The organism is Streptomyces ambofaciens ATCC 23877, assembly GCF_001267885.1.
Taxonomy (GTDB): domain Bacteria; phylum Actinomycetota; class Actinomycetes; order Streptomycetales; family Streptomycetaceae; genus Streptomyces; species Streptomyces ambofaciens.
On sequence record NZ_CP012382.1, the window covers coordinates 7,798,752 to 7,856,422 of the forward strand.

The following is a 57,671-nucleotide window of genomic DNA, read 5'->3' on the forward strand; positions in this document are numbered from 1 at the left end:
CCTCCGCATGGCTGCGCCTCGACCCCGACGGACCGACCCCGGCACACGACACGCCGCCGCCCCCCGTCGCGGTCCTCACCCTCCCCCAGCCCGCGCCCGACGCGGCCCTGTCGGCGGACACCGTCCACCTCACCACCCAGGACGTGCTCCGCACCGTCCAGAACTGGCTCGCCGACGACCGGTACCTCGACACCCGTCTGGTGGTCGTCACCCGCGGAGCCGTCCCCGCCGTGCCCGGCCAGTCGGTGACCGACCTCGCCGGAGCGTCGGTCTGGGGCCTGCTGCGTTCCGCGCAGTCCGAACACCCCGGCCGCATCGTCCTGCTGGACCGCGACCCCGCCGGCACCGACGGCGACGTCTGGCCGAACTGGGCCGTCGCCGACGACGAACCGCAGGTCGCGATACGCGACGGCCGGGCCCGCGCACCCCGTCTCGTCCGCCCGTCCGCCGCCGACGACGGCCTGCCCCTCCCCTCGGGACCCGCCGCCTGGCGACTGGACGTCACCGACGAGGGAACCCTCGACCACCTGGCGATGCTCCCCGCGCCCGACGCCGACGCCCCGCTGACCGCCGGTCAGGTGCGGGTGGCCGTACGCGCCGCCGGTGTCAACTTCCGCGACGTCCTGATCGCCCTCGGCATGTACCCGGACCGCGCGCAGATGGGCGCCGAGGCGGCCGGCGTCGTGACCGAGACCGGCCCCGGGGTGCACGACCTCGCCGTGGGCGACCGGGTGTTCGGCTTCTTCACCGGCGGAATCGCCTCCCGCGCGGTCACCGACCGGCGACTGCTGGCCCCCGTGCCCACCGGCTGGACCTTCGCCCAGGCGGCCGCCGTACCGGTCGTGTTCGCCACCGCGTACTACGGGCTGGTGGACGTGGCCCGCGCCCGGCCGGGCGAATCGGTGCTCGTGCACTCCGCCGCGGGCGGTGTCGGCATGGCAGCGGTACAACTCGGCCGCCACCTCGGCCTGGAGGTGTTCGGCACCGCCAAGCCCAGCAAATGGGGCACCCTGCGCGCCGCCGGCCTCGACGACGCGCACATCGCCTCCTCCCGGGACCTCGCGTTCGAGGAGCGCTTCCGCGCCACGAGCGACGGCCGGGGCGTGGACGTGGTGCTGAACTCACTCGCCGGCGAGTTCGTCGACGCGTCCCTGCGACTCCTCGGCGACGGCGGCCGGTTCGCCGACCTGAGCCGCACCGACCTCCGCGACGCCGCACAGGTCGCGGCCGACCACCCGGGCGTGCGCTACCAGGCGTTCAACCCCGCCGAGGCCGGCGCCGACCGGGTACGGGAGATACTCGGCGAGGTTCTCGACCTGTTCCACACCGGCGTACTGGAGCTGCTGCCGGTCACCGCCTGGGACGTACGGGACGCGGTGTCCGCCTTCCGGCACATCAGCCAGGCGCGGCACGTGGGCAAGAACGTGCTCACGGTCCCGACGCCGCTCGACCCCGACGGCACCGTCCTCATCACCGGCGGTACCGGCACGCTCGGCGGCCTGCTCGCCCGGCACCTGGTCACCGAACACGGAGCACGGAACATCCTGCTGCTCAGCCGTCGGGGCGCGGACGGCCCCGGCGCGACCGAGCTCCTCGCCGACCTGCACGCCATGGGTGCCCGGGCTACGGTCGTGGCCTGCGACGCCGCCGATCGGGCCGCGCTGGCCGACGTACTGACGGCGATTCCGGACCGGCATCCGCTGACCGGAGTGATACACGCGGCCGGCGTCCTCGACGACGGCGTCTTCGAGTCGATGACCCCGGAGCGGGTCGAGGCGGTGCTCCGCCCCAAGGTGGACGCCGCCGTCAATCTGCACGACCTCACCCTGGACACCGACCTCGCCCTGTTCGTGCTCTACTCCTCCGCCTCGGCCACCCTCGGCACCGGCGGCCAGGCCAACTACGCGGCCGCCAACAGCTTCCTCGACGCGCTCGCCTCCTACCGCCGCGCCCGTGGACTGCCCGCCCAGTCCCTCGGTTGGGGCCTCTGGCAGCAGGCCAGCACCATGACCGGCCACCTCCTCGACGACGCCACCCCGACCGGAGGCCGGACGGGCGCCACCCTGAGCACCGAGCAGGGCCTGGCACTGTTCGACGTCGCCTCCGCGACACACACCCCGCATCTGCTGCCCATCCCCCTCGACCTCGCCCGAGGCGGGGAGGTCCCCGCACTGCTGCGCGGCCTGATCCGCCCGGCCGGCCGACGCGCGGCCGGCCGACGCGCGGCCGGCCGGAACGAGGAGACCCACAACGTCCTCGCCACCCGGCTGCTCGGGCTGTCCGCCGCCGACCGGCGCGACCTCGTACTGGACCTCGTCCGAGGCAACGCCGCGACCGTGCTGGGCCACGCCCGGGCCGATGCCGTCGGCGCCCGCCAGGCCTTCCGCGACCTCGGCTTCGACTCGCTCACCGCGGTCGAACTCCGTAACCGGCTCAACACCGCGACCGGGCTCCGCCTCCCCGCCACCCTCGTCTTCGACCATCCGACCCCGACCGTGCTCGCCGAACACCTCAGCACCCGCCTGGGCGGCGAGCCCGCCCCCACCCCGGCCGCGCCCCCGACGACCGCCGCCGCGCCCGGCGAACCCATCGCGATCGTCGGCATGGCCTGCCGGCTCCCCGGCGGAGTCGCCTCGCCGGCCGATCTGTGGCCGCTGGTCAGCGAGGGCATGGACGCGACCTCCGGCTTCCCGGCCGACCGGGGCTGGCCGCTGGACATCGTCGGCGCCGAGGCGGCGCGCGGCGGATTCCTGGACGAGGCCACGGACTTCGACGCCGCCCTGTTCGGGATCTCGCCGCGCGAGGCCCTCGCCATGGATCCCCAGCAGCGGCTGCTGCTCGAAACCGCCTGGGAGGCGTTCGAGTCCGCCGGTATCGCCACCTCGGACGCCCACGGCTCCTCCACCGGCGTGTTCATCGGTGCCGCGCACGCGCAGTACGGCTACGGCATGCGACTGCCGGACAACGCGCTCGGCCATCTGATGACCGGCACCACGACCAGCGTGGCGTCCGGCCGGCTGGCGTACACCTTCGGCCTCGAGGGACCGGCCGTCACCGTCGACACCGCGTGCTCCTCGTCGCTGGTGGCACTGCACCTCGCCGTGCAGGCACTGCGCAACGGCGAGTGCGCGATGGCGCTCGCCGGCGGCGTGACCGTCCTCGCGACCCCGGGCGTGATCACCGAGTTCGACCGCCAGCGCGGCCTGGCCTCGGACGGACGCTGCAAGGCGTTCTCCGCCGCCGCGGACGGCACCGGTATGTCCGAGGGCGTCGGCCTGCTGCTGGTGGAGCGGTTGTCGGACGCGGAGCGGCTCGGCCACGAGGTACTGGCCGTGGTGCGGGGGAGCGCGGTCAACCAGGACGGCGCCTCCAACGGTCTCACGGCGCCGAACGGCCCCTCCCAGGAGCGGGTGATCCGTCAGGCGCTGGCGAACGCGCGGCTCGCGGCGTCGGAGGTCGACGCGGTCGAGGCGCACGGTACCGGCACCCGGCTCGGCGACCCGATCGAGGCGCAGGCGCTGCTGGCGACGTACGGACAGGGCCGGGACGAGGACCGTCCGCTGTGGCTGGGGTCGGTGAAGTCCAACATCGGACACACCCAGGCCGCCGCCGGCGTCGCGGGCGTCATCAAGATGGTGCTGGCGATGCGGAACGGGGTGTTGCCGCCCACGCTCCTGCACGCGGACGAGCCCACCCCGCACGTCGACTGGTCGGCCGGTGCGGTTGAACTGCTCACCGAGGCACGCCCCTGGCCGCTGTCCGACCGGCCCCACCGGGCCGGAGTGTCGTCGTTCGGCATCAGCGGCACCAACGCCCACGTCATCCTCGAAGCGGCGGGGCCCGCCCACTCCCACGCCACGCCCACGATCCCGTCCACGCCCGGCCCGGTCGGCTGGCTGGTCTCCGCGCATACCCCCGAGGGCCTGCGCGCCCAGGCGGAACGACTGGCGACCACCCTCTCCGCGGCGCGGGCCGAAGCGCACGACGTGGCCTGGTCGCTGGCCACCACCAGGACCGCGCTGGACCACCGGGCGGCGGTCGTCGGCGAAGGCCACGGCGAGCTGGTCGCGGGGCTGACCGCGTTGGCCTGCGGCGAACCCGCCGCGAACGTGGTCTCGGGCGCGGTCGCCGAGGGGCGCACGGCGTTCCTCTTCACCGGCCAGGGTGCGCAACGGGCCGGTATGGGGCGAGGGCTGTACGAGGCGTACCCGGTGTTCGCCGAGGCGTTCGACACGGTCTGCGCGGAACTGGACCGGAGGCTGGAACGCCCGGTGCGCGAGGCGGTCTTCGACGGCGTCGACCTCGATCGGACGGTCTGGACGCAGGCCGGGCTGTTCGCGGTCGAGGTCGCGGTGTTCCGGCTGCTGGAGTCCTGGGGTGTGGTCCCCGACGTACTGCTGGGGCACTCGATCGGTGAGATCGCCGCCGCCCACTGCGCGGGGGTGTTCTCGCTCGCCGACGCGTGTGCGCTCGTCGCCGCACGAGGCCGGCTGATGCAGGCGCTGCCCGCCGGCGGGGCGATGCTGGCGGTACGGGCGACCGAGGCGGAGGTGGTCGAGGACGTGCGGGGCCGACTGGACGTCGCCGCGGTGAACGGACCCTCGTCGGTGGTGGTCTCCGGTGACGCCGGGACGATCGACGAGTTCGCCGCGAAGTGGCGGGGAGAGGGGCGCAGAACCAGCCGGTTGACGGTGTCGCACGCCTTCCACTCGGCGTTGATGGAGCCCATGCTGGCGGACTTCGCCTCGGTCGCGGAGTCGGTGAGCTACTGCGCACCCCGCATCCCCCTGGTCGCCGCGACGGCGGGCGCGCAGCCGGCCACCCCCGAGTACTGGGTGCGCCAGGTACGCGAGACCGTCCGGTTCGCCGACGCCGTGACGGAGGTGACCGAACGCGGCGTCACCCGTTTCGTGGAGGTCGGCCCCGACGGCGTGCTCTGCGGAATGGCGCAGCAGACCGCCGCCGACGCCGTGTTCGCGCCGGTACTGCGCCGTGACCGGGACGAGCACGAGACCGCCCTGGCCGCGCTCGGTCGGCTGTGGGCCGCCGGCGCGGAGATCCACTGGCCGGCGGTGTTGCCCGCCGGCCGCCGGGTCGCGTTGCCGACGTACGCCTTCCAGCGGGAGCGGTACTGGCCGGAGCCGTCGACGGTGGCCGACCCGGCCGCCCCCGCCGACGCGGACGAGGCCCGGTTCTGGGCGGCCGTCGACCGCGCGGATCTGACCGAACTCGCCGACACCATCGGCCTGCCCGACGCCTCCGCCCCTCTGGACGCCCTGGTCCCCGCGCTCTCCCGGTGGCGGCGCTCCCGCCGCCAGGAGTCGGTGATCGGCTCCTGGCGCTACCGCGTCACCTGGACCCCGCTCCAGCACCTCACCAGCACGCCCGCCACCCTGTCCGGCACCTGGCTGGTCGCGGCCGCCCCGGCCGACGCCGAACCGGCCGCCCGTCTCGCCGAGGCACTCCGCGCGGCCGGAGCCGAGGTCGCCCCACTGGACCGCGAGGCCGACCGGCAGGGCGCCCACGCGTCCGCCACCGTCGCCGGAGTCGTCGCGCTGGCCCCGTCCAGCGACGCCGTCACCGAGTCGGTGGCGCTCCTTCGCCAGTTGGACGACGCGGAGCTGGACGCACCGGTGTGGATGCTCACCAGCGGGGCGGTGTCGATAGGCCGCTCCGATCCGCTGCGCGAGGTGGCCCAGGCGCAGGCCTGGGGACTCGGGCGGGTGGCGGCGCTGGAACAGCCGCGCCGCTGGGGCGGGCTGATCGACCTCCCGGCCGAGTTCGACGCCCGCGCCGCCCGCCTCCTGATATCCGTACTGGCCGGTGGCACGGGTGAGGACCAGGTCGCCGTACGTTCCTCCGGCGCGTACGGCCGCCGACTGGTCCGCGCCGCCGCCGGCGAACCGACCGGCACCCCGTACACGCCCTCCGGGACCGTCCTCGTCACCGGCGGCACCGGAGCCCTCGGCAAGCGGGTGGCCCGTTGGCTGGCCGAACGAGGAGCACCGCGCCTGGTGCTCCTGGGACGTCGGGGCGCCGACGCGCCGGGCACCACCGAGCTGGCCGCCGAACTGGCCGCTCACGGCTGCGAGGCGACCGTCGTTGCCTGCGACGTCACCGACCGCACGGCGCTGGCGGCCGTCCTGGACGCGATCCCCGAAGAGCACCCCCTGACCGGCGTCGTGCACGCGGCCGGCTTCGGACAGGCCGTACCCCTCGCCGACACCGACGAAGCCGAGATCACCCGCGTCCTGGACGGCAAGGTGACGGGCGCGGCTCATCTCGACGAGCTGACCCGTGAGACCGATCTGGACCTGTTCGTGGTCTTCTCCTCGATCGCGGCGACCTGGGGCAGCGGCGGGCAGGGCGTCTACGCGGCCGCCAACGCCCACCTCGACGCGCTCGTCGAGCAGCGGCGGGCGCACGGACGCAGCGGTACCTCCGTGGCCTGGGGACCCTGGGAGGGCGAAGGGATGGCCGCGCAGGGCGGGGCCGAGGAGTACCTGTACCGCCACGGCCTGGTCGCCATGGCACCGGACCTCGCCCTGCGCGCGCTGGAACGCGCGGTGGAACTCGACGAGAGCTGTGTGACCGTCGCCGACGTGGACTGGGAGCGGTTCGCCCCGGCCTTCACCTCCGGCCGGGACAGCGCTCTGCTCACCGAACTGACGGACGCAGCACAGGCGTTGGCACCGGCGACCGACGCCGCCGAGCGCGGCTCGACCTTCCGCGACGAACTGGTCGCGGCCCCCGAGAGCCGCCGCCACGGCATGCTGCTCGACCTGATCCGGGCCCGCGCGGCCGTCTCGCTCGGGCACGCCTCCGCGGAGGCGATCGACCCGGACCGGTCCTTCCGCGACGCCGGCTTCGACTCGCTCACGGCCATCGAGCTGCGCAACCTGCTCGGCGCGGACACCGGGCTGACCCTGCCCGCCACCCTGGTCTTCGACCACCCAAGCCCCACCGCACTGGCCGAGCACCTGTCCGCCGGACTCCTGGAGCGAACCGGCACGGACGCCGGCCCCACCGCCGTCGGCGCCGTCGACGAACCGATCGCGATCGTCGGGATGAGCGCCCGTTACCCGGGCGGGGTGCGCAACGCCGAGCAGCTGTGGGAGCTGGTCGCGCACGGTGCCGACGGCACCGCCGAGTTCCCGGCCGACCGCGAGTGGCCGAGCGACGTCGTGGCCGGAGCGGCCGCACGGGGCGGATTCGTGGACGGGGCGACGGAGTTCGACGCCGGTCTGTTCGGAATCAGCCCACGTGAGGCGCTCGCGATGGACCCCCAGCAGCGGCTGCTGCTCGAAGCCTCCTGGGAAGCGTTCGAGTCCGCCGGGCTGAATCCGCGCTCGCTGCGCGGCCGACCGGTCGGCGTCTTCGCCGGTGCTTCTTCCTCGGGGTACGGAGGCGCGGGCGACGACCTCGAAGGCGCCGGCGGGTACCTGCTGGCCGGCACCGCCAACAGCGTGATCTCCGGCCGGGTGGCGTACACCTTCGGTCTGGAGGGACCGGCGGTCACCGTCGACACCGCGTGCTCCTCGTCGCTGGTGGCGCTGCACTGGGCGGCGCAGGCGTTGCGCAACGGCGAGTGCGAGCTGGCGTTGGCCGGCGGTGTGACGGTCATGGTGTCGCCGGCGGCGTTCGCCGAGTTCGACCGGCAGGACGGACTGGCCTCCGACGGGCGCTGCAAGTCGTTCGCGGGCGGTGCGGACGGCACCGGCTGGGGCGAGGGCGTGGGTGTCCTGGTGCTGGAGCGACTCTCCGACGCTCGCCGCAACGGCCACGAGATCCTCGCGGTGGTGCGCGGCAGCGCGGTCAACCAGGACGGCGCGTCCAACGGACTGACCGCGCCCAACGGCCCGTCCCAGCAGCGGGTCATCCGCCAGGCGCTGGCCACCGCGGGCCTGGCTCCGGGCGAGGTCGACGTCGTCGAGGCACACGGCACCGGAACCCGCCTGGGCGATCCCATCGAGGCACAGGCCCTGTTGGCGACGTACGGACAGGGCCGGGACGAGGACCGCCCGCTCTGGCTGGGCTCGGTCAAGTCCAACATCGGCCACACCCAGGCGGCCTCGGGGGTGGCGGGCGTGATCAAGATGGTCATGGCCATGCGACACGGCGTACTCCCCGCGACCCTCCACGTGGACGAGCCGACCCCGCACGTCGACTGGTCCACCGGCGCGGTGAAGCTGCTCACCGACGCCCGACCCTGGACCGTCACCGACCGTCCGCGCCGGGCCGGGGTGTCGTCGTTCGGCATCAGCGGCACCAACGCGCACATCCTGCTGGAGAGCGCGCCGTCGTCCGACGACGAAGCGTCCGTACCCGCGCGTGCCCCGCGCCCACTGGGCTGGACGCTGTCCGCCAAGACCGCCGACGGTCTACGGGCCCAGGCCGCGCGACTGCGCGGGCTGGTGGCCGAGCGCCACATCGACCCGTACGACGTGGCCTGGTCGCTGGCCACCACCCGGGCGGCCCTGGATCACCGAGCGGTGGTCGTCGGCACCGACCGGGACGAACTCCTCGCCGGCCTCGCCGCGCTGGCCCGAGGCGGGACCGCCGCCCACACGCTGTCGGCGGAGGCGACGCGGGGGCGTACCGCGTTCCTGTTCACCGGCCAGGGGGCGCAGCGCGCGGGCATGGGACGTGGACTGTACGAGACCTTCCCGGTGTACGCGGACGCGTTCGACGCGGTCTGCGCCGAACTGGAACCGCACCTGGAGCACCCGGTGCGGGACGTGGTGTTCGACGGCACCGGCCTGGACCGGACGGTGTGGGCGCAGGCCGGGCTGTTCGCCGTGGAGGTCGCGGTGTTCCGGCTGCTGGAGTCCTGGGGCGTGGTCCCGGACGTGCTGCTCGGCCACTCGGTCGGCGAGCTGGCCGCGGCGCACTGCGCCGGGGTGTTCTCGCTGCCGGACGCGTGTCGGCTCGTGGCGGCACGCGGGCGGTTGATGCAGGCGCTGCCCGTCGGCGGGGCGATGCTCGCGGTGGAGGCGACCGAGGCCGAGGTCGTCGAGGTGATCGAGGGCCGGTTGGACGTCGCGGCGGTGAACGGCCCGTCGTCGGTGGTGGTGTCCGGCGCGGCCGAGACGGTCGAGGAGTTCGCCGCCCTCTGGCGCGACCAGGGGCGTCGTACGCGCCGGCTGACCGTGTCGCACGCGTTCCACTCGGTGCTGATGGAGCCGATGCTCACCGAGTTCGCCGCCGTGCTGGAGAAGACGGCCTTCGCCGAGCCCCGCATCCCCGTCGTGTCCGACCTGACCGGCCGGCCGGCCGAGCCCGGCCTCCTGTCCAGCCCGGACTACTGGGTACGACAGGTCCGCGAAGCCGTCCGGTTCGCCGACGGGGTCGAGTGGTTGCGGCGCGAGGGCGTGACCCGCCTGGTGGAGCTGGGCCCGGACGGGGTGCTGTGCGGGATGGCTCGACAGGCCGGCATCGACGCCGTGTGCGCCCCGGTCCTGCGAGCCGACCGGGACGACACCGTCACCGCGCTGCTCGCCCTGGCCCAGCTGTGGACCGACGGCGCGGACGCCGACTGGTCGACGACGGCACCCGGCGGTCGCCGGGTCGCCCTGCCCACCTACCCGTTCCAGCGCGACAGGTACTGGCCGCGTGCCACCGCCGCGGTCACGCGCCCGGCAGCCCATGCGACGGACTCCCGCTTCTGGGATGCGGTCGAGCACGAGGACATCGACGCGCTCGCCGACCTCCTGGACGACCCCCGGACTCTGGACCTGCTCGGAGCCGCGCTGCCGATGCTCTCCTCGTGGCGGCGGCAGCGGCGCAAGGAGTCCGCGATCGACTCATGGCGCTACCTCGCGACCTGGCGCCCGGTCGCCGACCTGCCCGCGCACCCGGCCCTGACCGGCCGCTGGCTGGTGGTCGTCCCGGAGTCCCAGCCGACCCCCGCCCCCGCCCGAGAGGTGTCCTCCGCACTGGTCGGCGCGGGCGCCGAGGCCGTGCGGCTCGTCCCCACCAGCTCGGACCGGGCGGCGCTCGCCGCCCGACTCGCCGCGGTGGGCCCGGTGAGCGGGGTGGTCTCACTCGCGGCCTGGGCGGACGACGAGACCCCGCGCCCCGGTCCGTCCGCCGGCCTTCGGCTGACCCTGAGCCTGCTCCAGGCGCTCGGCGACGCCGGGATCGACGCCCCCCTGTGGGCGTTGACCAGCGGCGCCGTCTCGGTCGGGCGGTCGGACGCGTCGCCCGCCGCGGTGTCGGCGCAGATCTGGGGACTCGGTCGGGTCGCGGCTCTGGAACAGCCGGACCGTTGGGGCGGGCTCCTCGACATCCCGTCCGTCCTGGACGCCAGAGCCGGAGCACGCCTCGCCGCCGTCCTCGGTGGCGACACCGGTGAGGACCAGGTGGCGGTACGCGCGGCCGGCGTGTACGGCCGTCGCCTGGTGCGCGCCGAGTCGGCCGGCAGCACCCCGTGGTCGCCGTCGCGGCCCGGTGCCGTGCTGGTGACCGGTGGCACCGGAGCGCTCGGCGCGGTGGTCGCCCGCTGGCTCGCCGACCGGGGCGTACCCCACGTCGTGCTGATGGGCCGACGGGGTACGCGGGCTCCGGGGGTGACCGGACTGGTCGGCGAACTGGCCGACGTCGGTACCCGTGTCACGGTCGAGACCGGCGACGTCACCGACCGCGTGGCGCTGGCCGGTGCACTGGAGCGGCTCCCGGCCGAGCACCCGCTGATCGGTGTGGTGCATGCCGCCGGGGTCCTGGACGACGGCACGCTCGACGCGCTCACCCCGGAACGCTTCGAGACGGTACTGGCCGCGAAGGTGTCCGGACTGGTCGCACTGGACGAGGTGACCGGGGGAGCGGAGCTGGAGTTCTTCGTGGCGTTCTCCTCGCTGGCCGGAACGGTGGGCAGTGCGGGACAGGGCAACTACGCCGCCGCCAACGCCTTCGTCGACGCGTGGATGCAGGGCCGCCGGGCCCGCGGGCTGCCCGGGGTCTCGATCGCCTGGGGCCCCTGGGCGCAGGACGGTATGGCGGCCGACGACCAGGCGGTCGCCGACCGGCTGCGGCGCGGTGGCCTGTCACCACTGGACCCGGAACTGGCCGTCGCGGCGTTGGCGGGGGCTCTGGTGCCCGGTGACCAGGACCCGGTCATCGCCGACATCGACTGGTCGCAGTTCGCGGCCGGGCTGACCGGCGCGCGCGCCAGCGCGTTGCTGACGGAACTGCCCGAAGCGGCGTCCGCCCGTACCCCGGCCACCGAGGCCGACCCGGCCACGGAGTTCCGGGCGGAGCTGACGGCGGCACCGGCGGCGCGGCGCGGCGCGATGCTGCTGGCGGCGGTCCGCTCGTGGGCGGCGACGGTACTGGGGCACGGCTCGGCGGAGGCGGTCGGTGCCGGCCAGGCGTTCCGGGACCTCGGCTTCGACTCGCTGGCGGCCGTGGAGTTCCGGAACCTGGCCGGCGTACGGACCGGGCTGCGGTTGCCCGCCTCCCTGGTCTTCGACCGGCCGACCCCGGCGGAGTTGGCGCGGTACCTGGGTGAGGAACTGTTCGGCGGCGAACCGGTGCCGGCACCGGCCGTCGTGGCCGCGACGCGAGCCGTCACCGCGGCGGACGAGCCGTTGGCGCTGGTCGGGATGGCGTGCCGGCTGCCCGGCGGTGTCGGTTCCCCCGACGAACTGTGGGACCTGCTCATCGGCGGGGTGGACGCCATGACGACGTTCCCCACCGACCGAGGCTGGGATCTCACCGCGCTCCCGGATTCCCCCACGCTGCGCGGCGGCTTCGTCGACGGCGTCGCGGAGTTCGACGCGGGGCTGTTCGGGATCAGCCCGCGCGAGGCGTTGGCGATGGACCCCCAGCAGCGGCTGCTCCTCGAGACGGTGTGGGAGACCTTCGAATCCGCCGGAGTGGACCCGCGCGCGGTACGCGGTCGTTCCGTCGGGATGTTCGTCGGCACCAACGGACAGGACTACCCGGTGGTGTTGGCCGGATCCGCCGACGAGGGCCTGGACGCCCACGCGGCCACCGGTAACGCGGCGGCGGTGCTGTCCGGCCGGGTCTCGTACGCCTTCGGCCTGGAAGGGCCGGCGGTCACCGTCGACACGGCGTGTTCGTCGTCGCTGGTGGCCCTTCACCTGGCCGCGCAGGCGCTGCGGCGCGGCGAGTGCGATCTGGCACTCGCCGGCGGTGTGTCGGTGATGTCCACCGAGGCGGCGTTCACCGAGTTCGCCCGGCAGGGCGGCCTGGCCGACGACGGCCGCTGCAAGGCCTTCTCGGCCGACGCCGACGGCACGGGCTGGGGCGAGGGCGTCGGCGTCCTGCTGGTGGAGCGGCTGGCGGACGCCCGCCGCAACGGGCACCGGGTCCTCGCGCTGGTACGGGGCAGCGCGGTCAACCAGGACGGCGCCTCCAACGGTCTGACGGCACCCAACGGCCCGTCCCAGCAGCGAGTCATCCGGCAGGCACTGGCGGACGCCCGGCTGTCGCCGTCGGAGGTCGACGCGGTCGAGGCACACGGTACGGGCACCAGACTCGGCGACCCGATCGAGGCGCAGGCGCTGCTGGCGACCTACGGCCAGGACCGGGACGCCGACCGGCCGCTGTGGCTCGGTTCGATCAAGTCGAACCTGGGCCACACCCAGGCGGCCGCCGGTGTCGCGGGCGTGATCAAGATGGTGCTGGCGCTGCGACACGGCACGCTGCCGCCGACGCTGCACGCCGACGAGCCCACGGAGCAGGTGGACTGGTCGGCCGGCGCGGTGGAGCTCCTGACTCGGGCACGACCGTGGCCCGAGGCGGACCGTCCGCGCCGGGCGGGCGTCTCCTCGTTCGGCATCAGCGGTACCAACGCCCACGTCATCCTGGAGGCCGAACCGGTCCCGGCGGACGAGGCGGCCCCGACCGATCGCCCGGGCGACGGGACGACACCGCCCTGGCTGGTGTCCGGCCGGTCCGCCACCGCGCTCGCCGCGCAGGCGGGGAGGTTGCACGAAGTCCTGTCCGCGCGGCCGGAGGTGGCCCCGGCGGACGTCGCCAGGTCTCTGCTGTCCCGAGCCGACCTCGAGCACCGTGCGGTGGTCATGGGCACCGGCTACGACGACCTGATGGCCGGCCTCGCCGCACTGGCCACCGGTGAACCGGCCGCCGGCCTGATCTCGGAGACGACCGGCGAGGGCCGCACGGCGTTCCTGTTCACCGGGCAGGGCGCGCAGCGGGCCGGTATGGGACGGGAGTTGTACGAGGCCTTCCCGGCCTACGCCGACGCCTTCGACGCGGTCTGTGCCGAGCTGGACCTGAAGCACGAACGCCCGCTGCGGGACGTGGTGTTCGACGGCGACGGACTGGACCGGACGGTGTGGGCCCAAGCCGGCCTGTTCGCCGTCGAGGTGGCGGTCTTCCGGCTGCTGGAGTCCTTCGGCGTGGTCCCCGACGTCCTGCTCGGCCACTCGATCGGGGAGATCGCCGCCGCTCACTGCGCGGGTGTCCTCTCGCTCGCGGACGCCTGCGAGCTCGTGGCGCAACGCGGCCGGTTGATGCAGGCACTGCCCGCCGGCGGCGCGATGCTCGCGGTCGAGGCGACCGAGGCCGAGATCCTCGACGCCGTGCGGAGCCGGCTGGACATCGCCGCGGTGAACGGCCCGTCCTCGCTCGTGGTCTCCGGTGTGACCGAGGTGGTCGAGGAGTTCGCGGCGCGGTGGTCGGCGGAGGGCCGCAGGACCAGCCGTCTCACGGTGTCGCACGCCTTCCACTCGGCCCTGATGGAGCCGATGCTGGCCGGGTTCGCGGAGGTCGTGGAGACGATGACCTTCGCCGAGCCCCGCGTCCCCGTGATCCCCGCGGCGGCCGGCGCGGACCTGACCACACCCGACTACTGGGTGAGGCAGGTACGCGAGACCGTCCGATTCGGCGACGGAGTGCGGCAGTTGACCGAACAGGGCGTCACCCGCTTCGTGGAACTGGGCCCGGACGGCGTGCTGTGCGCGATGGCGCGCGGGGCCGGCGTGACCGGCGCCTTCGCCCCGGTCCTGCGGCGGGACCGCGACGAGGTGCGTACGGTGTGGGAGGCGCTCGGCCGGATCTGGGCTGTGGGGGTCGACGTCGACTGGACGGCGGCGGTGCCCCCGCACGGCCGACGGATCGCACTGCCCACGTACGCGTTCCAGCGCGACCGGTACTGGCCGGAGCCGGCGACCGCGGCACCGGCACCGGCTCAGGCCCCGGTGGAGTCCCGGTTCTGGGCGGCGGTGGAACGCGAGGACGTGACCGAGGTCGCGAGCACCCTGCGGTTGGCCGCACGACCGGACGCGCTGGCGGAGGTTCTGCCGGCACTGTCGTCATGGCGTCGGCAGTCACGGCAGTACGCGGCGGTCGACGGCTGGCGCTACCGGGTGGAGTGGACACCGGTCGCGGTACCGGACGCCCCCCTGGACGGCACGTGGCTCCTGGTCACCGAGGCGGGCGACGAGTACGGCGTCGGCGTCGGGGAGGCACTCCGCGGGTCCGGCGCCCACGTCGTACCCCTGCCGGTCGACGCGACCCACCCCGACCGGCACGAGCTGGCCGCACGACTCGGCGCGCTGGTGGGCGACTTCCGCGGAGTCGTCCACCCGGCGGGCCGCCGGGCCGACCTGGCGGTGGCCCTCACACTCGTCCAGGCCCTCGGCGACGCCGGGTGGACCGCTCCGCTGTGGACCCTGACCCGCGGCGCCGTCGCGGTCGACGCGGCGGACCGGGTCACCCGGGCCGAGCACGCGCGGGTGTGGGGCTTCGGGCAGGCCGTGGCGCTCGAACACCCGCACCGTTGGGGCGGCCTGGTCGATCTGTCCTCGGACGGGGACCAGGACCTGACCCGGCTGGCCGCCGTGCTGCGCGGTGACACGGGGGAGGACCAACTCGCCCTGCGTGAGGGCCGGTTCCTCGCCCGTCGCCTCGTCCGGGCGGACCGACCGGACTGGGTCGCCGAGGCCTGGACGCCGTCTCGGCCGGGCACCGTGCTGGTCACCGGCGGCACCGGCGCACTGGGCGCCTCGGTCGCGCGGTGGCTCGCCGAACGCGGGGTGTCGCATCTGCTGCTCACCGGCCGTCGCGGTGCGCGGGCACCGGGAGCCGACGAGCTGCTCGCCGAGCTGAGGGCCCTGGGTGCGGAGGCCACGGTCGCCTCCTGCGACGTCACCGACCGGGAGGCCCTGGCCGAACTGCTCTCCGCCGTACCGGCCGATCGGCCCCTGCTCGGCGTGGTCCACGCCGCCGGCGTCGCTCAGTCCGGCCCGGTGGAGACCACCCGGCTCGCGGACATCGCGGAGATCACCGACGGCAAGGTGCTCGGCGCGGCCCATCTGGACCAGCTCACCAGGGACGCCGATCTGGAGCTGTTCGTGCTCTTCTCGTCCATCGCCGCCACCTGGGGCAGCGGCGGTCAGGCACTCTACGCGGCCGGCAACGCCTATCTGGACGCGCTCGCCCAGCGCCGCGCGGACCGGAAACTGGCCGCCCTCTCGGTGGCCTGGGGCCCGTGGGCCGGCGCCGGTATGGCGGTGTCCCAAGAGGCGGAGCAGTTCCTGCGCCGTCGCGGCCTCACACCGCTCGACCCGGCCCTGGCGGTCGCCGCGCTGGCACAGGCGGTCGAGGACGGCGAGACGAACGTGACCGTCGCCGACGTGGACTGGACCCGGTTCACCCCGGCGTTCACCTCCGGCAGGCCGAGTCCGCTGCTGCGCGAACTGCCCGAGGCGACCGGCGCGGTGGCGTCGACCGGGACACCCACCGAGGAGGAAGCCGACACCGGGCTGCGGGCCCGACTCGCCACGCTGAGCACCGCTGAGCGACTGGCCGAACTGACGGAGCTGATCAGAGGGGCGCTGGTCGTCGTGCTCCGCTACGACGCGCACGAGCAGATCGACGGTGCCCGCCCCTTCCGGGACCTCGGTTTCGACTCGCTGACCGCCGTCGAGTTCCGGGATGTGCTGGCACGCGAGTGCGGTACGCCGCTCCCGTCGACGATCGTCTTCGACTACCCGACGCCGGCCGCCCTCGTCGACCATCTGCACGCCACACTGCCCGGCGCCGATCCGGTCACCGACATCGGGCCACTCATCGGGGCACTGGACAGCCTGGAGGCGGCGATGGCCGACTCGCCGCCGGACGGACTGTCCAGAGCACGGGTTACCGTCCGCTTGCAGGCATTCCTCGACAAGTGGACCGCCGACCGACCGGCCGCCGCGGACAGTGCCGAGACCGATCTCGTCCAGGCCGCCGACGACGATGAGCTGATCAGCCTGATCCGCGACCAGCTCGGGGACGGGGCGCTCGACTGATCCGAGACGGACGGCACAGCGACCCGAACCGCGCGTCAGCGGTGAGGAGCCGGCCTGGCGCCGGGCACGGGAGCACCGGGCCCAGGAGCGCCAGGCCAGGGGAGGGCCGCCGCCCGGGCGGCCGACGAGCACGTGCCCGCCTCGCTCCTCGACCGCCTCACGCGACTGCCGTCCCCTCGAGCTCGACCATCTGGCCCGGCACCGCCAGCCGCGTCACCCCGAGCATCGTGGTGGCCGGGGCCACCCCGGCGGCTCCCAGCCGCGACGCCAGCACGCCGTAGTGCGGGAACAGACCGTCGACGTCGGTGGTGTAGACGTTGAGCCGGACCAGGTTCGCGAGCGTCATACCGGCCGCGCCGAGCACGGCCTCCAGGTTGTCGAGGCTCAGCACCAACTGCGCGGCCATGTCGCCGTCGTGCAGGGGTTCGCCGTGGGCGCTCATCGCGGTCTGCCCGGAGCAGTACAGGGTCCGGGTGTGCCCGGAGACGAGCTCACCCTGGTGGAATCCCAGCTCCAGCGACCACGGCACCGGGTTGACCGCCGTTCGTTCCACTGCCACATCAGCTCCAGTCGATTCGTCGGAAGGACGTGCGTCCCACGGCGCGCCGGGCGCGGGGCCGATATCCCTGCGCACGAGCCTGCCAACGAATCACGACACCGACGGTCATGTATTCGCTAGGGTTCCCGCATGCGCGCCGATCGGCTGGTCTCGCTGGTGCTGTTGCTCCGTCAGCGCGGTCGGCTGACCGCGGACACCCTGGCCCGCGAGCTGGAGGTGTCCACCCGTACCGTGCTGCGTGACATCGAGGCGCTGTCCGCGGCCGGCGTCCCGGTGTACGCCGAACGCGGTCGGCACGGCGGGTTCGCGTTGCTGCCCGGGTTCCGCACCGAGCTCACCGGACTGAACCACGAAGAGGCGCTCGCCCTGCTGACCGCCGGATCGGGACGCGGCGAGCAGGCGTTCGGCCTCGGCTCCGCGCTCGCGTCGGCCATGCGCAAAGTCGTCGACGCCCTGCCCGAGAGCCATCGGGCCACCGCGAGCGACGCCGTCCGGCGCATTCTCGTCGAGCCGGAGACCGACCTGCTCTCACGTCGGCCGGTCACCGAGGAAGTACCTGACCGGACGATGACCGAGATCCGGCGCGCGGTGCTCACCGGGCACAGGCTGCGCATCCACTACACGGCCGTGGACCGGCCGCCGCGGTGGCGCACGGTGGACCCGATCGGCCTGGTCACCGTACGCGACCGGGGCTACCTGCTGGCCACGAGGTCCGGCGCGGACCGTACCTACCGGCTGTCGCGGATCTCCGCCGCCGAGGAACTCCCCGAACCGGCCCGGCGACCCGACCAGGTGGACCTGGAGCGGGTCTGGCGGGAACGCTGCGCGCGGTTCCTCTCCGGTGACCACGTCGCCGTGTCGCTACGGCTGAACCCGGAGCGGCGGGAGGACCTGCTGAGGACCGCGGTGGCGGTCCGCGTCGCGGAACCCGAGGCGGACGGCCGGCTGCGGCTGGAGGCGACGTTCCAGGACCTACGGCATGCCGAGTGGGCGCTGTGGCAACTCGCCACGGACGCCGAGGCCCTGGCCCCCGACTCGTTGCGCGCCGCCCTGCGCGCGCGGGCCGCCGCGATGGCCACCCGTTACGGAGGGCCGTCGTGAGGCCCTGGTGGAAGGCGTGTCCGCGCCGACCGCGCCTACCCGCTGCGTGACGTTCCGGAGGAGAACTCGTACCCGGCGAAGTCGGCGACGCGGACGTACCCGATGCGCTGGTAGAGGGCGTTGCTGGTGGGGTTGCCGGGGTCCGTGTACAGGACGACGTCCGTGGCGCCCGCGGCCAGCGCGGCCCTGCTCACCTCGACCGTCACGGCCCCCGCGTAGCCGCGGCCCCGCACGGGGGCGGGGGTGTAGACGGGGTCCACCCGGATCATGCCGCCGACGAGCGAGGTCGCGGCCGCCATCGAGACGGGCGTGCCGTCCGCCGTCTCCCAGAACGTGAAGTGCCGGTCGCCGAAACGGGAGTCGCCCCAGGCACCGGCGTCGATCAGGTCGATGGAGGACTGCTCTGCGACGTCGACGCAGAACTCACGGCACCAGCTCACGACCTGCTCACGGTCCGCCTCGCCCGTGACGCGGCCCCGGCCCTGCGGGGGCGGCTGCGGCGGGGTGAGCGTGCCGAGACGGTACAGATGTGTCCGCCAGAAGAGTGCCGTCGCCGCACCCGTGCACCGTCGCCACGACTCGGCGAAGGCGGTGGCGGTGTCGTGGTCCGCGATGACGGTGGAGGGACGGTGGCCGAGGCCGGCCAGGTGGACGGCGAGTGCGTCGGCCCGCTCGGCAGACAGGGCGGTGAGGCCCAGACGGCCGCGCGGAGTGCGATAGAAGACCGCCCGGACCGCGCCTGCCGACTCCAGTCGGCCGAGTACGGCGGCCTCGCCCCCTCGGCCGGCCGCCGCGTGCGTCCGCAGTTTCTCGATGTCCGTGAGCACGGTGTTGTGCAGGGCGGGGCGCGAGCGCAGGAAGTCTCCGGCCCGGGCGAGGAAGTCGTCGACGTCTTGGGTGAGGTGCCAGGCTTCCGGAAGCATGCCTCATGATCCCTGATGGGCGCCGATCGGGGGAGTGCTCGCTCCGGATTCGGCCGTCGCCACGACTGGTCGGCGCGGCCCCCCTCGTTAAACTGCCGGTGGTCAGCGCAGCGAGTGCAAGGAGACCCCGATGCCGGCACCCGAGCCGTCCGTCGGCCGTTCCGTCGGCTCGGCCGGGGTGCGCGGGACCCGAGGGCCGAGCGGGGCGTCGCAGGCGCCGGTCCGCCAGGCCCTGTCCGACAGCGTGTACGAGGACATCAAGGCCCGTGTCATGGACCACGAGATCGCCCCGGGGGCCCGGGTCGGCATCGAGGCCCTGGCCCGTACGCTCGACGTCTCGCCGACCCCCGTGCGCGAGGCGCTGGCCCGGCTGGAGGCCGACGGCCTGGTCGTCAAGCGCTCACTGTCCGGATACCGAGCGACCGAACTGCTGACGCGCCAGGGGGTGGAGGAGCTGTTCGAGATGCGTCTGCTGCTGGAGACGCGCGCCGCGGCGCTGGCCGCCCTGCACGCGGACGAAGGACAGCTCGACGCCATGGAGGCGACGCTGGAGGCCATGCAGGCCCACCCCGGCCCCGGCGGTCCGTACGCCTCCTACCGGGACTTCGCCGCTCTCGACCAGCGTTTCCACGACGTCGTCGCCGCGGCCGCGCACCGGCCGCTCCTCGCGGACGCGGTGGAGCGGCTCCACGCGCATCTGCACATCTTCCGGCTGAACAGCGTCCAGGACGCGGGCGAGCCGACCCTGGACGAGCACGAGCGGGTGGTGCGGGCGATCCTGCGCCGCAGGGCCGAACGCGCGGCGGAGGCGATGGCCGAGCACCTCACCCGCAGCCTGGAGCGCCAGCTGAGCCGGTTCAGCCCGTGACTCGGCGGCTTTGGTCCGGCGGTCCGTGGTCCGGCGGTCCGTGATCCGGCGGTCCGTGATCCGGCGGTCCGTGGCCCGGTCAGCAGTGGCCGCTCCGGGCTGAGGGCCCCTCGGCGGGCGCACCGCCCAGACGGTAGACGCGCCGCGCCGTGCCGGCCCACACCTCGGCCCGTCCGGCGGGGTCCAGCTCCGCCGAGAGTTCCCGTGCCGAGGCGACGACCTCGGCGTAGCTCGCGGCGAGGGTGCTCACCGGCCAGTCCGAGCCGAACATGACGCGGCGGGGACCGAAGGCGTCGAGGACGGTGCCGGCGTACGGTCTGAGATCGTCGACCGTCCAGGAGGCCCGGTCGGCCTCCGTCACCATGCCGGACAGCTTGCACACCGTGTTCGGCAGGCCGGCCAGTTCCCGCACCCGCCCCGCCCACGGTTCTCGTGCCCCGGACGCGATCGGCGGCTTGCCGAGGTGGTCCAGGACGAAGGTGAGGCCCGGGACGGCGGCGGCCGCGCGGGTCGCCGCGGGCACCTGGTGCGGCAGCACCACCAGGTCGTAGACGAGTCCGGCGGCGGCGACGGCACGCAGGCCGCGCAGGACCTCCGGGCGGGTCAGCCAGTCGGGGTCGGGCTCCCGCTGGACCTGGTGGCGGATCCCGCGCAGGAAGGCGCCCCCGGGCAGCGACCTGAGCCGGTCCAGTTCCTCGGCGACGCCGGGCGCCGTCAGATCGGTCCAGCCGACGACCGCCGCGATCAGCTCGCTGTCCGCTGCCAGGACCAGCAACTCGGGTGTCTCCTCGGCCGCGTTCACCGTCTCCACCAGGACGGTGGCCGTCACCCCGGACGCCCGGGCCTCGGCCTCCAGGTCCTTCGCCGCGAAGGACCTGCGCAACGGTGCGAGCCCGGGGCCGTCGAGCCACTCCTGGTCGCGTACGGCGAGGTCCCAGAGGTGATGGTGGGAGTCGACGATGCTCACGCCCCGTACCCTCCCGGAGCCGGCACGCCGCCGCCCAGCAGTCCCCGGGCGCGCAGGCCGTCCCACAGGGCCCCGGGGAGGTGCCCGCGGTACTGCGCGACGGCGTCCCGGACCTGGTCCGCCGAGCGCGCGCCGACGAGTACCGAGGCGACCGCCGGATGCCCGAAGGGGAACCGCAGCGCGGCGCGGCGCAGGGGCACCCCGTGCGCCTCGGTGGCCTCGCGCAGTCGCTCCGCCCGGCGCAGCACCTCCCCGGACGCCGGGGCGTAGTCGTACGTGGCCCCGGGGGCGGGGTCCGCCAGCAGCCCGGAGTTGAAGACGCCGCCGACGATCACACTCCGGCCGGCCGCGACCGCGGCGGGCAGCAGCGTCTCCAGCGCACCCTGTTCGAGCAGGGTGTAGCGGCCGGCGCAGAGGACGGCGTCCACGTCCGTGTCCGTCAGGAAACGCGTCAGCATCCGGCTCTGGTTCATCCCCGCGCCGATCGCCCGGACCATGCCCTGCGACCGCAGCTCCTCCAGCGCCGGGTACGCCTCCCGGAACACCTGCTCCTCGTGCTCGTCGGGGTCGTGGAGCAACACCAGGTCCACGCGGTCGGTGCCGAGACGGGTGAGGCTGTCCTCCAGCGAGCGGCGTACACCGTCGGCGCTGAAGTCCCACCGCCGCCGGTGGGTGGCGGGCACGGCGAAACCGTGGGCGAGGTCGTCGCCGCCCCCGTCGTACGGGTCGAGCACCCTGCCCACTTTGGTGGACAGGGTGTAACTGTCCCGGTTCCTGGTCCTGAGGGCCGCGCCCAGCCGGCGTTCCGACCGACCGATGCCGTAGTGGGGTGCGGTGTCGAAGTAGCGGACGCCCGCGTCCCAGGCGGCCTCCACGGTGGCCGCCGCGTCGTCGTCGCCCACCTCCTCGTACAGACCGGCGATCGCGGCGGCGCCGAAACCGAGTGCGGTGACGGGGACCCCGCTGCGGCCCAGGGTCCGGGCCGGCAGCGCCCCCGCTCCGGCGTCACCCGCGCCCACCGCCGTCACCGTCCCTCCGGGCGCGGCCGCAGTCCCTGCATGCCACCGTCCACGGCGAGGGCCGTGCCCGTGACGCCGGCCGCGACCGGGCTCGCCAGGTACACGATCGCGGCGGCGACCTCGTCGGCCGAGAGCAGGCGGCCCATGGGCTGGCGGGCTTCGAGCGCGGCCCGCTCGGCCGCGGGGTCCGCCGCCCGGTCGAGGAGGCGTCCCACCCACGGGGTGTCCACCGTCCCGGGGTTCACGCAGTTGACGCGGATGCCCTCGCGGACGTGGTCGGCCGCCATGGCGAGGGTGAGCGCGTGTACGGCACCCTTGCTCGCGCTGTACAGGGCACGCTGCGGAAGTCCGGCCGTGGCCGCGATCGAGCAGGTGTTGACGACGGCCGCGTGCGCGGAGGCCCGCAGGTGGGGCAGGGCGGCCCGGGTGGTGCGGACGATGCCGAGGACGTTCACGTCGAGGACCCGGTGCCACTCGGCGTCGTCGTTGTCCTCGACCGTCCCCGTGGCGCCTGTGCCGGCGTTGTTGACCAGGATGTCGATGCCGCCGAGGGCGTCGGCCGCGCCGGCGACGGCGGAGCGTACGGAGGCGTCGTCGGACACGTCGGCGGCGTAGCCGCGCAAGGGTCCGGAGACGGTGGAGGGGTCGAGGTCGAGCACGGCGACGTCGGCCCCGCGGGCGAGCAACAGGTCCGCGGTGGCCCGGCCGATGCCGGAGGCGCCGCCGGTCACCAGGGCCGTGAGGCCCGAGAAGTCGCTCATATGCGGGTGTCCTTCCCCTGACCGGTGAGGTCGGCGGCCCAGAAGGAGCCGTCGGGATAGCGGTACGTGCTGATGGTTTCGGGGCGCATCCGGGACGAGAAGCCGGGCATCGTGGGCGCCGTGTAGCGGCCGTCGGAGACGACCGCGGGATCCTCGAAGTGCTCGTGCAGGTGGTCGACGTACTCGATGACCCGGTCGTCGGTGGTTCCGCTCAGGGCGACGAAGTCGAACATCGCCAGGTGGCGCACCAGTTCGCACAGGCCGACGCCGCCCGCGTGCGGGCAGACCGGGACGCCGAACGCGGCGGCGAGCAGCAGAATGGCCAGGTTCTCGTTGACGCCTCCGACTCGTGCGGCGTCGATCTGCAGCACGTCGATCGCTTCGGCCTGGAGCAGTTGCTTGAAGACGACGCGGTTGTGCACGTGTTCCCCGGTGGCGACCTTGACGGGCGCCACCGCCCGGCGTACGGCCGCGTGGCCGAGGATGTCGTCGGGGCTGGTGGGCTCCTCGATCCAGTACGGGTCGCTCTCGGCCAGCGCGTTGGTCCAGTCGATGGCCTCGCCGATGTTCCACCGCTGGTTGGCGTCGACGGCGATGCGGACGTCCGGGCCGACCGCCGCGCGTGCCGTGCGCAGCCTGCGCACGTCGTCGGCGAGGTCGGCACCCACCTTGAGCTTGATCTGGGTGAAGCCGTCGGCGACGGCCTGCTTCGCCAGCCGGACGAGCTTCTGGTCGGAGTGGCCGAGCCAGCCGGGGGAGGTGGTGTACGCCGGGTATCCGTGGGACCGCAGGTGCGCCTCGCGGCCGGCGGAACCCTCCTTGCCCGTGCGGAGCAGGGCGACGGCGTCCGCACGGCTGAGCGTGTCCTCGATGTAGCGGTAGTCCACCTGGTCGGCGAGCCATTCCGGCTCGGCGTCGGCGAGGAGTTTCCACACCGGTTTGCCGGCCCGCCTGGCCGCCAGGTCCCACACGGCGTTGACGACGGCGCCGACCGCCATGTGCATCACGCCCTTCTCCGGGCCGAGCCAACGCAGTTGGCTGTCGCCGTTCAGGGTCCGGCTCACCGTGCCGGGGTCGGCGCAGACCGCGTCCACGGACAGGCCGACGACGTGTTCGCGCAGCGCGGCGACGGCGGCGGTCTGGACCTCGTTGCCGCGTCCGATGGTGAAGGCGAAGGCGTGTCCCTCGAGTGGGCCGTCCGGTCCCCGGTCCGCGTCGGTGCGCAGGACGACGTAGGCGGCCGAGTAGTCGGGGTCCGGGTTCATCGCGTCGGAGCCGTCGAGTTCGCGTGAGGTGGGAAAGCGGACGTCGACGACGTCGACGTCCGTGATGCGCGGCGTGCGGTTGCTGTCCATCGCCCTCTTCACGCGTCCGGTCCGACGCCGACGGTCTCTCGCCTCGCTGCCGGTGCGCCCACCCGGATCAAATAGGATTCGGTTGTCGTGATGCTGGGGCAGACCTGATCGTCGCGTCAAGCCCCGTGCCGGGATCACCGTCCGCGACCCCGATGGCGCGGGATCGTATAGGACTTCTCGGTCGCAGGGCGTAGGAGATGCCCTCGCGGGACCAGTGGTCGAGGAGCGCCGCGGCGTCACCGGCGACCAGGACGCGCCCGCGGGACAGCGGGGAGTCGGGGCGGCGGCACCGGGTGAGGTGGCCGGTGTCGTGCAGGGGGCGGGGTCCGCTGAGGCCGTGGCGGGTGAGGAAGTCCTCCTTGTAGGCGCGGAGAGCCACGGGGTTGCCGCGGGCGGCCACCACTCCGGCGGTGCAGACCTCCCCCTTGGGGAAGACCCAGCCGAAGGAGCCGGGCAGTGGGCCCCACTCCATCAGCATGCGCCCCCGCCACCGGTCGGCGGTCCGCCCGTCGACCGGTACCTCGGCCTCCAGGGCGAGGTCCACCTGGGCGCAGCCGGCGGTCCGGGCGGGGTGCGTCCCCCGCAGCCGACGCTCCGACGATGTGTCATCTGCGCTGCGCACGCCTCACGTTCCGTGACGGCCGCGTGCGAGGATGTCGTCCGTGACCGTTTCGTCTTCCTCGCCCGCCACCGACGGCGCGCCGCGCACTCGCGGTCTGGGCCCCCGTGCCGCTGCCGGGCTGGTGTTCGGGTCCTCGGCCGCGGTGCTGGTGGTCGAGATCGTCGCTCTGCGGCTGCTGGCTCCCTATCTCGGTCTCACCCTCGAGACCAGCACCATGGTGATCGGGATCGCCCTCACCGCGATCGCCCTCGGCTCCTGGCTCGGTGGGCGCCTCGCCGACCAGGTCGATCCACGCCGGCTGATAGGCCCCGCCCTCGGGCTCTCGGGAGTGGTCGTGGCCCTCACCCCCGCGGTGCTGCGCACCACCGCGGAATGGGCGCCGGCGGCGCTGCTGCTGATCGCGTCGCTGACCATCCTCGTGCCGGGCGCCCTGCTCTCCGCGGTGACGCCGATCGTGACCAAGCTGCGTCTCACCAGCCTCGCCGAGACCGGAACGGTCGTCGGCCGGCTGTCCGGCGTCGGGACGGTCGGCGCCATCGTCGGCACCGTGCTGACCGGGTTCGTCCTCGTGTCGCGGTTGCCGGTCAGCGGCATACTGATCGGTCTCGGCACCCTGCTGGTGCTCGGCTCGGCGCTGGTCGAGTGGCGGACACGCGGGTGGAGCGGCACGCCCGCCCTGGCGCTCGTGGTCGTGGCCGGTGGTCTCGCCACCGTCGTCGCACCCGGCGGCTGCGACACGGAGACCAAGTACCACTGCGCACGGGTCGTCGCCGATCCCGACCGGGACAGCGGCCGCACCCTCGTGCTGGACGGCGTCCGGCACTCCTACGTCGACATCGACGACCCGACCTTCCTGAAGTTCACGTACGTGCGCGCCCTCGCCTCGGTGGTCGACGCCGCCTTCCCCGAAGGGGAGCCGCTCGTCGCCCACCACTTGGGCGGCGGCGGGCTCACCTTCCCCCGCTACCTCGCGGCCGAACGGCCCGGAACGCGCAGCGTGGTGTCCGAGATCGACGGCGGGGTCGTGCGCGTCAACCGAGACCTGCTCGGTGCGGGACCACGGACCGGCATCGACGTGCGCACCGAGGACGGCAGGCTCGGTCTTCGGCGACTGGACACCGGCAGCCGCGACCTTGTCGTCGGCGACGCCTTCGGGGGCGTCAGCGTGCCGTGGCACCTCACGACGGTGGAGGCGATGACGGACGTCCGGCGGGTGCTCGACGAGGACGGCCTCTACGTCGCCAACCTCATCGATCACGGCGACATGGCCTTCGCCCGCGCCGAAGCCGCCACGTTGGGCGCGGTCTTCGAGCACGTCGCCCTCGTCGGCGAACCGGCCGACATCGGCCTGGACCCGACCGTCACCCCCGACGGCGGCAACCTGGTGCTCCTCGCCTCCCGCCGGCCGGTCGACCTGCGCGCGGTCCAGCGGGCGCTGGACGCCCGGCGAACCGGATGGAAGACCGTCACCGGCGGCGACCTCGGCTCCTGGACCGGCGACGCCCAACTGCTCACCGACGACCACGCACCGGTCGACCAGCTCCTCCAGCCCGCAGGCTCGGGGAGTGGGTAGGCGCAGGCGCAGCGCGCCGGTGCGCGGCGGGAACGCGCCGCGCTCGACGCCGCGTTCGACGGCCGCCGTGCGGCGCGCGAACCGGTCCTCCCGCGGTCGCTGCCGAGCGTCCCCGGACGACGAGGGTGTCCGATTGTCGCCCGTCCGCGGTAAATGCCTGGACTGCCGTCATCCTCCGACGGGAGACTTCTGACTCCCAACCTCGGGAGTGTGATGGCGACAAAAGATGACCAGAGGCCGACGCCGGGCAGGAGCGCGGTCGTTCTCGCGCTGCGCCACTACGGCATGGAACTGCTCCGACAACGACGAACGGCTCTGCCCGCCCTGCTGCTGCCGGCCGTGGGGAACATCGGCATCCGCTACGTCGCCCCCCTGCTGATCGCCAAACTGGCGGGCCAGGCCGCCGACGGCGGCATCACCGTCGCCTCGGCGCTGCCGTACGTCCTGGGATTCGGTGCCGTGCTGCTGCTCGCCGAAGGCGTGTGGCGGATCGGGCAGCACTGTCTGAACCGCGTGGACGCCCGCGGCTCCGAGCACCTGTACGTGCTCGGCATGGACGAACTCCTCGCCAAGGACGCGGCGTTCTTCCACGACAACTTCGCCGGCTCCCTGACGAAGCGGGTGTTGAGCTTCGGCCGGCGCTTCGAGGACTTCGTGGACACCCTGACGTACCGGATCGTCGGCAGCCTCGTGCCCCTGGTCTTCGGGGCCGTCGTGCTCTGGCACTACGAACCGCTGCTCGTCGTCGGCCTCCTCCTGATGATCGCGCTGACGGTGGTCGCCGCAGCCCCTCTCATCCGTCGCCGGCAGGCCCTCGTCAACGAGCGCGAGGTGGCCGTCGCCCGAGTCTCCGGACACGTCGCCGACAGTCTCGTGAACATGGAGACCATCCGGGCGTTCGCCGCCGAGCGCCGGGAGGCCGACGAACACCGCAGGCGCGTCGCGGAAGCGCGGCGCCTGACGCTGAGGTCGTGGGACTACGGCAACCTGCGCGTCGACACGCTGGTCGCCCCCATGTCCGTGCTGACGAACGTGCTGGGCCTCCTGGTGGCCATCGCCTTCGCGGGCTCGGGTCAGGGAGTGGAGGGGATCGTCGTCGCCTTCACCTACTACTCCAACGCGACCCAGATCATGTTCGAGTTCAACCAGATCTACCGGCGTCTGGAGAGCTCGATGACCGAGGCCGCGCAGTTCACCGAGCTGCTGCTGGAACCTCCCACCGTGCTGGACCCGGCCGACCCCGAACCCCTCGCGCCGGGGGACGCCGGCATCCGCTTCGAGGCGGTGACCTTCGCCCACGCCGGAGCGAAGCCGATCTTCCGAGGCCTGGACCTGGACGTCCCCGGCGGCGCGCGGATCGGACTCGTCGGCCGGTCCGGCGGCGGCAAGACGACACTCACCCGACTCTTGCTGAGGATGGCGGACCTCGACGCCGGCCGCATCCTGATCGGCGGTCAGGACATCAGCCGGCTCCGCCAGGCCGAGCTGCGCTCACTGATCGCCTACGTACCCCAGGAACCCGCGATGTTCCACCGCACCCTGCGGGACAACATCGCCTTCGCCCGGCCCGGCGCCACCGACGAGGAGATCCACGCGGCGGCCGCGGCCGCGCACGTCACGGAGTTCGCGGATCAGCTCCCGGAGGGCTTCGCCACGCTGGTGGGGGAGAGGGGGGTGAAGCTGTCCGGCGGTCAGCGCCAACGGGTCGCGCTGGCCAGGGCATTGCTGCGCGACGCCCCGGTCCTGCTGCTCGACGAGGCCACCAGCGCGCTGGACTCGGAGAGCGAGCTCCTCGTCCAGGACGCTCTGTGGCGGCTGATGGAGGGACGCACGGCCCTCGTGGTCGCCCACCGGCTGAGCACCGTGGCCGGCATGGACCGGCTCGTCGTCCTCGACCACGGCAGCGTCGTCGAGCAGGGCACCCACGAGGAACTGCTCGCCTCGGCGGGCGCCTACGCCAAGCTGTGGCAGCACCAGTCGGGCGGCTTCCTCGGCGAGAGCGCCGATCCGGCCCCGGACGAGGTCCCGCCCGCGGGCCGCCTCCCCGGCCTGCCGGCACCGCTCGGGTCCGCGCCGGACACGAGTCGCCGAGCCACACCACCGGCGCGGACCAGCTCCGGCCCGGTGTGACCGAAGGGCCGGACCGCGTCCCACCACCCGGTGGGACGCGGACCCCGCCGGCTCTCGGAACGTGCGCCGGGGCGAAGGGCCGCGGGTGAGAACGACGAAGGCGGAGAACGTCGTTCCCCGCCACTTCCAAGCTATAGCGCGTGGGGGGCCTTGCGGCAAGCCCCGGGCCGGGGCGCAGAATCGGCGGCCGACGACGGCACCCTGCGAAAACGGGGAGCACTACGTGCGTGGGGCGTCGTCGAAGCGGAGCACAGCGGCCTCGGAGGGACCGGAATGACGGAGCGGTACGTGTGGGATCTTCGAGAGGTCGACGAGACGCGGACAGCGGTCGTCGGCGGCAAGGGCGCGCACCTGGGCGCGTTGTCGCGGATCGACGGCATCCACGTGCCGGGTGGCTTCTGCGTGACGACGGCGGCCTTCCGCCGGATCATGGCGGAGACACCGTCGGTCGAGGAGGACATCGCCCGGTTGTCGTGCTTGGAGCCGGACGACACGGAGGCCATCCGTACGCTGAGCGCACGCATCCGCCGGACCGTCGAAGAGACCGCCGTCCCGGACGATCTCGCGAAGGCGATCACGTGCGCGCTGGCCCGGCACGGGGACCGGGCCGCCTACGCCGTCCGGTCCAGTGCGACGGCGGAGGACCTGCCGACCGCCTCCTTCGCCGGCCAGCAGGACACCTACCTGAACGTCATCGGCTCGACGGCGGTCCTGCGGCACATCAGCCGCTGCTGGGCGTCGCTGTTCACCGAGCGGGCCGTGATCTATCGCCGACGCAACGCCATCGACCACCGTACGGTCCACATGGCCGTGGTCGTGCAGCAGATGGTCTTCCCGCAGGCGGCCGGTGTCCTGTTCACGGCCGACCCGGTCACGGGCAACCGCAGGGTCGCCACCGTGGACGCCGGTTTCGGCCTCGGTGAGGCCCTGGTCTCCGGACTGGTGAACCCCGACGTCTTCACAGTGCGGGACGGTGTGCTCGTCGCCAGGACCATCGCAGGCAAGCGGCGTGCCGTGGAGGCTCTGCCGGACGGCGGTACGCGGGAGGTGGCGGTCGACCCGGGACGGCAGGACCAGCCGGCGCTGACCGACGCGCAGGTCACGAGCCTGGTACGGCTGGGGCGGCGGATCGAGGAGCGTTTCGGACGCCCGCAGGACATCGAGTGGTGTCTGGCCGAGGAGGGGTTCCGGATCCTTCAGAGCCGTCCGATCACGACGCTGTTCCCCGTTCCGGAGCGCTGCGACCAGCGCAACCGCGTCTATCTCTCCGTCGGACACCAGCAGATGATGACGGACCCCATGAAGCCCTTGGGCATCTCCGTGTGGCAGCTGACGGCCATGGCACCGATGCACGAGGCGGGCGGGCGGCTGTTCGTCGACGCCACCCAGCGCCTGGCCGCGCCCGCGAGCCGTGCCGGCCTCCTGGACGTCGTGGGCAGAGGCGATCCGCTGACCAGGGACGCGTTGGAGTCCCTCCTCGCCCGCGACGACTTCGTGCTGTCGTCCACGGACGCCGGCTCCGGCGGCCGGCCCACCGCCCGAACCGGCGTCTCCGCCCCGGTCGAGGCGGATCCTGCCGTCGTCAGCGAGCTGATCGCGCGCAGCCAGGCGTCGCTCACGGCCCTCAGGCGCGACATCCGGACGAAGTCCGGGCCGGCGCTGTTCGACTTCCTGCTGGAGGCCTTCGAGGAGCACAGACGAGTCCTCGGCGATCCGCTGAGCATGCGGGTGATCATGGCGGGGATGGAGGCCACCTGGTGGCTCAACGACAAGCTGTCGGAGTGGCTGGGGGAGGAGAGCGCGGCTGACACGCTGACGTTGTCCGTCCCCGACAACGTCACGTCGGAGATGGGACTGGCGTTGCTCGACGTGGCGGATGTGATCCGCCCGCTCCCGGAGGTGGTGGCGTTCCTGCAGCGCGTCGAGGACGAGGACTTCCTGGACGAGTTGGCCAAGCTCCCGGGCGGGACCGCGGCGCGCGACGCGGTCGAGGCGTACCTCGACCGGTACGGCATGCGGTGCGTCGGCGAGATCGACATCACGAGGCCGCGCTGGCGCGAGCGTCCGACCACCCTCGTGCCCGTGATCCTGGACCACGTCAGGAACTTCGGGCCGGGCGTCGCCCAACGGCGGTTCGAGGAAGGTCGGCAGCGGGCGCAGCGGAAGGAACAGGACGTGCTGTCACGCCTGCGGGCCCTGCCGGACGGCGGGGAGAAGGCCGACCGGACCAAGCGGATGATCGATCGAGTCCGCACCTTCGCCGGATACCGGGAGTACCCGAAGTACGACGTCGTCAGCCGCTACTTCGTCTACAAGCAGGCCCTCCTGGAGGAGGCCGGGCGTCTCGTGCGGGCCGGCGTGCTCGCTGAGCAGGAGGACATCTACCACCTCACGTTCCAGGAGCTCCACGACGTCGTGCGCTCGCGCCGGCTGGACGAGCACCTCGTCCGGCGGCGCAAGGACGCCTTCCGGTCGTACCAGGCGCTCACACCGCCCCGGGTGCTCACCTCGGACGGCGAGGCCGTCACCGGGAAGTACCGGCGGAAGGGTGTACCGGCCGGCGCCCTGGTCGGCCTGCCGGTCTCCGCCGGTACCGTCGAGGGGCGGGCTCGTGTCGTCCTCGACATGGGCGAGGCCGATCTCGAAGCGGGCGACATCCTGGTCACAGCCTGCACGGACCCCAGTTGGTCCCCCCTGTTCGCCGGGATCGCGGGCCTGGTGACGGAGGTGGGCGGTTCGATGACCCATGGCTCGGTCATCGCCCGGGAGTACGGTCTGCCCGCCGTCGTGGGCGTGGAGCGGGCCACCCGGCTGATCCGGGACGGGCAGCGCGTCCGCGTCCACGGAACCCGGGGGTACGTCGAACTCCTGGCCTGAACGGCGGGCCACGGTGCGCGTCGCGCCTTCGGCGCCTCCCTCATGACTGCCGATCGGCAACTCCGTTGTACACGCCGGTATTTGACGGGAATCAGGACAGGCATGAACCGGCCAGGACGGGCAACCAGAAAGGAACCGAAGGAGAAGAAGCCGATCACACCAGTTGGGGAGACAGCGATGGCGACCTACAGCCGAACGAGCGCGCACAAGTCGAGCCGGACGAGCGGACTGGCGATCGCGGGACTGGTCTGCGGCATCGTCGGCCTGTTCCTGCTGCCGATCATCCTGGGCCCGCTGGCCATCATCTTCGGTGCCGTGGCGATGCGCCAGACCGGCTCCGCCATGGCGAAGTGGGCCATCGGTCTCGGAATCGTCGACATCATTCTCATGATCGTCATGTTCACCGTCGCGGCCAACAACGGTGGCAGCTTCACCTGGACCGTGGGCTGACCCGGACCCTCCCGGTCACGCCCGCACCCGTACCGCCCCGGCACCGCCCGCCCACCGGACCGACCTCGCCAGGCCTTGAGCCCGGCCGGGATCGGAAGGCTGGGCCGGCGGTCCGGGGCGGACCCGTGTTCCCTGCGGGAATGCCGGCGTCGCCGTGAGCGTTGACGAGGGTGTGGTTGTGAAGGGGACTGTGACCCCGGGCCTCATCTCCTGCCTGCGGGGACGATCGTACGGCTGAAGTCCCGCAGTGCCTTACCGCCGCGGAGGCGACCGCCCTTCACAACCGCTTCCCTCTCCTCTCGACCCCTCGACTCGCCCCCCCGACCGATCTCCGGTGGCGAAGCCCGGTGACCGGGACGGTCAGTCCACCCCAGGCGTCCCCGGCACGGCAGAGGTGGCTTCCTCGGTGGCGGCCAGGGAGGCGAGCAGCCGGAGTCCCTCCTCCGACGCGGAGCCGGGCTCGGCGGTGTAGACGGTCATGCTGAGTCCGGGCTCGGCGGCCAGGTCGAGGGATTCGTAGGCGAGGGTGAGGTCGCCGACGGCCGGGTGCCGGAAGCGCTTGGTGCCGGTGCCGTGGCGCCGGACGTCGTGGGCGCCCCAGCGGGCGCGGAAGTCGTCACTGCGGGTGGAGAGCTCCCCGACGAGGTCGTGCAGGTCCTTGTCGTGCGGGTCGCGTCCGGCCTCGCGGCGCAGGATGGCCACCGCCATGTCCGCGAAGAGGTCCCAGTCGGGATAGAAGGTCCGGGCGGCGGGGTCGAGGAAGTTGAAGCGGGCGAGATTCCGCTGGTTCCCGGCATGGGCGAAGAGGTCGGTGTAGAACGCGCGTCCGAGCGCGTTGGCGGCCAGGATGTCCATGCGTCCGTTGGTCACGACCGCGGGTCCGGCGGTGACCGCGTCGAGGGTCCACTGGAGGCTGCGGTGCGGCGTCCACTGCCGCGTGGTGGCACGGCGCCGTGGCCGGGCGAGAACGTCCGAGCCGTCGGCCGCCTGGGCGAGGTGCAGGAGGTGGGCCCGTTCGGCGTCGTCGAGGCGCAGCGCCCGGGCGAGGGCTTCCAGGACGGCCGGGGAGGCGCCCGCGAGACTGCCGCGCTCCAGTTTCGCGTAGTACTCGACGCTCATGTCGGCCAGCGCGGCGACCTCGCTCCTGCGCAGCCCCGGCACGCGCCGCCTGGGGCCGGCCGGAAGATCCGCCTGCTCAGGGGTGATCCTTGCCCGCCGCGAGGTGAGGAACTCGCGGACCTCCTCGCGGTTGTCCATGCCTTCGACGGTACGGCCTGCACGCCGCACGAGGGATGTACCGCCAGTACACCTCTCACCGGTGACTCGCTCCCCGCCCCGATGAGCGGTTCCCTGGAGGAAGAGGCACTCCGCGGGCGGCACGGCCCGCAGGGCCCGTCCGGGCCCCGCCTCTTTCAGCGATCGGAAGGAACTCCCCCATGCGCGGAGCAGTGATCCACGCCCCCGGTGACGTACGGTTCGAGACCGTGGACGACGCCAGGATCCTCAAGCCCACCGACGCGGTCATCCGGACGGCCGTGACCTGCGTGTGCGGCTCGGACCTGTGGCCCTACCGCGGTGCGGAGCCGACCGAGCACGCGCACCCGATGGGCCACGAGTACGTCGGCTTCGTGGAGGAGGTCGGCGGCGACGTCACGTCCGTCAGGCCGGGCCAGTTCGTCGTCGGCTCGTTCGCGACCTCGGACAACACCTGCGCCAACTGCCGCAACGGCTTCCAGTCCAACTGCCTGAACCGCGAGTTCATGAGCACCTGCCAGGCCGAGTACGTCCGCATCCCCAACGCCCAGGGCACCCTGGTCGCCACCGACGACGTCCCGGACGAGCGCTTCTGGCCCGGTCTGCTCGCCGTCTCCGACGTCATGGGCACCGGCTGGTGGGCCGCCGACGCCGCACAGGTCGAGCCCGGCTCCACCGCCGTGGTCGTGGGGGACGGCGCGGTCGGCCTGTGCGCGGTGATCGCGGCCAAGGAGATGGGCGCGGAGCGGATCATCGCGATGAGCCGCCACGAGCCGCGTCAGAAGCTGGCCCGTGAGTTCGGCGCCACGGACATCGTCACCGAGCGCGGCGACGAGGGCGTCGCCCGGATCAAGGACCTCACCGGCGGGATCGGCGCCGACAGCGTACTGGAGTGCGTGGGCACCGCCCAGGCCATGCGGCAGGCCCTGCACTCCGCGCGCCCCGGCGGCAGTGTCGGCTTCGTCGGTGTCCCGCACGAGGTCGCCGTCGACGGCCAGGAGCTGTTCTTCTCCCACGTCGGCCTGCGCGGTGGACCCGCCCCGGTCCGCCGCTACCTGCCCGACCTGATCGAGCAGGTCCTGTCGGGCCGGATCGACCCGGGCAAGGTCTTCGACCTCACCCTGCCCCTGGACCAGGTCGCCGAGGGATACAAGGCGATGGACGAGCGCCGCGCCATCAAGACCCTCCTCACACCCTGACCCGTCCGCCCCTGCCTTCAGGGCGCGCGCCGTCCCGTGCCCGCCCTCCGCCCATCCCAGGCCAACGTCCATTCCTCACCCCCACCCCCATCCTGACCCCCCAGGAAAGGAGCGATCGTGCAGATCACCCGCAGTTCGATCAACACCGTCAAGGGCCCGGCCGACTGGTTCACCGGGGACGTCTACATCGACGCCGTCGCCGCCGCGCCCCCGCCCTCCCGGGTCAGCGCCAACCTGGTGCACTTCATGCCGGGCGCCCGCACCCACTGGCACCGCCATCCGCTGAGCCAGACCGTCTTCGTCACCGAGGGCGTCGGCCTGTGCCAGCGCCGCGGCGGACCGGTCGAGGTCATCCGGCCCGGCGACCGCGTGCTGTTCGAGGCCGACGAGGAGCACTGGCACGGTGCGGCGCCGAACCGGCTCATGGTCCACCTGGCCATCAACGAGGCGGACGCCGACCACGACGTCGTCCACTGGCTGACCCCCGTGACCGACGAGGAGTACGCCGCCGCCCCGGCCACGGACTGAGAACCCGGCGCATGATCGAACCCGCCCCGTGCGGTCCCTGCGTCCACGGCGCACCCCGCAGGCCGCTGGCTGGCCTCCGCACCGGAGCGTCCCGGCGGACTTGCGGGGGACGGTGTGCGCGAGCACGGTGGAGAGATGAGTGGTAAGGACGGCCCCACGCTCATCTCGTCGGTGCAGCGAGCCTTCCGGCTGATGGAAGCCGTCGGTGCGCACGAGGGCGGCGCCCCGGCCAAACAGCTGGCACGCGAGACCGGGCTGGCGCCGGCCACCACCTACCACCTCCTGCGGACGATGGTGCACGACGGCTACGTGCGCAAACTCGACGACGGCACCTTTGTCCTCGGCGAGAAGCTGGGCGCGCTGCACGGAGGCAGCCGCGAGCAGGCGGCGCTCAGCAGGGTCCGTCCGACGCTCGCGGAGCTGCGCGACGGACTGTCGGCCGCCGCCTACCTGACCTTCTACGAGGACGGTGAGATCCGGGTCGCGGAGATCGTGGACGGTCCGAAGGCCCCGCGTGTCGATCTGTGGGTCGGCTTCGAGGACGCGGGACACGCCACGGCGCTCGGCAAGTGCGTACTGCGCGAGCTGGACGCGGAGGCCCGCGCCGACTACCTCTCCCGCCACGCGCTGAACGACCTCACCCCTCGCACCATCACCTACCGCGCCGAACTGCTGCGACGCCTTGAGGCCGCGGCGCAGGGGCCCGCCGTCACCGACGTCGAGGAGTACGCCCTCGGCACCGCGTGCGTGGCCGTGCCCGTCCGCCAGGGCGACACCATCGGCGCGCTCGGCATATCGGTGCGGGCCGGCCGCACCGACCGCCTCGAAGGTGCCGTGACGCGGCTGGTCGCCACCGCGGAGCGGGTGTCCCGGGGACTCTCGCTCACCATCTGAAATCGAGGCCCTTGTGACCGCACGGCCGTGACCCGTTTCCTGGATACAACGGATGAACCGGTCGGCGATGCGAGGGATAAGTACGTGAGTGAGCAGGGCCTGGTAGGACCGTACGGGTCGGTCGGATGCCGCGTGACGAACGGCTGGACCGTCGTCGACGCCAGCGGCGAGATCGACATCGCTTTCGCCCCCGTCGTGCGGGCCGCGGTGGTCAGGCTGCTTGCCGACGGCCATCAGCACTTCGTCCTGGACCTGTGCGGTGCCCCGTTCCTGGACTCGGCGGGACTCGGCATGATCGTCGCGGTCACCAAGCGCATCCGGTCCCATCACGGCTCGCTGCGGATCGCCTGCGACGACGAGCGGCTGCTGCGCGTCTTCTCCCTCGGCGGACTGCGTCCCGTCTACTCCTTCCACGACTCCGTGGATCAGGCCGTCGCACAGCCCGCGGGCGCCGAGGAGCTCGCCGACTGGCCTCGCCCGCGTCACTGACGTCCGCGGGTGACCCGGCGCTGCCGGAGCCGGCGGTCACGCCCGGCCCCGCCGTACGCGGCACCTGCGTGGCAGCAACCCCCTTCGCACCGTGTGCGCGGTGCGTGAAAGCGGCGGGGAAGACGTGGGGTGACACGGGCTCGTGCGGGTAGGCGGTCGGGACCTGAGAGAGTGGGCGTATGGATATCGATCGCAGGAACAATGTCACGGTCACCGGCAACCCCCAGGGGCGCACGGTGGTCCTGGCGCACGGCTTCGGTTGCGATCAGAACATGTGGCGGTTGACGGTGCCGGCGCTGGCCCGCGACTACCGGGTGGTGCTCTTCGACTACGTGGGATCGGGCCGCTCGGACCTGACCGCGTTCTCCGAGGACCGTTACGGGTCGCTGGACGGGTACGCCCGGGACGTGGTGGAGGTCTGCGAGGCGCTCGACCTGCGCGACGCCGTGTTCGTGGGGCACTCGGTGAGCGCGATGGTCGGCGTACTGGCGGTCGCGATGGCGCCGGAGCGGATCGGGGCGCTGGTCATGGTCGCGCCGTCGCCGCGCTATGTCGACGACGAGGGCTACCGGGGAGGGTTCAGCGCCGAGGACATCGACGAGCTGCTGGCGTCCCTGGAGTCGAACTACCTGGGCTGGTCGGCCGCGATGGCGCCGGTGATCATGGGGAACGGGGACCGGCCCGAGCTGGGTGAGGAGCTGAAGAACAGCTTCTGCGCCACCGACCCCGACATGGCACGTGTCTTCGCCCGCACCACCTTCCTGTCGGATTCGCGGGACGACCTGAAGGCCGTGACGGTGCCGACGCTGGTGCTGGAGTGCACCCACGACGTCATCGCTCCGCGCGAGGTCGGCGCCTTCGTCCACCAGGCGATCTCCGGCTCGGAGCTGGTCACGCTCGACGCCACCGGGCACTGCCCGCACCTGTCCGCGCCGGAGGCGACCAACGAGGCGATCGTCGAGTTCCTCGAGCGTCTCCGGTGATGTGCCGCACCGACCAGCAGCCCGACCCGTACGAACCCGACAACGACGGAGACGCCTCGGGTGCGGTGTTCGCCTCGCTGCTGGAGGACAGCGCCGAGGAGCTGTACGAGAGCGCCCCGTGCGGGTACCTGTCCACGTTGATGGACGGCATCATCGCCAAGATCAACAGCACGCTGCTGGACTGGCTGGGGCTGGAGCGGGAGCAGGTGGTGGGCCGGATGCGGTTCACGGACCTGCTGACCGTGGGCGGCAAGCTCTACCACGAGACGCACTTCGCGCCGCTGCTGCGCATGCAGGGGGAGATCAGCGGTGTGGCGCTGGAGCTCAAGCAGACCGGCGGCGGCCGCATACCCGTGTTCGTCTCCTCCGCCGTCAAGTACGGCAGTACCGGCGAGCCCCTGCTGATCCGCACCACCGTCTTCGACGCCCGGGACCGCCGCGCCTACGAGGAGGAGCTCCTGCGGGCCCGCAAGGCGGCGGAAGAGGCGCACAAGGAGGCGGAGGCCGATCGCGCCCGGCTGCAGGACGCCCTGGCCGTGCTCCAGCAGTCGCTGCTGCCGGCCACCCTGCCGGCCGTACCCGGGGTGGAGGCGGCCGCGCACTACCGCACCGCCTCTCCCGACCGCCTCGGCGGTGACTTCTACGACCTCTTCCCGCTGGACGGCAAACGCTTCGCCTTCTTCCTCGGCGACGTGTGCGGAAAGGGGCCCCAGGCCGCCGCGGTCACCTCCCTGACCCGCTACACCCTGCGTGCCGCGGCCCTGCACGACCCGGACCCCGTCGCCGCCCTGACCACGCTCAACCAGGTCCTCCACGAGCGCTACACCGGCGGCGACCCGCGCTACTGCACCGTCATCTTCGGCGTCCTCGAACCCGACCCCGCCACCGGGCAGGTCAGCGTCCACGTCGCCTCGGGAGGGCATCCCCCGGCCCTCGTCCTGCGTGCCGACGGGACGGCGGACTTCCTGCCCACCCCCGGCGGCCTCCTCGTGGGCGTCCTTCCCGCCGCCACCTTCGTCACCGCCACGAGCGTCCTCGGCCCCGGGGACTCGCTCGTGCTGTACACCGACGGCCTGACCGAGGCCCGCACCAGCGAGGACCGCGACAGCCTCTACGGCGACGAAGCCCTGCTCGACTTCGCCGCCGGCCACGCCGGCAAGTCCCCCCAGGCCGTCATCCAGGCCCTGACCGGCCTGCTGGACGGCTTCGGGGACGGGCTCGACGACGACACCGCCCTGCTCGCCCTGGGTGTCCCCGCCCCTGCCCCTGCGACCCGAGTCACCGAATGAGCCCGATGAAGATCACGACCCGAGACGCCGCGGCCGGTCCCGTTCTGGCGATCTTCGGCGACCTCGACTACGCCACCGCCGGCCGACTGCGCGAACTGCTCACCACGCTCACCCTCAGTCCGGGTCAGCTCCTCGTCCTGGATCTGGCCGGCATGGAGTTCTGCGACTCCAGCGGCATCACCGCCCTGATCGTCGCCCGCAACCACGCCCGGGCCGCCCAGGCCGACGTGGCGCTGGCCTCCGTTCCCGACCACACCCTGCGCGTGCTGCGCATGGTCGGTCTCGACCAGGTCTTCGGCCTCCTCCCCGACAGTGACGCCGCCACTCGGCACTGATCGGTCCGGCTGGGAGGACGCTTCACGGTGAACTACACCACCCTGGCGGTGACCGCCGTACGCACCGGTGTCTCCTGAGTCCGCGCGAGTCCCGGCCTCCCCGAGTACGGCGGCCCCTTTGGCTCGCCCGGTCAGCGGCGGCCGCCCCCCAGGCCGCCGGTCGCGAAGTAGGCCCGGCACACCTCGCCGTCGAAGTCGGTGGCGATCTGCAGGACTCGGCGGCCGTCGGCCGACGGCAGCAGCGGGGAGCTGTAGTTCTGGCAGTAGTTCACCTGCGGGTCCGGCACGGTGACCGGCGCCGGGGCCTCGTGCCACGGTCCGCTGCCGTTCTCCGCGTTGACGAGGATCGTCCGGCCGCTGCCCGTCGCCGTGGTGCCGTCCCGGTTGAGGAGCCGCTGCCCGACCAGCAGCAGCCGTCCGTTCGGAGCGCCGTCCGGCGACGGTGCCCAGGCGATGGTCGGTGCGGCGCGGAAGTACCTGCCGTCGGCGGTCTCCGGACGGAACCCGAGCGAGGCGGGATTTCCCCAGTCCCAGCCGTCGGCGGAGGTCCTGAAGTGCACCACGCATTGGTACTGGCCGCCGGGGTTGCAGATCTCGTAGCTCATGAAATAGGTGCCGTTCGGCAGCTTCCGCACGACCGGCATGCCGGGCCGGTCGGGCGACCAGCCGCTCGCCACCGTGTCGTGGTGCCCCTCCCAGTGCACACCGTCGTAGCTGCGGGCCGCGACGAGTTTCTGGCTGTGTCCGGGGTCCGTCTCGTCGGCGTAGTGGCAGACCAGCGCACCGTCCCCGGCCACCGAGAACTCCGGTTCCCACAGGCCGCCCGTGCCGCTCGCGACGGCACACGAGGACAGGTAGGACCAGCTGCGGCCCACGTCGTCGCTGCGCCAGATCCGCAGTGCCATCCGCCGGTCCTGTTCGTCCTGACCGGCCGAGGAAGCCCAGATCAGGGTTCCGGCCGGCATCGCTCCCACCGGCCGGGGGAGCTCGAACAGCGTGGCGCAGCACAGCCCCTGGCCGGCGGCGGACTCGGGATCGGACACCCGTCCGACCTCGCGGAAGGTCACTCCGGAATCGGTGCTCTCGTGGATGGCGCCGACGCCGTTGCCGCCGTCGAAGGTGACGACACCGGCCAGGACGCGGCCGTTCGCCGCACCGCTGTGGGCCAGCCGGACGGCACGCGGGTAGAGCCCTGTGCCCTCACGCAACGGTGTGCCGGTGGCCGTGGGGGAGGGGACGTCGGCGACCGCCGGCGGGACGGGAGCCGACGGAACGCCTGCCGCGGCCGGGACGGCGAGCAGCAGGCTCAACAGACCGGCGAGGGCGAGGAACACGGCTCGCGCGCTGGGGCCGCGACGGCGTTCGAGGGACGGGGGCATGCGGAGGATCATCACGGTCTTCCTTCCTGGGAGAACGGACCCGCGTCAGGCTAGAGCGGTTGTACATCGATGTAAATGGGTGGGCGGACCCCGCCCTCGGACCCCTACTCTGGCGCGGTGATGACTCAGGTGATCGTCCTCAACGGTGGCTCCAGCTCGGGGAAGTCCGGGATCGTCCGGTGTCTGCAGGCGGTACTGCCGGATCCATGGCTCGCCCTGGGGACGGACACGCTGGTCGAGGCGATGCCCGCGTCCATGCAGGTGTCGGACGGCGGGATCGAGTTCGCCCCGGACGGATCGGTGCTCGTCGGTCCTGCCTTCCGGGCCGTGGAAGGGGCGTGGATCGAGGGTGTCGCAGCGATGGCCCGAGCCGGCGCCCGGGTCATCGTCGACGAGGTCTTCCTCGGCGGAACGGACTCCCAGCGGCGATGGCGGAACGCCCTGGGCGGACTCGGGGTGTTGTGGGTCGGTGTCCGGTGCGACGCCGCGGTGGCCGCGGGACGTGAGGTCGCACGAGGAGACCGGACCGTGGGCATGGCGGCCTCCCAGGCGGACGTGGTGCACCGGGGTGTGACCTATGACCTGGAAGTGGACACCACGCGTACGGAGGCGATGGAGTGCGCGCGGACCATCGCCGCCCGGGTCGAGTGATCGACGGCCCAGTTGCCCGCCGCCGTGACCGCCCCGACGGCGCGTAGGGGAGACGGCTCGCGTCTGCGACGGTACGTCAGCTCGTCCGACGGCACCGACCCGGGAGAACGGCCGCCGGGGCAGGCCTCCGCCGCCCCGGCCGGTGCGTGGGTCAGGCCGTCGTCCAGGGGCGCAGCTTCTCGGGGTTGGTCACGGCCCAGAAGTTCCGGATCCGGTCGCCCGCGACTTCGAAGGCCATCACCACCGCGGTACGACCGCCCCGTTCGACCACCAGCCCGGGCAGGCCGTTGACCGTGCGTTCCACGATCGTCAGGTCGGCCGCGGTGGCGGTCACGTCGATCAGGTACCGCGCGATCCGCTCGTTGCCCACGACGGGGCGGGGCGCCGCGTCGACCAGGCCGCCGCCGTCGGCGACCCCCGTGGCGTCGGGGTCCAGCAGGTCGATCAGGGCCTCGATGTCCTTGGCCTCCCACGCCAGCTTGAAGTCCCTGACCAGGTCGGCCTGTCGTGCCGCCCGGGGCACGGACACCTCGCTCCCGCGGAGCCGGCGGCGGGCCACGGAGGCCAGCTGACGGCAGGCCGCCGGCGTACGGCCGACGATCTCGGCCACCTCCGCGAACGGATAGCCGAAGACGTCGTGCAGGATGAACGCGACCCGCTCGGCCGGCGTCATCGCGTCGAGCATGACGAGGAAGGCCATACTGACCGACTCGTCGAGCGTGACCCGGTCGGCCGGGTCGGAGGCCGTGCCGCCCGCCCGCCCGCCGGACCACTCCGCGCGATCCGGCAGCGGCTCGGGAATCCACTCGCCCACGTACCTCTCGCGCCGGGCCCGGGCCGAGCCGAGCTGGTCGAGGCAGATGCGGCCCGCGACCTTGGTCAGCCACCCGCCGGGAGACCTGATGCCCTCCTGCTGTTCCCGGGACATGCCGTACCAGCGGGCGTACGTCTCCTGCACGACGTCCTCGGCGTCGGCCAGGGAGCCCAGCAGCCGGTAGGCGAGGTTGGTCAGCCGCCGCCGCTCGCTCATGATCACGCTCAGGCTCGGTTCGGTCCGAGTTCCCTCCGGTTCGGTCTCCGCGCTCACGTCTCGTCCACTCCTTCGGTGCTGTCCGGCCGGGCCACACCCGGTACGACGAAACAGCCCCCGCGGATGTGAGGCGACGCGCCGGCCTCACATCCGCCGGGGCCACGTCGTCGTACGGGACAAGAACGTCGGTTCCCGCGCGGCCGTTCCACGAGGAGGGGCCCCGCGGACCGGGGAGAACGCATGGACACCCGGATGAACCTCGTCACCACCCCCTTCCCACCAGGGAGTTGCCCAGCATGACCATCACGTCCCTGTCCGGCGAGTCGACCGGCAACTACGTCCTCGACACCTCGCGTACCCGTATCGGGTTCGTCGCCCGGCACACCATGTCCACCAGGGTGCGCGGCGACTTCGCGGAGTTCGAGGGCGGCGCGTACCTGGACGGCGCCGACCCGTCGAAGTCCGAGATACGGCTGACGATCCGCGCCCGGAGCATCCGGACCGGGAAGGCGCAGCGCGACGAGGTGCTCAGGAGCAAGTTCCTGGACGCCGACAACCATCCGGCGCTCGGCTTCGTCTCGACCGGGGTGGAGCGGACCGGGGAGAACACCTTCAGGGTCACCGGTGATCTGACCGTCCGCGGGGTGACCGGACCGGTCACCCTGGACGTCACGCTGACCGGCACCGGCACCGGTGCCGCATCCGGGCGTCCCGACGACTGCCGGCTCGCAGCCCGGGGCAGCGCCACCATCGACCGCAACGTCTGGGGCGTGAACTGGAACGCCATGACCTCGGCCATGGTCAGCCCCAAGGTGACCCTCGACTTCGAGGTCGTCGCCCTCCGGCGGCCCTGACGGCGCCTCCTCGGACCCGCTGCGCGCACGAAGCCCCGTCCCGCAGGCGGCGGTGGCAGCCGCACGCCGCGGGGCGGGCCGGCGTTCGGCGTCCTCGTGCCGAGCGCCCGCCCGCCCCTGTCGGTCCCGGCTGGTTCAGATGCCGCAGGTGGGAGCCGACCAGTACGGCGACGGGTCGAAGGCCACGTGGGTGTGGTCGTTGTGGCCGGGGTAGCCCGGGCCGAGGATCTCGGAGAAGCCGTGCGTCCTGGACTGCTGGGCGAGCCGGCACAGGGACGGCGAGCCCACCAGGTCGGCCGCGTCGCCGTAGAGGTGACGGCTGGTGGCGGACCCGCCGACCGCGTTGTTGCACGCGCGGGAGCGGAAGCCGCTGGAGATGGTGAGGGGCACGTCGCCGAGGGCGTGCCGCATCGCCTCCAGCTTCCACATGGTCTTGAGCGCGTTCGACTTGGCGGTCGCCGCGGAGACCGCGCCGCCGGACCAGTCGGAGTTGCACTTGTTGAGCTCGGCGTAGGTGAAGTGGACGGGTGTGCAGTCGGCGTCCTGGAGGGAGTAGATCTTGCTGAACGTCGCGGATCCGGCGACGCCGTCCGCACTCAGGCCGTACGCGGCCTGGAACTTCTTCACCGCCGCGGCGGTCCGCGCGCCGTACTGGCCGTCGTAGGAGAGCCGTTCACCGGAGGTCACCCACCCGGCGACCCGGATCTGGAGCTGGGTCACGTCGCTGCCGGAGGAACCCTCGGAGAGCGTGCGGTTCCACGTGTAGCAGGAGTCGGCGTGCGCGGTGCCGGCGGTGGCGCCCACTCCGATCACCGCACCGGACGTGAGCATGACAAGAGAGAGAAGCAGGCGTGACGCGCGTCTGAACATCCAGGCCTCCCGACCGTTGAGTCGACAACAACCGAAGCCCAGCGTGCGGCAACGAGCTACGCGCGTCAACGGCGCCGCCGGGAAACGAGATCGTCGTTCCGGCGGCTGCCCGCGGGCGCGGTTGGCGGCCGGTTCAGTAGTTGCGCCACTCGTCCAGGACGTATTCGAGCACCGCGGGGTCCATGAGGGTGCTCGGCCGTACGTCCGTGCGGCGGCGGTCGACGGGGAACACGGTCGCCGCCCGCAGGACCGCGTCGTCCAGGTAGCGCAGCTTCGGGACGTCCGCGGCGAGCCTCAGGGGCGGGGGGCCGGTCGAGTCGGAGGCGAGCACGAAGCCCCAGTTGCCGAAGCTCGGCACGTCGACCTGGAACTTCGTCGTCGCGTATCCCGCCGCCTCGATCGTCTTCGCGATCGACCAGTACGTCTTCGGGGCGAAGAACGGTGACCCGCTCTGGACCATGACCTTGCCCTGCGGCGCCAGGACCCGGCCGAGCAGGTGGTAGAACTCCACCGAGTACAGCTTCGCCAGTGACGCCGAGTCCGGGTCGGGGAAGTCGATGATCACCGAGTCGTACCGCTGCCGCGCGTCGCGCAGCCAGGTGAAGGCGTCGGCGTTGACCACCTCGACCCGCGGGTCGTCCAGCGCGCCGCCGTTGAGCTCGCGCAGGGGTTCGTAGGTGCGGGCCAACCGGGTCATGGCGGGGTCCAGTTCGACCAGGGTGACGTGCTCGACGTCGTCGTACCGCAGCACCTCGCGCAGCGCGAGCCCGTCACCGCCGCCCATGATCAGTACGTTGGAGCGGCGGCCCGACAGCGCGGGGTGGACCAGCGACTCGTGGTACCGGTACTCGTCGACCGAGCTGAACTGGAGGTCGCCGTTGAGGAAGAGCCGCAGGTCGGGGTCGCCCGTGAAGGCGGTGGCGCGGGTGATCACGATGTCCTGGTACTGCGTGGTCTCGGAGTGCACGATGGGATCCGCGTACATGTGCTGCCGCGCCGTCACCTCCAGGTCGTCCGCCAGCACGTACGTGGTGCCGAGCACGGCGAGCACCGCGGTGACGCCGGCCAGCAGGAGGGCCCGCACCGCGCGACCGGTCTCGTGACGGAAGATGAACACCACGACGATGACGCCGGCGACCGCGTTGACCGCGCCGACCACCAGCGCGCCCTTCAACTGGCCGAAGGTCGGCAGCAGGAGCAGCGGGAAGCACAGGCCGCCCACGAGGGCCCCGATGTAGTCGACGGCGAACATGTCGGCGACGGCGCTGCTCGCCTCCTGCCGGCGGATCCGCTGGAGCAGGGTCATCAGCAGCGGGATCTCGGCGCCGATCAGCAGGCCGATCACCAGGGACACCAGGATCATCGCCGGCATGTAGAGCTGCAGCCAGGCGAAGGCCGCGTACAGCCCGAGGACGGACAGGCCGCCGATCAGGGCCAGTGCCCCCTCCAGTACCGCGAACGCGACGACGGCGTGGTTGCGCAGCGGTTTGGCGGCCAGTGAGCCCAGGCCCATGGCGAAGACCATCACGGAGATGACCACAGAGGTCTGGAGCACCGAGTTGCCGATGAGGTAACTGCCCAGCGCGGTCAGGGCCAGTTCGTAGACGAGGCCGCAGGCCGCGCAGAGGAAGACGGAGAGCAGCAGGAGGAACCGCGCCCCCCGGGTGGGCCGGGTGGCCGGGGGGCGCGGAGGAGTCGCGGTGTCGCGGTCGCCGAGGGCGGTGGAGCTCATGGGGGCGGTCCTAGGAGAGGGCCGCGCCGACCATGAAGGCGGTGCCCAGATACATGCCGGCCTGGACCCAGGCGGCGGGGTGCGGGCGGTCGTCCCCGTCCTCCAGGGCGACGGCGCCCATCTGACCCGGTGTGAGCATGCCGATCACGATGCCGACCAGCGTCATCACCAGCACGCCGGCCAGGCCGTAGAGGAGCGTGCTGAGCAGGCCCTGGCCGAGCCCCTTCTCCGACTCGCTCGCCCGGATGGCCTCCATGATGACCAGGCCCACCGCGACGGACTGGCTGCCCAGCAGCACGGCCGCCCCGCGGTTGCGGTCCCGCCACACGACGTGGAAGAGCTTGCCGGGCGTGACGAGGTCGAGGGCGACGAAGCCGACGGCCATCACGGCGAGGCCCACGACCCCGTAGAGCAGGGCCTGGCCGGCCGACTCGAATATCTCGGTCACTGCGTTGCCTTTCTGGGGGCGTTGTCAGGGTGGGGAGGCGGTGTCGCGCGCCGGTGTCACTTGCCTTCGCCGGGGCCGCCGCCGCGGTAACTCTGGCTGTTCGGGTTCGGCCAGTTGACGAGGTGCTGCTGGTGGCGCCGGTAGCCGTTGCGGTAGTCCTCGATCTCGATCAGACTGCCGCCGCGGTGCGGCGAGACGGTCACCATGTCGTCGCCGTAGCGCAGGAAGCGCATGCCGCCGCCGGAGGACCGGTCGAGGGCCTTGCGGTGGTCGTGGATCGCGTCGGCGACCCGGGCCGGTGAGCTGTCCTTGTCGAGCCACCGGGACCCGCTGACGGTGTAGGTGTCGCGGATCCAGGAGCGCGGGACGCCCTCGTCCCCGCCGCCGCTGGAGCAGGCCGAGAGCAGGAGCGTGACCAGCGTGGCCGCCACCGCTCCGCGGACGAGTCGGGCGCTGTTCATCGGGCCTCCAGCCGGGTGTGTGTCGATACGATGTGCCCGTCCTGCGGGTAGGTGTGCCAGGTGCGCCACGCGAGTCGGGCAGGGGACGGCTCGTCGGACGCCTCGACGACCACCGCCGTCACGGCCTCGGGTGAACCGGGGAAGACTCCGCACAGGCTGTGTTCGGCGTCGGCCACCCGGGCGAGGATCCCCGCCACCCGCGCGCTGAACCCGTCGGGGTCCAGGCGTGCGGTGGTGGCGCCGAAGCCGTAGGACCAGCCGGCCAGTTGCCGGGTGTGCCGGGTGGGCAGTCCCTTGACGGCCCCCGGCAGACAGGCCACCGTCTCCCGCACCGGCCCGGCGAAGACCTGGTGCGAGGCACCGAGCAGTCTCATGCGTACGGTGAGTTCCCCCACGAGCACCTCACGTTCGGCGAGCGCAGGCCGTTCGGTCAGGTCCAGTGAGAAGCAGAGCTGGTCCGCGGCCGTGTCCAGATAGGGAGCTTGCAGAGATACAGCGTGCACGCGGCGCGGCCCCCCGGTCCGATATTGCTATGAGCGGCGCTGAGTATGGCACATGCGACCGGGGATCCGGTGCGGTGGGGGCCTCCCCGTGCCCGTCCGCCGGGCGAACCGCGTACGCGACGAGCGTCCCGGGGAGAGGCGGGTGACCGGCGGTCCGCCGCCCGGTGAGCGCGGTGACCGCTGCCCCGCGGGTGACCGCGTGCGCTGTCGGCGGCGTCGGGAGTATCGCCCCGCCGGGCGGACCGAGGGGGCGCCGGCCGTTCGGCGGCAGAAGAAGGGGGCTCGCCCACTCCCTGATCAGGTCAGGAAGTGAACGAGCCCCTATGAGTGACGTCCGGTCCCGGATACGGCGCTGTCACGACGGTCGCCGTCGGCCCGGGTAGGTGAGCGGTCGCCGGTGTCCGCCCGCGCGGGCCGCTCCTACTTCCCGGTCTCGCGGGAGAGCAGGTGCAGGGCGCGCAGCGTGGCCTCCAGGGCGAAACGGTGATCGGGGTCGGCGAGGCGGTCGCCCAGGAGGGCGTCCAGGTTCCGCAGGCGGTAGCGCACGGTCTGGGCGTGCACGCCCAGCATCTCGCCGACCTGCTCCGCCGGTGCGCGGGTCGAGACGTGTACGCGCAGGGTCTCCACGAGCCGGTCGCGGCGGCTGGCCGGCAACTGTTCGATGGGGGCCAGCTCCGCGGCCGCGAGATGGCCGACGAGCGCCGGGTCCGACAGCAGCCAGAGCGTCACCAGGTGGTCCTCGCAGCGGACCACGGGAGCGTCGGCCACCACACCCTCGTCGATCAGCTTGAGCACACGGCGCGCCCAGCGGACGGAGTCGGCCGCCTGGGCCAGCGGCACGGTCAGCCCCATTACGGCGTGCGAGCCCGCCAGGGCGGCGTCGAGCATCGTCAGCCGCTCGGGGGTGAGGGCTCCGGGCACCAGCAGGTGCGGATGGGGGACGTCCAGGTCGAAGAGGACGTCTTCGGCCAGGCCGGCCTGGAGGTGCTCGGGGAGCGGCGGGCGCAGGGCGACCATGGTGACGTCGGCGGGCAGCGGCCAGGCGGCCGCCTCGCAGAGCCCGGACAGGGCCTGGGGCAGCGGCGGCCCGGTGAGGATGAGGTGGAGGAGGCGTCTGCGCTGTGCCGGGACCTCGGAGGAAGCCCGCGACTGCACCTCGACGTAGCCCTCGCGGGAGATCTGCTCCAGCTCCTCGACGTACGCGAACAGGGCGTCGGCGAAGGCGAGTATCAGGGTGGGGGAGAGCCGGTACTGCTGGCCCACGGCCCTCGCCCGGCGCAGCGCGATGCGCGCTCCGAGCCGGTAGGCGCCCTGGAGGGTGTCCAGTTCGCGGCCCTCGTAGGCTTCCACGCGGCCGAACCTGCGCAGCAGTTCGTCGCGGAGCGCGGCGTTCTTGCCGGGGTCGGCGACGCGGTCCACGAACGCGTACAGGGCCTGCTCGACGCCTTGGCGGATGGCGTCGGCGTTCGGGCCGTTGAGCAGCCGCCCGTACACGGGGTAGGCACGGGTGACCTCGGCGCCGATCTCCTTCATGAGGCCGGGTAACTCGGGCCGCATGAAGGCGGCGAACTCCTTGGGGAGCGGTTCTAGCGGTTCACCGACTTCCGGCGGCCGCGTGGTTGAAGGCATGAGTGCCGTCCCTTGCTCTCCGGTGCCCACGGTGCACCGGTCGTGTGCCCCGGTCCTTCACGAAGGAGGCACACGACCGGACTTGACGTGATGTGTGTCTGGGCTGCTGAAGCTAAATCAAGTTCGTTGGGACGTACACAGTCTGTGCACATTTAGATGCGGTGGGACGTGGCGGGGCTGCCGGTACGGCTGGGAATCGCCCTCGTGCGGCCATTACTCGACGGCCGAGTGCCAGTTCCGTGACAGGTGCTTGCCCGCGTCGGGGGCGACCGTGCCGGGAGCGTTCAGGCCGGCGAGGTGGGTCTGGGCGTTGTTGAGCGTCAGGCTGTTGTTCCCGGCGGCGGAGGGCAGCCCGGTCTTGGCGTTGACCGCGGCGTCGATCAGTCCGAACAGGCCCAGTCCGCAGCCGCTGGCGCCGGGCACGGCGAAGGAACTGTCGTTCTGCGTGGCCCCGGTGAGGTTGATGCGGCTCATCTCACCGTCGTCGGCGACCGTGCCGTCACCCCGGAAGAACGACATGCCGAACTCGGGGAACTGCCGGTTCTCCGGCCGGAGCACGATCGGCTTGGCCGCGGAGCCTATGTAGCACTTGCTGCCCAGGAACGGATTCTCCAGGTGGATGCGGACCGGCAGGGCGACGATCGGCTCGTCGGTCAGGATGCCGGCGGTCTGGTTGAAGTCGTAGGGGGCTCCGACGGACTCCACCGTCGCCGTGATCTTGTTGAGCGAGCTGTTGCTGAGCTGCTCGCAGATGGCCGTGACCGCGGGGATGTTGCTCGGGCACATCAGGCCCAGCAGTCCGCCGGGAACGGTCGCGGAGTCGGCGATGAGGGCGCCGCCCGCCGGGGCCACCACGGAGCTGGTCCCGTCGGAGTTCTGGATGACGCCGATCTGGAGGTTGGTCCTGCCCGTGGTGACGGTGGTCTTGCCCAGCTTGATGGAGCCGTTCGGCGAGGTCGAGACCACACACTGCGGAGTGCGGGCCAGACCGTCGGCGGCCAGCATCGCCGGGGCGTCCACGGGGCAGCGGGTGAAGGGCGCCCACTCGCCGTTGGGTACGGCGACCGCCGCGGTCGCGGTGCCCATCGAGGCGAAGGCGCCGAGGGCGGTGCCGAGGGCGGTGGCGGTGGTGGCGACTCTGGCGCCGAGGGAGAACCGCATGATGTGGCCTTCCGTGTCAGGGGATGGGGAGGGTGCGGGCGGAGCGGGGGGTGGGACGGTCGGGGCGGGAACCGGGTCAGCGTTCGGCCACCGGGATCTCCAGGGGCTGCAGGTCGGGCGTGCACTCGTCAGGGTTCGGCACCTCGGCCGAGACGTAGCAGGCCTGGCCCTGGATCTGTTTGACGTAGTTGCCCGGGCCGGAGACGGAGGCGGTGAGCAGGCGGTCGAGCTTCTCGCCTCCCGCGGTGCCGCAGCCGGTGAAGGCGGGGATGTCGACCTCGCCGGTCAGCGGACCGCCGGAGAGCAGCAGGTAGCCGGTGGCGGGCTCGCCGGTGACCTGCTCGCCCCGGCCGTGCAGGACCAGGTGGTCGCCGGGGAACTTCTCCGGGTCCGGTTCCGGCGAGACGAGGGACGTCTTCGTCCGGCACTCGTTCCCCACGTCCAGCGGGGTGCCGTTGACCTTCAGGGACGTCACGCGGAGCACGACCGGTGCGCGGACGTAGGTGTCCGTGCTGGTGAACAGGAAGTCGGTGGTGCCGTGCGAGTCGATGGTCATCGGACCCGTCTGCTCCAGCACCATCGTGGCCGTGGTCGGAGTGAAGTCGAAGGTGAGGAAGGTCGCCTCGAAAGGAGGGGTCTCCTTGCGCTGCCGGTGGTAGAGGTCCGCGGTGGAGTGCTGCCTGATGTAGGCGCCGCTGAAGTCCGGGAAGAACTCGAACTCGGGCTCGCCCTGGGTGATGAGCGTGCAGAACGGCGGGACCAGCGCGGCGCCGTCGAGCTTGTTCACGTTGGAGTAGCCGGTGATGTAGGCGTTCAGGGACATCGGTCCGGCCGGGTACTTCTCGTCGTACTTGCAGGTCGGTGCGTTCCGCTCGGCGGCGGGGCCGCCCGGCGCGGGCTCCGCGACCTTCGGGGCGCGTTCGCCCTGCCGGTCGGCCGGCTCGTCCGTCGGCTCCTCCGGCGTGCCGGAGGCGGAGGGAGACCCGGACGGCGATCCGCTCGGGGCGTCGGTGCCGCCCTCCGCGCTCGTGCCGACCTGGACGGTGGCCAGCCGGCCGCCGTCCGGGGCCTCGTCGGCGAGGGTGCAGTCGACGGTCACCGAGGCGGGATCGGTGGAGCCGCCGTCCGTGGTGGTCAGGGCCAGGTCCAGGGCGAAGCCCCCGGCGGTCATGGTCAGTTCGCCCGCCCCCTGGCCGGTCACCGAGGGCACGTCCCCCGTCGCGGTCAGCGTCAGCGGTCCGGTCGCGGTCAGTCGCGTGGGCTCCGTGCCGCCGCGCCACGTCGCCTCGGCGGTGGCCTCGCCCTGCGCCACGCCGACCGAGAGCCGGGTCGCCGCCCGGACACCGGCCGCGCCCAGCGCCACGAGGTCCGCCACCGCCGGCTCCGGCAGTTCGACGGTCGTGGTCACGTCCGAGGGCTCGATCGGCTCACCGGGCGCCACCCGCTCGGGGAAGGCCGCCGTGACCTGTACCGTCGCGGGCTGCCGCCCGGAGGGGAACAGGCACGTGTACGGCAGCGCGGCATCGACCTCCTGCGTACCGGCCGCCCCCGCCGCCGCGGGCACGGTGGCCGCCAGCACGACGAACGCGGCGATCGCCGCGCCGCGAGCGCGGCTGCGGACTGTCCGTGGGACGGCGGTACGGGGGCCTGTCATCTGTCACTCCGCTCGAGTTGTTCCACGGTCCGGACGGCCGGTGGCGGCCGCGGCGTGCCGGCGGCCCGCACGTCCGGCCGGGATCACCGGCCGGGCGGCGAGCCGCCCCCTGCTTACGGGTTGGAACCGACGATCTTCGGGATGGTGGTGGTGCCCGTGACCTTGACCGCGTAGTTGCCCTTGAAGGTGGGCTTGGTGGCGGTGGTGACCACCGAGCCGCAACCGGAGGCCGAGGTGACGACCAGGTCGCCGCTGACACTGGCGACCGCGAGGATGCCGGTGGAGTTCGTGTAGGTGGCGGTGGCCTTGCCCTGCACGTTGAACACGCAGGCGCCGGCGGTCACCTTGGCCTTGACGTTGCCGACGTAGCCCTTGGTCACACCGGTGGAGGCGGTGTAGTCCTGGGCGACGACGGTCCAGGGGGTGGTCGCGACGGTCGTGACGTTGCCCAGGACGCTGGTGCACGGCGAGCCGCTGGTGCCGAAGTTGATGGCGTTGATGCTCGCCACGGTCGCGGGGTTGCCGGTGGTGCTCGCCATGGTGCCCGAGGCGCTGGACGTCGTACACGTCATCGGGATGTTGGCGGTCAGCACGATGTTCCCGCTGTTGGTCGCCGAGAAGTTGGCCGGCGACGGGGTGACGGTCCAGACCGTCGAGGGGACGGCCGAGGCGGGGGCGACGGTCATGGCGAAGGCGGCGGCACCCGCGCCCGCCACGACGGCAATTCTGGACAGGGACTTCTTCATGACGTGGGGACTCCCTTGTGGATTGACCGGCAGAGAGGGATCTCGCCCGTACCTGTGGAGTGGGGACGGGCGCAGTGCGGCCCGGAAATCATCGACCGCGAGCCACGACGTTACTTGCGGGAAACTTAGGCGAACAATGGCGTCGGTCATGATTCTTTGGAGAACGGGAAATATCTGTTCCCCAAGTGAGCGGTCCGGAGCCCGGCATAGTCATCCGCTGCTAAGTAAGGCGCCGGCGCGGGGGTCGCGGCCGGGCCGCTCCGGGGGAGGTGGGAGTCGGTCCGCAGGCCCTGTCCGGCCTCGCGTTGCTCACCGAGTGACAAGAGGAAGGCGCGTATTTGTCGCCGCGCTGACAAAGGCGCGGTGGCTCAACCGAATCCTTCGGGAAAGTCGGATCCTCCTCTTGCCCGCGTAGGTTACTCAGCCGTAGCGTGCCGGGCACGGCGCTGATCTCCTGGTGGGTGCCCCCCCATGCCGAGGAGGCGCGATGGATGATTTCCGGCCTTGCCCTCCTTCAGGGGCGGACATCCGTCGGCAGGGCCGCGCGGAGTCCCTCCCTCCCAGAGCCGCGCGACCCTGCCCCGCACCCGGCGGACAACGTGCCGGACGCGACTTGTCCACGCAGTGACAAAAGGCGAGGAGGCCGGCGTTCCACCTGTGGTCAGCAAACGGTGCACCGGCCTGGCGTGCGCTCCTCGGTGCGCGCCGATCTCACCTGCTTTGGAGGTGATATGGGAATCGAAGTGGTGGTCGAGGGCCTCACCAAATCCTTCGGCAGGCAGAAGATCTGGCAGGACGTGAGCCTCACCCTGCCGGCCGGAGAGGTGAGTGTCATGCTCGGCCCGTCCGGCACCGGAAAGACGGTGTTCCTCAAGTCGCTCATCGGACTGCTGAAACCGGAGCGCGGCCGTGTCCTCATCGACGGCGTCGACATGGTGAGCAGCCCGGAGCGGGATATCTACGAGACCCGCAAGAAATTCGGGCTCATGTTCCAGGACGGCGCCCTTTTCGGTTCCATGTCCCTCTTCGACAACATCGCCTTTCCGCTGCGCGAGCACACCCGGAAGAAGGAGTCGGAGATCCGCCGCATCGTCATGGAGCGGATCGAGGTCGTGGGCCTGCTGGGCGCCGAGGGCAAGTTGCCGGGAGAGATCAGCGGCGGCATGCGCAAACGGGCCGGACTCGCCCGCGCGCTGGTGCTCGACCCGCAGATCATCCTGTGCGACGAACCCGACTCCGGACTCGACCCCGTCCGCACCGCCTACCTCTCCCAGCTGCTGATCGACCTCAACGCACAGATCGACGCGACGATGCTGATCGTCACCCACAACCTGGACATCGCCGCCACGGTCCCCGACAACATGGGCATGCTCTTCCGGCGCGAACTGGTCACCTTCGGTCCGCGCGAGGTACTCCTCACCAGTGAGGAGCCGGTCGTGGCCCAGTTCCTGGCCGGCCGCCGTGAGGGGCCGATCGGGATGTCGGAGGAGAAGGACGCCGCCACCCTCGCCGCCGAGGCCGCGGGGCCGCGCGGCGCCGACGGCCCCCGGGAGATCACCCCCCAGCTGGAGCCGTCCCCCGGGCTTCCGGCGCGCCGTGCCGTCACCCGGCGCCGGGAGCGGGTGCTGGGCATGCTCGACCGGCTGCCGCCCGCCGCCCGCGCCGCCATCGAACGCACCTACGCCGCCCGCCCCGCCGACACCGCGGCCACCACCGGGCCCGGCGTTGCCGGCACATCCGCCGGTCCGGGCGCCCCCGGCACCACCGCCCCGACGGTCCGGATGCCGGCCACCGGGAGCGGCGCATGATCACCGGTGCCCTGCGGCAGACCGGTCGGCTGTTCGCGCTCGCCGCCGAGGTGGCCCGTGCGATCTTCCGGCGGCCGTTCCAGTTCCGGGAGTTCGTGGAGCAGTTCTGGTTCATCGCCAGTGTCACGATCCTGCCCGCGGCCCTGGTCTCGATCCCGTTCGGCGCCGTGATCGCCCTCCAGGTCGGCTCGCTCACCCAGCAGCTCGGCGCCCAGTCCTTCACCGGCGGCGCCAGCGTGCTGGCCGTCGTCCAGCAGGCCAGCCCGCTGATCGTCGCCCTGCTGATCGCGGGCGCGGCCGGCTCCGCCATCTGCGCCGACCTCGGCTCGCGCACCATCCGCGAGGAGCTGGACGCCATGGAGGTCATGGGCGTCTCACCGGTGCAACGCCTGGTGGTTCCCCGTGTCCTGGCCACCATGGGCGTCGCGGTCCTGCTCAACGGCCTGGTCTCCGTGGTCGGCATCCTCGGCGGCTACGTCTTCAACGTCTTCCTCCAGGACGGCACCCCCGGCGCCTACCTCTCCAGCTTCTCCGCCCTCGCCCAGCTGCCCGACCTCTACGTCAGCGAACTCAAGGCCCTGGTCTTCGGGTTCATCGCCGGGGTCGTCGCCGCCTATCGGGGTCTCAACCCGCGCGGCGGCCCCAAGGGCGTCGGCGACGCGGTCAACCAGTCCGTCGTCATCACCTTCCTGCTGCTCTTCTTCGTCAACATGGTGATGACGGGCGTCTACCTCCAACTCGTTCCGCCGAAGGGAGGCTGAGGTCCGTGGCCTCCCCGCTCGTCTGGCTCGACCGCTCCGGCGACCAACTCCTGTTCTACGTGCGCTCCCTGCTGTGGATCCCGCGCACCCTGCACCGCTACCTCCGAGAGGTCCAGCGGCTCCTCGCCGAGGTCGCCTTCGGCACCGGTGGCCTCGGGGTCGTCGGCGGCACCATCGGCGTGATGATCGCGATGACCCTGTTCACGGGCACCGTCGTCGGCCTCCAGGGCTACGCGGCACTCGACCAGATCGGCACCGCGGCCTTCACCGGGTTCGTCTCCGCCTACTTCAACACCCGCGAGATCGCCCCGCTCGTCGCGGGACTCGCCCTGTCCGCGACCGTCGGCGCCGGCTTCACCGCCCAGCTCGGCGCCATGCGCATCAACGAGGAGGTCGACGCGCTGGAGGGCATGGGCATCCGCTCCCTGCCCTACCTGGTCACCACCCGCATCATCGCCGGCGTCGTCGCCATCATCCCCCTCTACGCGATCGGGCTGCTCTCCTCCTACCTGGCCTCCCGGTACGTGACGGTCCTCTTCAACGGCCAGTCCCGGGGCACCTACGACCACTACTTCAACCTGTTCCTGTCACCCACGGACGTGCTCCTGTCCGTCCTGAAGGTGTTCATCTTCAGCGTGATGGTGATCGTCGCCCACTGCTACTACGGCTACCGCGCCTCCGGCGGCCCCGCCGGAGTCGGCACCGCCGTCGGCCGGTCCGTGCGCAACGCGATCGTGCTGATCAGCGTCACCGACTTCTTCCTGTCGCTGGCCCTGTGGGGCGCCACCACGACCGTGAAGGTGGCGGGGTGACATGGCCGCAGTGAACACGGCACGGGGCGCGACCACGCGCCGGCGCCTCGCGGGAGTGGTCTTCCTGGTGGTCCCCGCCCTGCTGGTGTGGCTCGCGATCGCCGTCTACGACAAGAGGTTCACGGACTCCGACCCGGTGGTCGTGGAGGCCGCGAGCGTCGGCAACGAGATGCACCTGGGCGCCGAGGTCAAGCTGCGCGGTGTCGTCGTCGGCGAGGTCCGCGAGATCGACGCCACCGACGACGGCGCCCGGCTCACCCTCGCCCTCAGGCCCGGCGCCCTCGCCGACATCCCGGCCGACGTACGCGCCCAGATGCTGCCGACCACCCTCTTCGGTGAGCGCTTCGTCGCCCTCGTCCCACCCGCGTCGCCCTCCGCGCAGCCGCTGGCCGCCGGTGCCGTCATACCCCAGGACCGCTCCGCCAGCGCCGTCGAACTCCAGGAGGTGCTGGACAACGTGCTGCCCATGCTCACCGCCGTCCAGCCGCAGAAACTCTCCGCGACCCTCTCCACCGTCTCCCAGGCCCTGGAGGGACGCGGAGACCGGCTCGGGGACACCCTCACCCTCCTCGACTCCCACCTGCGCGAGTTCAACCCCCAACTGCCCACGCTCAACCGCGACCTGAAAGAACTCGTGAAGGTCAGCCACGTGTACGCCGATTCCGCGCCCGACATCCTCACGGCCCTCACCGACTTCACCACCACCAGCGGCACCCTGGCCGAGAAGGAGAGCGAGCTGGCCGGCACCCTCGGAGCCACCACCGGCACGGCCGAGGACCTCACCGCCTTCCTGAGGCAGAACCGGGACAACATCATCCGGCTCTCCGCCTCCTCCCGGCCCACCCTGGAACTCCTCGCCGAGTACTCCTCGGCCTTCCCCTGCACCCTGCGCACCCTCGCCGACTTCGTGCCGGCCATGGACAAGGCCCTCGGCAAGGGCACCGACCGGCCCGGCCTGCGCGTCGACGTCACCACCGTGACCTCCCGCGGCGCCTACCGTCCCGGCGCAGACACCCCCTCCTACGACGCCGGCGGCGGCCCCCGCTGCTACCCCGTCCCCTACCTCGGGGTCGCCGCGAAACCCGCCGTACAGGTGCCCGCGTCGGCCGGCCAGGACCTCGGCCCGGCCAACTCCCCACAGGAGAACGACCTCGTCAACGAACTCCTCGCACCCGCCCCTGCAAGGCCCCCGCCGGCCTCCCCGAGTGGAGCAGCCTCCTGGCGGGCCCGGCGCTGCGCGGCACGGAGGTGACCCTGAGATGACGCCCCGCCGCTCCGCCCCCACCCGGCGCCGTCCGCTGACCGGCCCGCTGCTGAAGTCCCTCGCCTTCCTCGTGGTCACCGCGCTGGCCACGACCGTCCTCGGACTGAGCGTCTCCGGCACGGGCGTCGGCGACGACAGCGTCTCCTACAAGGCGCTGTTCACCGACGCCACCGGCGTCACCGACGGCGACAGCGTGCGGATCTCGGGTGTCGAGGTCGGCGAGGTCACCGATGTCCGCGTCGTGGACCGGCGCACGGCCCAGGTCACCTTCAGCGTCCGCGACGACCGCACCCTGCCCCGTTCGACCACCGCCGCCGTGAAGTACCTCAACATGGTCGGGCAGCGCTACATCGCCCTCGACCGGGGCAGCGGCGACCTCACCGGAACCCTCGACGCCGGCGACACCATTCCGCTGGACCGCACCGCCCCCGCGCTCGACCTCACCCTGCTGTTCAACGGGTTCAAGCCGCTCTTCGAAGGCCTGTCCCCGAAGGACGTCAACGAGCTCGCCGGCTCCATCGTCCAGGTCCTCCAGGGCGAGGGCGGCACCGTCGACAGCCTCGTCCGGCACATCGGTTCCGTCAGCACGACGGTCGCCGCCAAGGACAAGGTCGTCGGCGAGGTGGTGAAGAACCTCAACACGGTCCTGACCACCCTCAACGACCGCGAGGCCGACTTCGACGACCTCGTGGACACCCTCCAGAAACTCGTCACCGGTTTCAACGGGGACCGCAAACCGCTGGGCAAGGCCGTCGCGGCCATGGGCGATCTGACCACCGTGACCGCCGACCTCCTCCAGGAGGGACGCGCACCCCTCAAGCGCGACATCCGCGAACTGGGGCGCCTCTCCGCCAACCTCGGCGACGCCACCCCGCAGATCGAGGACTTCCTCGCCCGGACGCCCGCCAAGATGACCGCGCTGGGCCGCCTGTCCTCGTACGGGTCCTGGTTCAACCTCTATCTCTGCGAGGCACGCGTGGGCCCGGTGACCACCTCCACGGGCTCCGAACCGCCCACCGGCATCGCTGTCACCGAGGCGAGGTGCGGCGCATGAGCCTGCTGCTGCGTCGCGAACGCCGCGCCGAGACCGCGCCGGCACCCCGCCGCCCACGCCGACCGCGCCTGAAGCCCGTCAAGGACCGCAACCCGGTCGCCGTGGCGATCGTCGGCCTGCTCCTGCTGGCCCTGCTCACCGTCTTCGCCTACAACGCCGACCGGCTCTCCCTGACCGGCGGCGGCACCACCTACACCGCCGACTTCACCGAGGCCGCGGGCCTCGACGCCGGCGACGAGGTGCGTGTCGCCGGCGTCAAGGTCGGCGAGGTCACCTCCGTCGCCCTCGACGGCGACCGGGTGAAGGTGACCTTCGAGGTGGAGGACGCCTGGATCGGCGACCGGACCACCGCCGCCATCGCCATCAAGACGCTGCTCGGTGACAAGTACCTGGCCCTC

Annotated in this window: 39 protein-coding genes and 1 pseudogene (2 of these 40 cut by a window edge); 22 read left to right on the forward strand and 18 right to left on the reverse strand. The window is 72.6% G+C overall.

Annotated features, from left to right (window positions below; translation table 11 throughout):
• On the forward strand, positions 1-16,280 hold the 3' portion of the coding sequence (locus tag SAM23877_RS41585) for a type I polyketide synthase (protein ID WP_159042034.1). The gene continues 8,185 nt to the left of window position 1, outside the view; only the last 16,280 of its 24,465 coding nucleotides appear in the window; its start codon lies off the left edge, out of view; it ends in the stop codon at positions 16,278-16,280.
• A gap of 157 nt (positions 16,281-16,437) precedes the next feature.
• Here the strand turns inward: SAM23877_RS41585 and SAM23877_RS33860 are convergent, their stop codons facing one another.
• Positions 16,438-16,833, reverse strand: a complete 396-nt coding sequence (locus SAM23877_RS33860; protein ID WP_053141488.1) for a RidA family protein — start codon at positions 16,831-16,833, stop codon at positions 16,438-16,440.
• 135 nt (positions 16,834-16,968) lie between these two features.
• Here SAM23877_RS33860 and SAM23877_RS33865 point away from each other — a divergent pair, with 135 nt between their 5' ends.
• On the forward strand, positions 16,969-17,940 hold the full coding sequence (locus SAM23877_RS33865) for a helix-turn-helix transcriptional regulator (protein WP_053141490.1): 972 nt from the start codon (positions 16,969-16,971) through the stop codon (positions 17,938-17,940).
• A 35-nt stretch (positions 17,941-17,975) separates the two neighbouring features.
• On the opposite strand, the gene SAM23877_RS33870 is transcribed toward SAM23877_RS33865, so the two are convergent.
• A complete protein-coding gene (locus SAM23877_RS33870; protein WP_053141492.1) occupies positions 17,976-18,863 on the reverse strand; it encodes a GNAT family N-acetyltransferase in 888 nt (295 codons plus the stop codon).
• Between the two features lie 130 nt (positions 18,864-18,993).
• Here SAM23877_RS33870 and SAM23877_RS33875 point away from each other — a divergent pair, with 130 nt between their 5' ends.
• On the forward strand, positions 18,994-19,731 hold the full coding sequence (locus SAM23877_RS33875) for a GntR family transcriptional regulator (protein ID WP_079030588.1): 738 nt from the start codon (positions 18,994-18,996) through the stop codon (positions 19,729-19,731).
• 79 nt (positions 19,732-19,810) lie between these two features.
• Here the strand turns inward: SAM23877_RS33875 and SAM23877_RS33880 are convergent, their stop codons facing one another.
• Genes SAM23877_RS33880 through SAM23877_RS33895 form a run of 4 tightly spaced genes read right to left on the reverse strand, consistent with a single transcriptional unit; the run spans position 19,811 to position 23,833 of the window.
• Positions 19,811-20,698 carry an amidohydrolase family protein gene (locus SAM23877_RS33880; protein WP_053141494.1) on the reverse strand — a complete coding sequence of 296 codons (888 nt, stop codon included), beginning with the start codon at positions 20,696-20,698 and terminating at the stop codon, positions 19,811-19,813.
• Positions 20,695-21,687: an aldo/keto reductase gene (locus tag SAM23877_RS33885; RefSeq protein WP_053143141.1), complete on the reverse strand. Its 993-nt coding sequence runs from the start codon at positions 21,685-21,687 to the stop codon at positions 20,695-20,697. Before SAM23877_RS33885 ends, SAM23877_RS33880 begins: the two co-directional genes overlap by 4 nt.
• A gap of 35 nt (positions 21,688-21,722) precedes the next feature.
• Entirely contained in the window at positions 21,723-22,478 is a 756-nt protein-coding gene (locus SAM23877_RS33890) for an SDR family NAD(P)-dependent oxidoreductase (protein WP_053141496.1), read from the reverse strand.
• Complete coding sequence (locus SAM23877_RS33895; protein ID WP_053141498.1) at positions 22,475-23,833, reverse strand: enolase C-terminal domain-like protein; 1,359 nt, start codon at positions 23,831-23,833, stop codon at positions 22,475-22,477. The genes SAM23877_RS33890 and SAM23877_RS33895 overlap by 4 nt, the downstream gene beginning before the upstream one ends.
• A 662-nt stretch (positions 23,834-24,495) precedes the next feature.
• On the opposite strand from SAM23877_RS33895, the gene SAM23877_RS33905 reads away from it, so the two are divergent.
• The 4 genes from SAM23877_RS33905 to SAM23877_RS33920 all read left to right on the forward strand — a co-directional run bounded on the left by SAM23877_RS33905 (position 24,496) and on the right by SAM23877_RS33920 (position 31,485).
• Positions 24,496-26,028 carry a fused MFS/spermidine synthase gene (locus tag SAM23877_RS33905; protein WP_053141502.1) on the forward strand — a complete coding sequence of 511 codons (1,533 nt, stop codon included), beginning with the start codon at positions 24,496-24,498 and terminating at the stop codon, positions 26,026-26,028.
• A gap of 213 nt (positions 26,029-26,241) precedes the next feature.
• The gene (locus SAM23877_RS33910; protein ID WP_053141504.1) at positions 26,242-28,158 is read left to right on the forward strand and encodes an ABC transporter ATP-binding protein; all 1,917 of its coding nucleotides are present in this window, start codon (positions 26,242-26,244) and stop codon (positions 28,156-28,158) included.
• Positions 28,159-28,431: 273 nt separating this feature from the next.
• Entirely contained in the window at positions 28,432-31,035 is a 2,604-nt protein-coding gene (gene rph / locus SAM23877_RS33915) for a rifamycin-inactivating phosphotransferase (RefSeq protein ID WP_053141506.1), read from the forward strand.
• Between the two features lie 177 nt (positions 31,036-31,212).
• Positions 31,213-31,485, forward strand: a complete 273-nt coding sequence (locus tag SAM23877_RS33920; protein ID WP_053141508.1) for a DUF4190 domain-containing protein — start codon at positions 31,213-31,215, stop codon at positions 31,483-31,485.
• Between the two features lie 360 nt (positions 31,486-31,845).
• Here the strand turns inward: SAM23877_RS33920 and SAM23877_RS33925 are convergent, their stop codons facing one another.
• On the reverse strand, positions 31,846-32,742 hold the full coding sequence (locus SAM23877_RS33925) for a helix-turn-helix transcriptional regulator (RefSeq protein ID WP_053141510.1): 897 nt from the start codon (positions 32,740-32,742) through the stop codon (positions 31,846-31,848).
• Positions 32,743-32,921: 179 nt separating this feature from the next.
• Here SAM23877_RS33925 and SAM23877_RS33930 point away from each other — a divergent pair, with 179 nt between their 5' ends.
• The 7 genes from SAM23877_RS33930 to SAM23877_RS33960 all read left to right on the forward strand — a co-directional run bounded on the left by SAM23877_RS33930 (position 32,922) and on the right by SAM23877_RS33960 (position 38,456).
• The gene (locus SAM23877_RS33930) at positions 32,922-33,938 is read left to right on the forward strand and encodes a zinc-dependent alcohol dehydrogenase family protein (RefSeq protein ID WP_053141511.1); all 1,017 of its coding nucleotides are present in this window, start codon (positions 32,922-32,924) and stop codon (positions 33,936-33,938) included.
• 117 nt (positions 33,939-34,055) lie between these two features.
• The gene (locus SAM23877_RS33935; RefSeq protein ID WP_053141513.1) at positions 34,056-34,466 is read left to right on the forward strand and encodes a (R)-mandelonitrile lyase; all 411 of its coding nucleotides are present in this window, start codon (positions 34,056-34,058) and stop codon (positions 34,464-34,466) included.
• 135 nt (positions 34,467-34,601) lie between these two features.
• Complete coding sequence (locus SAM23877_RS33940) at positions 34,602-35,360, forward strand: IclR family transcriptional regulator (RefSeq protein ID WP_053141515.1); 759 nt, start codon at positions 34,602-34,604, stop codon at positions 35,358-35,360.
• A 132-nt stretch (positions 35,361-35,492) separates the two neighbouring features.
• Positions 35,493-35,849, forward strand: a complete 357-nt coding sequence (locus tag SAM23877_RS33945) for an STAS domain-containing protein (protein WP_425314774.1) — start codon at positions 35,493-35,495, stop codon at positions 35,847-35,849.
• Positions 35,850-36,028: 179 nt separating this feature from the next.
• Positions 36,029-36,832, forward strand: a complete 804-nt coding sequence (locus SAM23877_RS33950) for an alpha/beta fold hydrolase (protein ID WP_053141523.1) — start codon at positions 36,029-36,031, stop codon at positions 36,830-36,832.
• The gene (locus SAM23877_RS33955) at positions 36,832-38,121 is read left to right on the forward strand and encodes a PP2C family protein-serine/threonine phosphatase (RefSeq protein WP_053141525.1); all 1,290 of its coding nucleotides are present in this window, start codon (positions 36,832-36,834) and stop codon (positions 38,119-38,121) included. The genes SAM23877_RS33950 and SAM23877_RS33955 overlap by 1 nt, the downstream gene beginning before the upstream one ends.
• Positions 38,118-38,456, forward strand: a complete 339-nt coding sequence (locus SAM23877_RS33960) for an STAS domain-containing protein (RefSeq protein ID WP_053141527.1) — start codon at positions 38,118-38,120, stop codon at positions 38,454-38,456. Before SAM23877_RS33955 ends, SAM23877_RS33960 begins: the two co-directional genes overlap by 4 nt.
• A gap of 131 nt (positions 38,457-38,587) precedes the next feature.
• Here the strand turns inward: SAM23877_RS33960 and SAM23877_RS33965 are convergent, their stop codons facing one another.
• The gene (locus SAM23877_RS33965; RefSeq protein WP_107408695.1) at positions 38,588-39,847 is read right to left on the reverse strand and encodes a sialidase family protein; all 1,260 of its coding nucleotides are present in this window, start codon (positions 39,845-39,847) and stop codon (positions 38,588-38,590) included.
• 108 nt (positions 39,848-39,955) lie between these two features.
• Between SAM23877_RS33965 and cpt the strand changes: the two genes are divergently transcribed.
• Entirely contained in the window at positions 39,956-40,486 is a 531-nt protein-coding gene (gene cpt / locus SAM23877_RS33970; RefSeq protein ID WP_053141533.1) for a chloramphenicol phosphotransferase CPT, read from the forward strand.
• 151 nt (positions 40,487-40,637) lie between these two features.
• On the opposite strand, the gene sigJ is transcribed toward cpt, so the two are convergent.
• Positions 40,638-41,573 (reverse strand): RNA polymerase sigma factor SigJ, encoded by a 936-nt coding sequence (gene sigJ, locus SAM23877_RS33975; RefSeq protein ID WP_079030589.1) that lies wholly within the window; start codon positions 41,571-41,573, stop codon positions 40,638-40,640.
• Between the two features lie 239 nt (positions 41,574-41,812).
• Here sigJ and SAM23877_RS33980 point away from each other — a divergent pair, with 239 nt between their 5' ends.
• Positions 41,813-42,370 (forward strand): YceI family protein, encoded by a 558-nt coding sequence (locus tag SAM23877_RS33980; protein ID WP_053141535.1) that lies wholly within the window; start codon positions 41,813-41,815, stop codon positions 42,368-42,370.
• Between the two features lie 135 nt (positions 42,371-42,505).
• Here SAM23877_RS33980 and SAM23877_RS33985 read toward each other — a convergent pair whose 3' ends face one another.
• The 9 genes from SAM23877_RS33985 to SAM23877_RS34025 form a co-directional block, all read right to left on the reverse strand.
• Positions 42,506-43,240 carry a D-Ala-D-Ala carboxypeptidase family metallohydrolase gene (locus SAM23877_RS33985; RefSeq protein ID WP_053141540.1) on the reverse strand — a complete coding sequence of 245 codons (735 nt, stop codon included), beginning with the start codon at positions 43,238-43,240 and terminating at the stop codon, positions 42,506-42,508.
• 133 nt (positions 43,241-43,373) lie between these two features.
• Positions 43,374-44,972 carry a polyamine aminopropyltransferase gene (locus SAM23877_RS33990; RefSeq protein WP_053141542.1) on the reverse strand — a complete coding sequence of 533 codons (1,599 nt, stop codon included), beginning with the start codon at positions 44,970-44,972 and terminating at the stop codon, positions 43,374-43,376.
• 10 nt (positions 44,973-44,982) lie between these two features.
• Positions 44,983-45,420 (reverse strand): DUF350 domain-containing protein, encoded by a 438-nt coding sequence (locus SAM23877_RS33995; RefSeq protein WP_053141544.1) that lies wholly within the window; start codon positions 45,418-45,420, stop codon positions 44,983-44,985.
• A gap of 56 nt (positions 45,421-45,476) precedes the next feature.
• On the reverse strand, positions 45,477-45,881 hold the full coding sequence (locus SAM23877_RS34000; protein WP_053141546.1) for a DUF4247 domain-containing protein: 405 nt from the start codon (positions 45,879-45,881) through the stop codon (positions 45,477-45,479).
• Positions 45,878-46,384 (reverse strand): DUF2617 family protein, encoded by a 507-nt coding sequence (locus tag SAM23877_RS34005; RefSeq protein ID WP_053141548.1) that lies wholly within the window; start codon positions 46,382-46,384, stop codon positions 45,878-45,880. Before SAM23877_RS34005 ends, SAM23877_RS34000 begins: the two co-directional genes overlap by 4 nt.
• Positions 46,385-46,804: 420 nt before the next feature.
• Positions 46,805-48,013 (reverse strand): PucR-like N-terminal domain-containing protein, encoded by a 1,209-nt coding sequence (locus SAM23877_RS34010; protein WP_053141550.1) that lies wholly within the window; start codon positions 48,011-48,013, stop codon positions 46,805-46,807.
• A gap of 213 nt (positions 48,014-48,226) precedes the next feature.
• A complete protein-coding gene (locus tag SAM23877_RS34015) occupies positions 48,227-49,174 on the reverse strand; it encodes a hypothetical protein (RefSeq protein WP_053141552.1) in 948 nt (315 codons plus the stop codon).
• A 76-nt stretch (positions 49,175-49,250) separates the two neighbouring features.
• Positions 49,251-50,828: a DUF6801 domain-containing protein gene (locus tag SAM23877_RS34020; protein WP_053141553.1), complete on the reverse strand. Its 1,578-nt coding sequence runs from the start codon at positions 50,826-50,828 to the stop codon at positions 49,251-49,253.
• Positions 50,829-50,941: 113 nt separating this feature from the next.
• Positions 50,942-51,574 carry a hypothetical protein gene (locus SAM23877_RS34025; protein WP_053141556.1) on the reverse strand — a complete coding sequence of 211 codons (633 nt, stop codon included), beginning with the start codon at positions 51,572-51,574 and terminating at the stop codon, positions 50,942-50,944.
• A gap of 731 nt (positions 51,575-52,305) precedes the next feature.
• On the opposite strand from SAM23877_RS34025, the gene SAM23877_RS34030 reads away from it, so the two are divergent.
• The 6 genes and pseudogenes from SAM23877_RS34030 to SAM23877_RS34055 form a co-directional block, all read left to right on the forward strand.
• Positions 52,306-53,382, forward strand: coding sequence for an ABC transporter ATP-binding protein (locus SAM23877_RS34030; RefSeq protein WP_079030590.1), 1,077 nt, complete (start codon positions 52,306-52,308; stop codon positions 53,380-53,382).
• A complete protein-coding gene (locus SAM23877_RS34035; protein WP_053141558.1) occupies positions 53,379-54,143 on the forward strand; it encodes an MlaE family ABC transporter permease in 765 nt (254 codons plus the stop codon). The genes SAM23877_RS34030 and SAM23877_RS34035 overlap by 4 nt, the downstream gene beginning before the upstream one ends.
• A 5-nt stretch (positions 54,144-54,148) precedes the next feature.
• Positions 54,149-54,955, forward strand: a complete 807-nt coding sequence (locus SAM23877_RS34040; RefSeq protein WP_053141560.1) for an MlaE family ABC transporter permease — start codon at positions 54,149-54,151, stop codon at positions 54,953-54,955.
• 1 nt (position 54,956) lies between these two features.
• Positions 54,957-56,218 (forward strand): annotated as a pseudogene (locus SAM23877_RS34045) (MCE family protein).
• Positions 56,215-57,273, forward strand: a complete 1,059-nt coding sequence (locus SAM23877_RS34050) for an MCE family protein (RefSeq protein ID WP_053141562.1) — start codon at positions 56,215-56,217, stop codon at positions 57,271-57,273. Before SAM23877_RS34045 ends, SAM23877_RS34050 begins: the two are co-directional and overlap by 4 nt.
• Positions 57,270-57,671, forward strand: partial view of an MCE family protein gene (locus tag SAM23877_RS34055; protein WP_053141564.1) — the beginning only. The gene runs 702 nt beyond the window's last position; the window shows 402 of its 1,104 coding nt (coding positions 1-402); its start codon is at positions 57,270-57,272; the stop codon falls past the right edge of the window. Before SAM23877_RS34050 ends, SAM23877_RS34055 begins: the two co-directional genes overlap by 4 nt.

Bases quoted from the DNA above. Each gene is read 5' to 3' on its own strand.
- SAM23877_RS33965 (WP_107408695.1), bottom strand. From the start codon at position 39,847: ATGATCCTCCGCATGCCCCCGTCCCTCGAACGCCGTCGCGGCCCCAGC.
- SAM23877_RS33980 (WP_053141535.1), top strand. From the start codon at position 41,813: ATGACCATCACGTCCCTGTCCGGCGAGTCGACCGGCAACTACGTCCTC.
- SAM23877_RS33895 (WP_053141498.1), bottom strand. From the start codon at position 23,833: ATGGACAGCAACCGCACGCCGCGCATCACGGACGTCGACGTCGTCGAC.
- SAM23877_RS34050 (WP_053141562.1), top strand. From the start codon at position 56,215: ATGACGCCCCGCCGCTCCGCCCCCACCCGGCGCCGTCCGCTGACCGGC.
- SAM23877_RS34020 (WP_053141553.1), bottom strand. From the start codon at position 50,828: ATGACAGGCCCCCGTACCGCCGTCCCACGGACAGTCCGCAGCCGCGCT.
- SAM23877_RS34000 (WP_053141546.1), bottom strand. From the start codon at position 45,881: ATGAACAGCGCCCGACTCGTCCGCGGAGCGGTGGCGGCCACGCTGGTC.
- SAM23877_RS34010 (WP_053141550.1), bottom strand. From the start codon at position 48,013: ATGCCTTCAACCACGCGGCCGCCGGAAGTCGGTGAACCGCTAGAACCG.
- SAM23877_RS33955 (WP_053141525.1), top strand. From the start codon at position 36,832: ATGTGCCGCACCGACCAGCAGCCCGACCCGTACGAACCCGACAACGAC.
- SAM23877_RS33950 (WP_053141523.1), top strand. From the start codon at position 36,029: ATGGATATCGATCGCAGGAACAATGTCACGGTCACCGGCAACCCCCAG.
- SAM23877_RS33870 (WP_053141492.1), bottom strand. From the start codon at position 18,863: ATGCTTCCGGAAGCCTGGCACCTCACCCAAGACGTCGACGACTTCCTC.
- SAM23877_RS33940 (WP_053141515.1), top strand. From the start codon at position 34,602: ATGAGTGGTAAGGACGGCCCCACGCTCATCTCGTCGGTGCAGCGAGCC.
- SAM23877_RS33990 (WP_053141542.1), bottom strand. From the start codon at position 44,972: ATGAGCTCCACCGCCCTCGGCGACCGCGACACCGCGACTCCTCCGCGC.
- SAM23877_RS33985 (WP_053141540.1), bottom strand. From the start codon at position 43,240: ATGTTCAGACGCGCGTCACGCCTGCTTCTCTCTCTTGTCATGCTCACG.
- SAM23877_RS33910 (WP_053141504.1), top strand. From the start codon at position 26,242: ATGGCGACAAAAGATGACCAGAGGCCGACGCCGGGCAGGAGCGCGGTC.
- SAM23877_RS33890 (WP_053141496.1), bottom strand. From the start codon at position 22,478: ATGAGCGACTTCTCGGGCCTCACGGCCCTGGTGACCGGCGGCGCCTCC.
- cpt (WP_053141533.1), top strand. From the start codon at position 39,956: ATGACTCAGGTGATCGTCCTCAACGGTGGCTCCAGCTCGGGGAAGTCC.
- SAM23877_RS33930 (WP_053141511.1), top strand. From the start codon at position 32,922: ATGCGCGGAGCAGTGATCCACGCCCCCGGTGACGTACGGTTCGAGACC.
- SAM23877_RS33875 (WP_079030588.1), top strand. From the start codon at position 18,994: ATGCCGGCACCCGAGCCGTCCGTCGGCCGTTCCGTCGGCTCGGCCGGG.
- SAM23877_RS33920 (WP_053141508.1), top strand. From the start codon at position 31,213: ATGGCGACCTACAGCCGAACGAGCGCGCACAAGTCGAGCCGGACGAGC.
- SAM23877_RS34035 (WP_053141558.1), top strand. From the start codon at position 53,379: ATGATCACCGGTGCCCTGCGGCAGACCGGTCGGCTGTTCGCGCTCGCC.
- SAM23877_RS33865 (WP_053141490.1), top strand. From the start codon at position 16,969: ATGCGCGCCGATCGGCTGGTCTCGCTGGTGCTGTTGCTCCGTCAGCGC.
- SAM23877_RS33925 (WP_053141510.1), bottom strand. From the start codon at position 32,742: ATGGACAACCGCGAGGAGGTCCGCGAGTTCCTCACCTCGCGGCGGGCA.
- SAM23877_RS34030 (WP_079030590.1), top strand. From the start codon at position 52,306: ATGGGAATCGAAGTGGTGGTCGAGGGCCTCACCAAATCCTTCGGCAGG.
- rph (WP_053141506.1), top strand. From the start codon at position 28,432: ATGACGGAGCGGTACGTGTGGGATCTTCGAGAGGTCGACGAGACGCGG.
- SAM23877_RS34025 (WP_053141556.1), bottom strand. From the start codon at position 51,574: ATGAAGAAGTCCCTGTCCAGAATTGCCGTCGTGGCGGGCGCGGGTGCC.
- SAM23877_RS34015 (WP_053141552.1), bottom strand. From the start codon at position 49,174: ATGCGGTTCTCCCTCGGCGCCAGAGTCGCCACCACCGCCACCGCCCTC.
- SAM23877_RS33960 (WP_053141527.1), top strand. From the start codon at position 38,118: ATGAGCCCGATGAAGATCACGACCCGAGACGCCGCGGCCGGTCCCGTT.